Consider the following 56,716-nt stretch of genomic DNA (forward strand, 5'->3'; position numbering starts at 1 on the left):
GTCCGGTGCTGGTGGCGAGGTTCGGTGCTGGTGGCCGGTGTGCCGCTGGCGACCGGTCCGGTGCTGGTGGCGAGGTTCGGTGCTGGTGGCCGGTGTGCCGCTGGCGACCGGTCCGGTGCTGGTGGCGAGGTTCGGTGCTGGTGGCCGGTGTGCTGCTAGCGGTCGGTCCGGTGCTGGTGGCGAGGTTCGGTGCTGGTGGCCGGTGTGCCGTTAGCGGTCGGTCCGGTGCTGGTGGCGAGGTTCGGTGCTGGTGGCCGGTGTGCCGCTAGCGATCGGCTCGGCTCTGGCGGCGAGGTTCGGCGCTGGTGACCGGTGGACCGCTAGCGGTCGGTGCTGGTGGTCGATCCGGCGGCGGTGTCGGTCCGGGCCGTTCGCGGTGGTGGTCCGCTCAGCGGCGCGGTCGGGCCGGTGGGGTGGCTGACTGGGGGCCGGTGGCGGTCCGGTGGGCGTTCCACTGCCGGTTGACGGTCCACTCGCCACTCGCGGGCGGCGTGACCGCCGCACGGTCCGGCCGGTCCATTGGGTTGCTGCGTGGTGCGGCTGGGCAGTGTCGCTGCACAGCGCGCCTTTCAGGTGCGCCTGCCGGGTTCGGCTGTGCGTGCGGTTGGGCGTGCTGCGGTTGCGTGCCGTGCGAATGCTGGGGAGGCGGGGTGGTCGGTGGCGTCGCCGGGTACCCCGCCCCCCACCTCCCGCGCCCGCCTTCCCCGGCAAGCGTTTCGTAGTTCGATTCCGGCCCCCCGTAGGAGGAGGTGGTGCTCAGGCCAGGTGCTTCTGGGTGAACTCCCAGGCGTCCGTGACGATTTGGGGGAGGTCGGTGCGCTTGGGGTGCCAGCCGAGGTGGGTTTGGGCGGCGGCTGAGGAGGCGACCAGGACGGCTGGGTCGCCGGGCCTGCGGGGGGCGACGTCGGTCGGGATGGGGTGGCCGGTGATGTCGCGGCAGGTCTGGACGACCTCGCGGTTGGAGAAGCCGGTGCCGCTGCCCAGGTTGAAGATGCGGTGCTGGCCCGCCTCGGCGTGGTCGAGGGCCAGGAGGTGGGCGTCGGCCAGGTCGACCACGTGGATGTAGTCGCGGACGCAGGTGCCGTCCGGGGTCGGGTAGTCGTCGCCGTAGATGGCGAGCTTCTCGCGCTTGCCGGAGGCCACCTGGAGCACGATCGGGATGAGGTGGGTCTCGGTCGTGTGCCGCTCGCCGAAGCGGCCGTAGGCGCCTGCGACGTTGAAGTAGCGCAGGCTCACCGCGGCGAGGCCGTGCGCCGCCGCGTAGGAGGTGATCGCGTGGTCGATCGCGAGCTTCGTGGCGCCGTAGGTGTTCGTCGGGCGGGTCGGGGCGGTCTCGGGGATCGGGACCGCGTCCGGCTCGCCGTAGGTGGCCGCGGTGGAGGAGAAGACCAGCCTGGGGGTGCCCGCCGCCCGCATGGCGTCCAGCAGGCGCAAGGAGGTGACCACGTTGCCCGACCAGTACTTGGCCGGGTCCTGCATCGACTCGGCGACCAGGGACTTGGCCGCGAAGTGCAGCACGCCGTCGAAGCCCTCGGCGAGCAGCTGCGGGGCCGCGTCGCCGATGTCGGCCTGCACGAAGCGGGCGCCGTCGGGGACCGCGTCGGCGTGGCCGGTCGACACGTCGTCGACGACCACGACCTCGTGGCCCGCCTCGACCAGCCGGGCCGCGCACACGCTGCCGACGTATCCGGCTCCGCCGGTCACGAGCAACTTCACCTTGGGTCTCGCCTTCCTAGTAGTCCCGGCCCGCCCCAGCGGAGGGGGCCGCGGTGAACAGGCGGGGCTCGGGCAGCGACCGCCGGGCGTACGCCGAGCGCACCGCGGCGCCCGCCGCCGCCACCTGCTCCAGCGGGAGCAGGGCGATGGCCGAGCCGCCGAAGCCGCCGCCGGTCATCCGCGCGCCGAGGGCGCCCGCGGCCAGCGCGGCGTCCACGGCGACGTCGAGTTCCAGGCACGACACCCGGTAGTCGTCGCGCAGGCTGGCGTGCGACGCGGTCAAGTGCGGGCCGATCCCCGCGAGGTCGCCCGCCCGCAGCAGGTCGACCGTGCGCAGCACGCGCTCGTTCTCGGTGATCACGTGCCGCGCCTGGGGAACGAGGTCGTCGGGCAGGCGGTCGAGGTCGGCCGCGGTCGCGTCGCGCAGGGCCGGGACGCCCAGCAGGGCGGCGGCGCGCTCGCAGGCGGCGCGGCGCTCGCCGTAGGCGGAGTCGGCCAGCGAGTGCTTGGCGCGGGTGTCGACCACCAGCACGGCCAGCCCGTGGGCGGCGGCGTCGAACGGCACCTGCTCGCCCGCGCCGGACCGCACGTCGAGGAACAGGGCGTGCCCGGCGACGCAGCGCAGCGACGCGGTCTGGTCGAGCAGGCCGGTCGGGGCGCCGACGAAGTCGTTCTCCGAGCGCTGCACCCACCGGGCGACCTCGTCCAGCGTCGGCCCGCCCGCGGTGCCGGGGGCGCGGTCGGCCAGGCCGAGCAGCGCCAGGGCGACCGCGCATTGCAGGGCGTGCGACGAGGACAGGCCCGCGCCGGTCGGGACGTCGCCGGCGATCACCAGGTCGGCCCCGCCGCGCACGTCCTCGTGGCGCAGCGCCCAGGCGACGCCGCTGGGGTACGCGGCCCACCCGGTCACCCGGCCTGGTTCGAGGTCGGCGACCGCGACCGGCTCGGCGGGGTGCGGGCTGCCGTCGCCGCCGATGGTGGTGACGGCGAGCACGCCGTCGGCGCGCGGGGCGGCGGCGACGGCGCAGCGGAACGGCAGGGCGAACGGCAGGACGTAGCCGTCGTTGTAGTCGGTGTGCTCGCCGATCAGGTTGACCCGGCCGGGAGCCGACCACACCCCGTGCGGGGCGCGGCCGGTGCGGTCGGCGAACGCGCGGGCGGCGCGCTCGGCCTGGGAGGTGGTCGGGCCGCCCAGGTGCGTCACCTGGGCAGGGCGAGGACGGCGTGCAGCACGGTGGGGGAGAAGCTGCCCGCGCCCGCGTCGCCGGTGACCTCGATGGCCGAGCCGTCGCCGCGGGTGGCGCTGACGTTGACCAGCCGCCCCGGGATGATGCCCGCCCGCTTGAGGTCGGACATCAGCTCCGAGTCGGGCTGGATGTGCTCGGCGATGCGGCGGATCTCGACCTTGCCGCCGCCGCGGCGGGCGACCTCGTCCATGCGCATCAGGCCCGCCTCGACCGGCGGGGCCGGCTCGCCTGCGCCCAGCTCGTCCAGGCCCGGGATCGGGTTGCCGTACGGGGAGGTGGTGGGGTGGCCGAGCAGCTTGACCAGCTTGCGCTCGACGGCCTCGCTCATCACGTGCTCCCAGCGGCACGCCTCGGCGTGGACCTGCTCCCACTCCAGGCCGATGACGTCGACCAGCAGGCGCTCGGCGAGGCGGTGCTTGCGCATGACGGCGACGGCCAGCGAGCGGCCGTGGTCGGTCAGCTCCAGGTGCCGGTCGCCCGCGACCACGACCAGGCCGTCGCGCTCCATGCGGCCCACCGTCTGGCTGACCGTCGGGCCGCTCTGGCCCAGCCGCTCGGCGATGCGGGCGCGCAGGGGGACGACGCCTTCCTCTTCCAGCTCGTAGATGGTCCGCAGGTACATCTCGGTGGTGTCGATGAGCTCGTTCACGGCCGTTCCCCTTCGTCCCCTTACATCTTAATCGTTGACAGAACCGACCCGGCCGGGGCTCGGGCAGGATGGGCGGGTGAACGCACCCCTGGTGACCCCGGCCGCACTCCGGTCCCTGCTGGACGGTCCACTGGCTCCCGCCCTGCTCGACGTCCGCTGGCGCCTCGGCGGCCCGCCCGGTCGCCCGGAGCACCTGGCCGGGCACCTCCCCGGGGCCTGCTACGTCGACCTGGACACCGAGCTGGCGGGCCCGCCCGGGGCGGGTGGGCGCCACCCGCTGCCCCACCCCGCCGCGCTGCAGGGCGCGCTGCGGGCCGCAGGCGTGCGCGCGGACCGCCCGGTGGTCGTCTACGACGCGGACAACGGCATGGCCGCCGCCCGCGCGTGGTGGCTGCTGCGCTGGGCGGGCCACGACCGGGTCGCCGTCCTCGACGGCGGCTACGCCGCGTGGACGGCCGCCGGGCTGCCCGTGAGCACCGGCGAGGAGCACCCCGAACCCGGCGACTTCACGGTACGCCCCGGGGGCATGCCCGTGCTCGACGCCGACGAGGCCGCCGCCCTGGCCCGCACCGGCGTCCTCCTCGACGCCCGCGCCCCCGAGCGCTACCGCGGCGACGTCGAGCCGATCGACCCGCGCGCGGGCCACATCCCGGGCGCGCGCAACGCCCCGTTCTCCGCCAACACCACCGCCGACGGCCACTGGCGCACCCCGTCCGAACTCGCCGAGCACTACACCGCCCTGGGCGTGACCGCGGGCGCCCCGGTCGGCGCCTACTGCGGCTCCGGCGTCTCCGCCGCCTCGGTGGTCCTCGCCCTGGAGGCGGCGGGCATCACCAGCCCCGCGGCCCCCGCCGCCCTCTACCCGGGCTCCTGGTCCCACTGGTGCACCGACCCCGACCGCCCCGTCGCCACCGGCGAGACGCCGTAGGCCGGTCTTAGAACACGTTGAGCAGCTTGGCCCGGGTGGCGGTCTCCTCGGCGTCGCGGGCCGGGTGCCAGGGGCAGGCGACGTGCACGGCCACGACCCGGCCGGTGGCCAGGACGCGGTTGATCGCCGCCAAGACGCGGTCTGTCGAGGGGCCTCCGGGAACGGGGAACTTCATGCCGGTCAGCTCGGCGGCGTCGATCACGTCCAGGTCGACGTGCAGCAGCAGCGGCCCCTCGGGGAGGGCGGCGGCGTCCACCTCGTCGACACCGATGCGGGTGGTTGCGGCGGAGGCCAGGAAGTCGGCCTCGGCCGGGTCGAGGTCGCGGGCGTCGACCAGGACGGCGCGCTCCTCGGCCAAGGGGCGCAGCCCCAGCGGCTCGACCGCAGGCTCCGCGCCCATCGCCAGGCGCAGGGCCATACCGCCGAGGTAGCCCGAGGTCGAGGTGGCGGCGGTGTGCAGGTCGCCGTGGGCGTCGAACCACACGACGCCGGGGTCCGCGCCCGCCCGCTGCGCGCCCGCGAGGACCCCGAGGGCCACCAGGCAGTCGCCGGAGATCACGGTGGGGACCTCGCCCGCGGTGATCCGGGCCGCCACCGCGTCGGCGACGGCGGAGTGCAGGGCGATCAGGCGGGGCCAGAGCTCGCCCTCGGGCAGGTCGGGGGTGATCGGCTCGCCGGAGCGGGGGAGGGCGCCCGGCGGCAGGGGGTCGTCGTGGTGGAAGGCAACGATGATCGGGGTCACGCGGCGAGCCTAGGAGCTGGGGGGCGACCAGGGCCTATGGTTTTCGCATGGGTGACCGCGCCGCCGTTGTCTGGGATTCCGCGCTGCTGGGCTACGACATGGGCGGCGACCACCCGTTCAACCCCATCCGCCTCGAACTCACCATGCGGCTGGCGCGCGCCCTGGGCGTGCTCGACGGCGTGACCCCGATCGCCCCGGAGCCCGCGGGCGACCGCGACCTCGCCCGCGCGCACGACATGTCCTACGTCGACGCCGTGCGCGAGGCGCCCACCGTCGGGTGGGACGTCGGGCACGGGCTCGGCACCGCGGACAACCCGGTGTTCGACCAGATGCACGCCGCGTCGGCGCTCGTCGTCGGCGGCACGCTGGCCGCTGCGCGGGTGATCGCCGACGGCACGGCCGACCGGGCGGTCAGCATCGCGGGCGGGCTGCACCACGCGATGCGCGACCACGCGGCCGGGTTCTGCGTCTACAACGACTGCTCCGTCGCCATCTCCTGGCTGCTGGACAACGGCTTCGAGCGCGTGGCCTACATCGACGTCGACGTCCACCACGGCGACGGCGTGCAGGCCAGCTTCTACGACGACCCGCGCGTGCTCACCATCTCCCTGCACCAGCACCCGGCGACCCTGTGGCCCGGCACCGGCGCGGTCACCGAGCTGGGCGCGGGCGCGGCGCAGGGCACCTCGGTCAACGTCCCGCTGCCGCCGGGCACCCGCGACCCGGCCTGGCAGCGGGCCTTCCACGCGGTCGTGCCGTCGCTGCTGGCCGCGTTCGCCCCGCAGGTGCTGGTCACCCAGTGCGGGGTGGACACCCACGCCGAGGACCCGCTGGCCGACCTGTCGCTGTCCGTCGACGGCCACCGCGCCACCTACCTGGCCCTGCGCGACCTCGCCGACCGGTACGCGGGCGGCAAGTGGCTGGCCACCGGCGGCGGCGGGTACCAGCTGCTGCGCGTGGTCCCCCGCTCCTGGACGCACCTGATCGCCGCCGTGCTGAACCGCGACGTCGACCCCGAGACGCGGGTGCCGACCGAATGGCTCACCGCCGTGCGCAAGGTGGCCCCGCGCGCCGAGCTCCCGCTCATCATGTCCGACGGCGCCGACACCGCGTTCGACCCCTGGAGCGGCGTGCTGGAGGACCCGGTGGACGCGGCGGTCCGCGACGTCCGGCACGCCATCTTCCCCCTGCACGGCCTGGACCCGGACGACCCGCGCGACTGAGTAGGTGCTTCATGGACCCCTTCGACTACCCGCGCCACTGGGAAGCCGACGTGGTGCTGGCCGACGGCGGCACCGTGCACCTGCGCCCCATCGTGCCCACCGACGCCGACGCCCTGCGCGCCTTCCACGGCAGGCTCTCCGAGCGCACCCGCTACTACCGCTACTTCGGCCCCTACCCGCGCATCCCCGACCGGGACCTGCGCCGGTTCAGCACGGTCGACCACGAGGGCCGGGTCGCGTTCATCGCGCTGCTGGGCGACGACATCATCGCCGTCGGCCGCTACGAGCGGCTGGCGGGTCAGGACTCCGCCGAGGTGGCCTTCGTCGTCGAGGACGCCCACCAGGGCCGCGGCCTGGGCTCGATCCTGCTCGAACACCTCGCCGCCGCGGCCCGCGAGCGCGGCCTGGCCAAGTTCGAGGCCGAGGTGCTGGCCGAGAACGGCCAGATGGTGCGGGTGTTCCGGGACGCGGGGTACCAGGTCAGCCGGGCCTTCGACGAGGGCGTGCTGCACCTGGAGTTCGCCATCGACCCGACCGAGGCCGCCGTGGCCGTGGCCAGGGCGCGCGAGCAGGCGGCCGAGGCGCGCAGCGTGCACAACCTGCTGCACCCGCGGTCGGTGGCGGTCATCGGCGCGTCCACCGACCCGACGAAGATCGGGTACGCGGTCTTCTCCAACCTGCTCGCCGCCGACTTCGCCGGGCCGGTGTTCCCGGTCAACGCCGAGCACCCGTCGGTGCGCGGCGTGCGGGCCTACCCGTCGGTGCTCGACATCCCCGACCCGGTGGACCTCGCCGTGGTCGCCATCCCGGCGGCGGGCGTCGACGAGGTGATGGACGCCTGCCTGGCCAAGGGCGTGACGAACCTGGTCGTGGTGACCTCCGGCTACGGCGAGACCGGGCCGGACGGGCGCGGCGCCGAGCGCAGGCTGGTGGGGGAGGCCCGCGCGCACGGCATGCGCGTGGTCGGCCCGAACGCCCTGGGCGTGGTCAACCTGGACCCGGCCGTCCGTCTCAACGCGACACTCGCGCCGACCCTGCCCGGCCCCGGCCGCACCGGCTTCTTCTGCCAGTCCGGCGCGCTGGGCACCGCGATCCTGGCCGACGCCGCCGCCCGCGGCCTCGGCCTGTCGACCTTCGTCAGCGCTGGCAACCGCGCCGACGTCTCCGGCAACGACCTGCTCCAGTACTGGGAGACCGACCCCAACACCGACGTGGTGCTGCTGTACCTGGAGTCCTTCGGCAACCCGCGCAAGTTCGCCCGGCTGGCGCGCAGGCTGGGGCGGCGCAAGCCGATCGTGGCGGTCAAGTCCGGGCGCAACGCCGTGCTGCCCGCGCTGGCGGCGACCGGCGTCGCGGTGGACGAGGCCAGCGTGCAGGCGCTGTTCGAGCAGGCGGGCGTGATCCGGGTCGAGTCGATCGCCCAGCTCTTCGACACCGCGCTGCTGCTGGCCAACCAACCCCTGCCCGCGGGCGACCGGGTCGCGGTCGTGGGCAACTCCTCGGCCATCGGCGTGCTGGCCGCCGACACCGCGCTGGCCCAGGGCCTGGTGCTGGCCGACGACCCCGTCGACGTGGGCGCCCAGGCCGGGCCGGAGGTCTTCGCCGAGGCCGTGGCCAGCGCCCTGCGCCGCCCGGACGTCGACGCGCTGGTCGTGGTGTTCGTCCCGCCGCTGGCCATCCCCGGCACCGCCTACGCCGCCGCGCTGCGCGAGGCCGCCGCCGACGTGGCCGCCACCAAGCCGATCGTCTCGACGTTCCTGGCCGCCGAGGGCATCCCGGCGTCGCTGGCCGTGCCGGGGCCCGATGGCGCGCCCGGCAAGGGATCCATCCCCAGCTACCCCAGCCCCGAGCGGGCCGTGCTCGCGCTGGCGCGGGCCGCGGGCTACGCGCGGTGGCGCTCGACGCCGCGCGGGCACCTGGTCCGCCCGGAGGGCATCGACCAGCCCGCGGCCGCCGCCGTCGTGTCCGCCGCGCTGGCCGCGTCGGGCGGGACGGAGGTGGAGCTGGCCGACGCGCAGGTGATCGCCCTGCTGGCCGCCTACGGCATCCCCGTCATGCCGTTCCGGGTCGTGGCCGACGCCGACGCGGCCGTGGCCGCGGCCGCCGAACTCGGCCTGCCGGTGGTGATGAAGACCGCGGGCAGGCGCTTCCGCAGGCGCAGCGACCTCGTCGGCGTCCGCCTCGACCTGTCCACTGAGGACGGCATCAGGACCGCGTACGCCGAGCTGCGCCAGGTGTCCGGTGTGGACGAGGTGTACGTGCAGCGGATGGCGCCCAAGGGGACCTCGTGCAGCATCGGCCTGCAGGACGACCCGTCGTTCGGCACGCTGGTGTCCTTCGGCCTGGCCGGGCTGATCAGCGACCTGCTCGGCGACCGGGCCTACCGGGCCCTGCCGCTGACCGACACCGACGCCGACGCCCTCGTGCGCGCCCCCAAGGCCGCCCCGCTGCTGGCGGGCTACGGCGGCGGCGAGCCCGCCGACCTGGCCGCGCTGGCCGACCTGGTGCTGCGGGTGGCCGCGCTGGCCGAGGACGTCCCCGAGGTGCGCGAGCTGGCGCTGGAGCCGGTCCTCGCGTCGGCCGCCGGGGCGTACGTGACCGGCGGCCGGGTCACCGTCGGGCCGCCGCCCTCGCGCCACGACAGCGGTCCCCGCAGGCTGCGCACCCCGGGAGCCTGACGCCTGGCCTGCTGACTTCACTAGTTGTAGTCTGAAGATCGCCCGCCACAGACCGACCCGGGGAGTCCTGGAGTGGACGTGGAGATCATCGGCCGGGTGCTCAGCACCCTGCCCGACGACGACGACCACCCCTACCGCAGCGGGCCCTGGCGGCCGCAGGCGGTCGAGCGCGCGGCCGTCGACCTCGACGTCGTCGGCGAGATCCCGGCCGACCTCGACGGGGTGTACCTGCGCAACACCGAGAACCCGGTGCACCCGGCCATCACCCAATATCACCCGTTCGATGGCGACGCGATGGTCCACCTGGTGGGCTTCCGCGACGGCAAGGCGTTCTACCGCAACCGCTTCGTGCGCACGGACGGGTTCCGCGCCGAGCAGGCGGCGGGCCGCTCGCTGTGGGCCGGGGTCGCCGAGCGGCCCGAGGTCGCCATCGCCCCGGGCGGGTGGGGGGCGCGCGGGCGGATGAAGGACGCCTCCAGCACCGACGTCGTGGTGCACGCCGGGGTCGCCCTGACCAGCTTCTACCAGTGCGGCGAGCTCTACCGGCTCGACCCGCTCACCCTCGACGACCTGGGCAAGTCGACCTGGCACGGGGACTTCCCCGCCCAGGGGGTCTCCGCGCACCCGAAGGTGGTGCCCGGGACCGGCGAGATGCTGTTCTTCAGCTACGGCAAGCAGGCCCCCTACCTGCACTACGGCGTCATCGACGCCGACGACCGGCTCGTGCACCACACCCCCGTCGAGCTGCCCGGCCCGCGCCTGCCGCACGACATGGCCTTCACCGAGAACTACGCGATCCTCAACGACTGCCCGCTGTTCTGGGACCCCGACGGCCTGGCGGGCGGCCACCACGTGGCCCGGTTCCACCCCGACCTGCCCATGCGCCTGGGGGTCGTCCCGCTGCGGGGCACCGAGGTCCGCTGGTTCGAGGCCGAGCCCACCTACGTCCTGCACTGGGTCAACGCCTACGAGGACGGCGACGAGATCGTCCTCGACGGCTTCTTCCAGGGCGACCCGGAGGGCAGGCACGGCGTTTTCGCCGGTGACCAGCGCTACGCCCGGATGTTCCGCATGCTGTCGCTGGATGGGATGCAGACCCGCCTCCACCGGTGGCGGCTGGACCTGGTCACCGGCACAGTGAAGGAAGAACGGCTCAGCGAGTCGATCACCGAATTCGGTATGATCAACCCAGACCGCGCGGGTCGGTCGTACCGCTACGCCTACGCCTCGACCGGCGCGCCCGGGTGGTTCCTGTTCGACGGCCTGGTCCGCCACGATCTGAGCACCGGAGCCGAGGACCGGTACCGCTACGGCCCTGGGGTGTTCGGCAGCGAGACGGCCGTCGCGCCGCGGGTCGGGGCCAGCGACGAGGACGGCGGATACCTGATCACGATGACGACGGACATGACCGAGGACCGCTCGGAGTGCCTGGTGTTCGACGCCGCCCGGGTCTCCGACGGTCCCCTCGCGCGGGTCGCGCTCCCCGAACGGGTGAGCAGCGGGACGCACAGCACGTGGGCCCCCGGCTCGACGCTGCCCGGCTGGCGCGGGGCCGCCGACCCGCTGGGCCGCCCATCATGATCCATCCGCCGGATGGGCCGACCCGGCTCGGCGCCGGTGGCGACAACGCCATCGCGTGGGCCATCGGCATCACCGCGGACGAGTGGACCCTGCTGATCCTGCGCTACGCGCTCACCGACGGCGTCACCCGCTTCCAGCAGTGGCAGGAGCTGCTGCCGATCTCCACCGCCGTGCTCAGCGGCAGGCTGCGGCGCATCTGCGAGGTCGGCATCTTCGACCCCGCCGCCTACACCGACAAGCCGCTGCGCCACGAGTACCGGCTCACCCCGCGCGGGATGTCGCTGTGGCCGATGATGGCCGCCATCTGCGGCTGGGAGGGCGTCTGGGCGCACGGGCAGGCCGAGCCGGTGCCGGTCATGGTGCACCGCGGCTGCGGGCGCAGCTTCGAGCCGCTGATGGCCTGCGCCACCTGCGGGGAGATCGTCGAGCCGCGCGAGGTCACCGGCGAGTTCGGGCCCAGCGGGTCGTGGCCGCGGTCGGCGCCCAACACCACCCTGCGGCGGCGCTCCAGCGGGTCATCGACGCTGGGCCCCGGGTTCTTCCCGCACACCCGCGTGCTGGTCGGCAACCGCTGGTCGGCGGCGATGATGGGCGCGGCCTACCTCGGCGCGCACCGGTTCTCGGAGTTCCAGCGCCGCCTCGGCGCGCCCGCCACGGTCATCGCCGACCGGCTGCGCCGCTTCCAGGCCATCGGCGTGCTGCGGGCCGCGGACGGGGAGAACCGCCCCGACCGCTCGGAGTACCGGCTGACCGACAAGGGGCGGGCGTTCTTCCCGGTCGTGATGTCGGCGATCGAGTGGGGCCAGCGCTGGTTCCTGGCCCCGGAGGGGCCCGCGGTCATCTTCCGCCACCGCGGCTCCGAGCACCCGTTCTCGGTGCTCCTGCGCTGCTCGGAGTGCGTGGGGGTGCTGGTGGGCCGGGAGATCTCGGTCGTGCCGCGCGCGGCCGTGCAACCCCGCCGCGGCGCCGTTCCGTCCTGAGGTCATGACCCGACGCATAGGCATCCTCGTCGGGACCGCCCTGCTCGCGCTGGCGACCGCCTGCGCCGACCCGCAGTCCGCGCCGGAGCAGGCGCCGGTCCCGCCCCAGTCCGACCAGGCCCAGTCCGCGCCCGGCCAGGACCCGCAGGAGCAGCCCGGGCGCGTGCCGCCCAGCGGAGCCGAGCCGGTCCCGGCCGACCAGGTGGAGGCCGCGGCCCTGCCTGCCGGCTACCCGGTCGAGGCGTGGACCGCCGACGGCGGCACCACGCTCGGCCTCGGCGCCCAGGAGGGCGGCTGCGGCAAGGCGAGCGCGGAGGTCACCGAGCAGACCGCCGACACCGTGGTGGTCACCATCGTGGAGACGACCCCGGCCAAGGCCGAGGCGTGCACGATGGACATCCGGTACGTGACCGTCACCGCCGAGCTGGCCGAGCCGCTGGGCGAGCGCGAGGTGGTCCTGAAGACCGAGTTCCGCAAGTCCTGACCGCGAGTCCACCGCCCCGGTCGGCATGCCCCTGCCGGCCGGGGCTCTCCCGTGCCGGAACGCCGCAAAGGTGAGGAATCGTCCCGAGCTGCAACCGCCGGGCGGATGACTACCGTCCTCTACTTATGAAGCGTTCCGTGATCCCCGCCGCCCTGCTGGTCCTGCTGGCCGCGACCGCGTGCGGCGAGCGCCAGGCCAACGGCGTCCCGGAGGCCCCGCTGGGCGCGGGCTCGCCGTCGCTGACCCTGCCCCCCAAGCCCACCTCGGCGGTCGCGCCGCCGGAGACGACCGAACCCGCCCGCCCGGGGCTGACCACCGGCCCGTCCGGCGTCGTGGCCCCCGCCGGGTACACCCCGCTGCCGCCCGGGCAGGTCGACGACCGCCGGATGCCCGGCGAGGTCGACTACGACAAGCGGGTCTGGGTGTCCGCCGACGGGCGCGCGCTGGCGCTGTTCGCCGTCGCCCCGACCCCGTGCACGCCGATGGAGGCCACCGTCACCGCGGCCGACCCGCGCCAGGTGCGGCTGGCCGTGGCGCCGATGGCCCAGCCGCAGGGCGGGCCCGAGGGCCAGGCGTGCGCGCAGGTGATCGCCCCGGTCCCGGTTTCGGCGATGTTGGAGGACGCGCTGGGGGACCGCCGGGTTGTCCTGACGACCGGCCCGTGAAACGTGACCCTGGTCACCCGACGGTAGAGCCGATCGCCCCGTCGACTGTGGGAAAGAGCTGATCTCCCGCCTCCGCTGACCGCGAACCGCGCCAAGTCAGCGGGGGCGGACTTGCGCCAGGTCATCGCTGGGATGGGCGATGAGCAGTGCTCCGGATGACCTTGGCGGCCTTCCTGAGAACACCCTGAGTAACCGATCTTCATCCATTGGCGGGCCCTGACCTGCAATCTTTGACCCAGGTCACAGAGTGTTTGCCTATTCGGTTGCGCATGGTTAGCGTCTCGGCGTTCGTCACGGTTCGGTCACGAGCGTGTGGCATTGCGGTTCCCCCGCCGCGTGTCGCCCGGGATCCCCCGCCCGGTGCTGGTCCGGACCTCCCCGAGACGGAAGGCACTGCCTCATGCCCACCGAGGGCCATAGTCACGACCCGGTGCAGCCCACCGCGGGCAAGCACCGCAAGAAGAAGTCCACGTTCCCCAAGGCCCATCTGGCGGCTCCGGCCGTCGCCGCGGCCGTCGCCGTCGCAGTCGGGGCCCCGCTGCTGGCCGCTCCCGCGGCCACGCAGCCCGACTCGGCAGTCAGCGACGTCCTCACGATGGCCTTCACCACCGAGCCCGCCGCCGTCAAGGTCCGCACCTACCCGGTGCGCGTCCAGACGGCCGCGGCGGAGGCCGCCCAGGTCAAGCAGGCCGAAGCGGCCCGCGAGCGCCAGCGCAAGGCGCAGGCCGCCGAGAAGGCCCGCATCGCCAAGGTCAAGCAGCAGAAGGAGCAGGAGGCCAAGGCGCGCAAGCAGGCGGCCGAGCGCAAGAAGGCCGCCGAGCAGAAGAAGGCGGCCGACCGCAAGGCAGCCGAGCGCAAGAAGGCCGCTGAGCGCAAGCAGGCCGTCGAGCGCAAGAAGGCGGCCGAGCGCAAGAAGGCCGTCCAGCGCAAGCAGGCGTCCCAGGTGCGCGCCAGCGGCTGGGTCAAGCCCACCACCGGCACGTTCACCTCCGGCTTCGGCTCGCGCTGGGGCACGACCCACTACGGGGTCGACATCGCCAACAGCATCGGCACCCCGATCCGGTCCGCGGCGGCGGGCACCGTCATCGACGCGGGCCCGGCCAGCGGCTTCGGCCTCTGGGTGCGGGTGCGGCACAACGACGGCACCATCACCGTCTACGGCCACGTGAACGAGATCCTGGTCAGCACCGGCACCCGGGTGTCGGCGGGCCAGCTCATCGCCACGATCGGCAACCGCGGCCAGTCCACCGGTCCGCACCTGCACTTCGAGGTGTGGGTCGACGGCGGCCGCAAGGTCAACCCGGTCCCGTGGATGGCGGCCCGCGGCGCGCCGCTCATCTAAGGCGCACGACGGCGAAGGGGCCCGCTCACCCGAGCGGGCCCCTTCGCCGTGCCTGCCGCTAGCGGCGGAACGAGATCTGCAGGGTGGGCTGCGCGGTGCCCGCGAAGAAGTCGTTGCCCTTGTCGTCGACGACGACGAAGGCGGGGAAGTCCTCGACCTCGATCCGCCAGACCGCCTCCATCCCCAGCTCGGGGTACTCCAGCACGTCGACCTTCTTGATGCAGTCCTGGGCCAGCCGGGCCGCCGGGCCGCCGATGGAGCCCAGGTAGAAGCCGCCGTGGCGCTGGCAGGAGTCGGTGACCTGCTTGGACCGGTTGCCCTTGGCCAGCATCACCAGCGACCCGCCCGCGGCCTGGAACTGCTCGACGTAGGAGTCCATGCGGCCTGCCGTCGTCGGCCCGAAGGAGCCCGATGCGTAGCCCTCGGGGGTCTTGGCCGGGCCCGCGTAGTAGACCGGGTGGTCGCGCAGGTACTGCGGCATCGGCTCGCCCGCGTCCAGCCGCTCCTTGATCTTGGCGTGGGCGATGTCCCTGGCCACCACCAGCGGCCCGGACAGCGACAGCCGGGTCTTGACCGGCAGCCGCGACAGCGTCTCCCGGATCTCGGCCATCGGCCGGGTGAGGTCGATGCGCACGACCTCGTCGGACAGCTCGGCGCCCTCGACCTCGGGCAGGAACCGGGCGGGGTCGCGCTCCAGCTGCTCCAGGAACAGGCCCTCCGGGGTGATCTTCGCCTTGGCCTGGCGGTCGGCCGAGCAGCTGACCGCGATGCCGACCGGGCAGGACGCGCCGTGCCGGGGCAGCCGGACGACCCGCACGTCGTGGCAGAAGTACTTGCCGCCGAACTGCGCGCCGATCCCGAACTCCCTGGTCATGGCCAGCACCTGCTGTTCGAGGTCGACGTCGCGGAAGCCGTGGCCCAGCGCGGAGCCCGCGGTGGGCAGGGTGTCGAGGTAGCGGGCGGAGGCCAGCTTGGCCACCTTCAGGTTCTGCTCGGCCGAGAGCCCGCCGACCACGACGGCCAGGTGGTAGGGCGGGCAGGCCGCGGTGCCCAGGCTGCGCAGCTTCTCGTCGAGGAAGCCCGCCAGGCGCTTGGGGTTCAGGACGGCCTTGGTCTCCTGGTAGAGGAAGGTCTTGTTCGCCGAGCCGCCGCCCTTGGCCATGAACAGGAACTCGTAGACCGGGTCGGTGCCCGCCTTGGTGTGGATGTCGATCTGGGCGGGCAGGTTGGTCCCGGTGTTCTTCTCGTCCCAGAACGTCACCGGGGCCATCTGCGAGTAGCGGAGGTTGAGCTCCTGGTAGGCCTCGAACACGCCCCTGGCGATCGCCTGCTCGTCGGTGCCGCCGGTCAGCACGCTCTCGGTGCGCTTGCCCATGACGATCGCGGTGCCGGTGTCCTGGCACATCGGCAGGATGCCGCCCGCGGAGATGCAGGCGTTGCGCAGCAGGTCGGTGGCCACGAACCGGTCGTTCCCGCTGGCCTCGGGGTCGTCGACGATGGCCCGCAGCTGGGCCAGGTGGGAGGGGCGCAGCAGGTGCTGGATGTCCTTGATCGCCTCTTTGGCGAGGGTGGTGAGCGCCGCGGGCTCGATCTCCAGGAACCGCCTGCCCGCCGCCTCGACGACCCGCACGCCCTCGGCGCTGACCAGCCGGTACTCGGTGGCGGGGTCCGGGGCGGTGGGGAGGACGTCGGTGTAGTCGAAGTTCGCGGTGGTGGTCACGGTGCAGCGGCTCCCTTGCGCGCGTCCGGGGGGTGCCCTGGAAACTACCCCGTTGACCACGCGCCGGGCCCGCCGTCCCCCTGTGATCCTGCCCCGGAAAGCCCGGTGATCCTGCCCCGGAAAGCCGGAAGGCCGGGGCGGCCCCCGGCCGTCCCGACCTCCCGTCGCAACGGGCCGTCCCTGGGGGCGGCCCGCGAAGCTGTGATTGCTAGACCCTGCCGTGATGGCGATCACAAGTCAACGTCTATCTGAGTGACGTAGCAGCACCGGGATGGGTTGCTCCACGCGGCGGACTTCCTGGCCCGCGAGTTCCCGGCCGCGCCCCCTGCGGCGCGGCCGGGAAGGTCAGCTGGCGTAGGCCCGCAGCTTCTCCGCGCGCTCGCCCTGGCGCAGCTTGGACATGACCTCGCGCTCGATCTGGCGGACCCGCTCGCGGGAGAGGCCGAAGCGCTTGCCGATCTGGTCCAGCGTGCGCGGCTGCCCGTCGTCGAGGCCGTAGCGCAGCCGGATGACCGACTGCTCGCGCTCGTCCAGGGTGCCCAGCACGCGGCGCATGTCCTCCTGCAGCAGGCCGGAGATGACCACGGTCTCGGCGTCGGTGGCCTCGCCGTCCTCGATGAAGTCGCCCAGCGGGGCGTCCTCCTCGGTGCCGACGGGCATGTCCAGGCTCACCGGGTCGCGCGCGTGGTCGAGCAGGTCGGCCACCTTCTCCGGGGCGATGCCCGCCTCGCGGGCCAGCTCCTCGGTGGTGGCGTCGCGGCCCAGCTGCTGGTGCAGGTCGCGCTTGATCCTGGCCAGCTTGTTCACCTGCTCGACCAGGTGGACCGGCAGCCGGATGGTGCGGCCCTGGTCGGCCATGCCGCGGGTGATGGCCTGGCGGATCCACCAGGTCGCGTACGTGGAGAACTTGAAGCCCTTGGTGTAGTCGAACTTCTCCACCGCGCGGATGAGGCCGAGGTTGCCCTCCTGGATCAGGTCAAGCAGCGGCATGCCGCGGCCGGTGTAGCGCTTGGCCAGCGACACGACCAGCCGCAGGTTGGCCTCCAGCAGGTGGTTCTTCGCCCGGTGCCCGTCGCGGACCAGCGCCCGCAGCTCGCCGCGGCGCTCGGCCGCCAGCTCGGGGGCGGTGTCGAGCATGTGCTGCGCGAAGACCCCCGCCTCGATGCGCTTGGCCAGCTCCACCTCCTCCTCGGCGCTGAGCAGCGCGGTGCGGCCGATCCCGTTGAGGTACACGCGGACCAGGTCGGCGGCCGGCCCCTGCGCGTCCAGGTCCGCCTCGTAGGCCACTTCCGGCTCGCGCTGGTGCGGGATCGTCATGGTGCTCCTCCCCCTGTCGCGGTGGTTCTGCCTCTCCCAACGTGCGCGGGTCCCGAATCGTTCCCGCCCACACTGTGATGACGGTCCCCGTGACCAGGGGGTTGTTCAGGTTTGGCTGAGGTTTCGCTGAGAATGCGCGACCGTCCACCCGGGACAGGGGAAACCGGTCAAACCTCCACCAGGACCGTGAACGGACCGTCGTTCACGCTCTCCACCGACATCATGGCTCCGAAGACACCGGTCTCCACCCGGGCGCCCCGCGCCCGCAGCGCGGCGACCACCGCGTCGACCAACGGCTCGGCCTGCTCGGGGCGCGCGGCCTCCGTCCAGGAGGGCCTGCGGCCCTTCCGCGTGGCCCCGTAGAGGGTGAACTGGCTGACCACCAGCAGCGGCGCGCCCGCGCTCGCGCAGGACTGCTCGTCGCGCAGGATCCGCAACTCGTGCAACTTGCGCGCCATCACGTCGGCCTTGTCCGGGCCGTCGTCGACGTGCACGCCGAGCAGGACGAGCAGGCCGGGTTCCTCGATGCGCCCGACGATTGAGCCCTCAACGACCACGGAGGCCCGGGTGACCCGGGCGGCGACTGCCCTCACCGGGGCATGATCACACGTGGGCGACCAGGTGGAAGTAGCGGGCGGTGAGCACGTACGGCTCGCGCGTGGACAGCTCCAGCTCCAGCTCCTCCAGCTCGGCGGTCAGCTCCTCGGCGGGCAGGTACCCGGCCACGCAGCTGACCCCGTACCGGGCGACCACCTCGGCGCCCGCGGCGGCCAGCTCCGCGCGCACCTCGTCGGCGGTGCAGGCGCCCGCGTCGACCTCGCGCAGCGCGCGGACCGGGTCGTGGCGCTTCAGGGCGGCGTAGAGGGGCGCGGAGGCGGGGTTGGGCGCGAGCACCGAGAGCAACCCGCCCTCACGCAGCGGAGCGGCCAGGGCGCGCAGCAGCGCGGGCCGGTCGTCGGCGAAGTGCACGAGGTTGTGGCAGAGGACGAGGTCGAAGTCGTGCTCGCCGAACAGCTCGGGGGCGTCCTCGGCGGTGGCCTGCACGATGTGCACCCGCTCGGCGACGCCGTGCTCCTCCGCGCGCGCCTTGGCCGAGCAGAGCATGGCGCCCGCGGGGTCGAGCACGGTGACCTCGTGCCCGGCCAGCGCCAGCCGCACGGCCTCGCTGCCGCCGCCGCCCGCCACGTCGAGGATCCGCTGCGGGCCGCTCACGTGCCGCAGCAGGTTCGCCTCGGTCACGCGGTGGCGCAGCCTGCGCGCCGGGGTGTCCGGGCGCGGCGGCAGCGCCCGCGGTCGGGTCTCGACCATGTCGAGCGTCATCCCTCGTTTGTACCGGTGCCCGTGGATTTCCCCATGCATCTCTACCCGGATGGCCCAACTGCCATGCCGGGGTGGCACCATTGATGTGGAGGTGGTGTCGTGAAGACTCCGGACCGGGACGACACCGCGGTACTGATCACCGAGGCCGAGCCCTCGTACGAGGACCAGTTCGCCGCGCGCAAGCGCAAGTACATGGTCATGATGTCCCTGCGCCTGCCCTGCCTGCTGCTCGCAGGCCTGTTCCACCAGACCTGGTGGCTGGCGCTCGGCTTCGTCGCCCTGTCCATCCCGCTGCCGTGGGTGGCCGTGCTGATCGCCAACGACCGCCCGCCCCGCAAGGCGGAGAAGGTCAACCGCTACCAGCGCGAGGCCACGGCGCTGGAAGCGGCGCCGCGGCAGGTCATCGACGGCTCGCCGGGCTGACCGGCTGGGCGCCGACGCGGCCCACCGCCGCGGCGCCCGCCGCCACCCCGGCCGCCAGGGCCGACCGCGGGTCGGCCCCGCTCAGCCATGCCACCAGGACGCCCGCGTCGAAGGCGTCGCCCGCGCCCGTGGAGTCGACGCACTCCACGGTCATCGCGGGCACGCTGACCGTCCCCGAGGCGTCGACCCAGCTCGCGCCGTCGCCGCCCGCCGTCACCGCCACCGCGCCGACGTGCGCCAGCGCGTCCGCGCCCAGCACGGCCATCTCGTCGGCGTTGGGCAGCAGCAGGTCGACCCCGCGCACCCAGCCCAGGAACTCGGCCGGGTCCTCGATCAGGGCCGCGGCCTGCGGGTCCACCGAGGTGGTCAGCCCCGCGGCCTTCGCGGCGGCCAGCGCGTGCAGGCCCGCCGCCCGCGACGAGGCGTCCAGCAGCACGTAGCCGGACAGGTGCAGGTGGTCGGCGTCGGCGAGGGTCTCCGGGGCCAGGTCGGAGGGCTGGAGCCGGGCGTTGGCCCCGCGGTCGGGCACCATCGTCCGCTGCCCGTCCGGGTCGACCAGGACGACCACGCAGCCCGTGGTGGCGGCCGGGTCCTCGGTGAACGCGCAGCGCACGCCCAGCCCGGCCAGCTCCTCCCGCGCCTGCCCGGCGGCCGCGTCCGCGCCCACCCGCGAGACCAGGGTCACCTCGGCGCCCAGGTGGGCCAGCCAGGCGGCGGTGTTCGCCCCCGCGCCGCCCGCGGTCAGCGCGATGCGCCCGCGGGTGTCGTGGCCGTGGCGCACCGCGCCCTCCGGCCGGGCGACGACATCCAGCGCCGTGTCCCCGACGACGACGACCCGCATCTGACTCCTTAGAAATCCGGCTGCGGGGGATCCCGCGATGCGGTAGAAAGCTACTCGATCCCCACCCACGCCCCAGGAGGCTCCTGCTGTGCCGCGCGCGTCGTGGGCCCTGATCACCGCGGGCTTCCGCCGATACGCCACCTACCGCCAGGCGACCTTCGCGGGGGCGTTCACCAACATCGTCTTCGGCTTCCTGCGCTGCTACATCCTGCTCTCGGTGGCCGCGAGCGCGGGCGGGCTGCTGCGCGGCTACGACAGCGCCCAGCTGGTCACCTACGTCTGGCTCGGCCAGGGCATGCTCGCGGTGGTCAACATGTGGGTCCCGCTCGACATCGCCGAGCGGGTGCGCAGCGGCGACATCGTGACCGACCTGTTTCGGCCCATCAATCCACTGTGGACCTACTTGTGGACCGACATCGGCCGGGCCGGGTTCGCCATGCTGACCCGCTTCCTCGTGCCGGTCGCCGCCGGTCTGGTCTTCTTCGAGCTGCACCTGCCGCGCAGCCCGGTCACCTATGCCCTGATCGTCCTGTCCATCCTCGCCGCGGCCGTTGTCGGGTTCGCAGGCCGCTACCTGGTCGGCCTGACCTCCTTCTGGCTGCTGGACAACCGCGGCGCGACCGCGGCCTGGGGCGTGCTGGCCACGGTGGGCAGCGGGCTGTACTTCCCGCTGGCGGTGCTGCCGGAGTGGCTGCGCGTCGGGCTCTGGGTCGGGACCCCGTTCCCGTCGCTGCTGCAGGCGACCGCCGACATCGCCGTCGAGCGCGGCAACCCCCTGCTGATCCTGGCGGGCCAGGTCGGCTGGGCCGCCGCGCTGCTGCTCGCCTGCGGGGCCGTGCAGCGGCGGGCGACCAGGAAGCTGGTGGTGCAGGGTGGCTGACCCGGGGATCTACTGGCGGCTCGTGCTGGCCCAGGTCCGCAGCCAGACGCAGTACCGGATGTCCTTCGCGATCGACCTGGTCGCCAGCACGCTGGTCAGCTCGCTGGACATCGCCACGGTGTTCATCCTGTTCTCCGTCACCGGCGGGCTCGGCGGCTTCGGCGGGCCCGCGGTGCTGCTCATCGCCGGGCTGGCCGCGCTCGCCTTCGCGCTGGCCGACGCGGTGTTCGGCAACGCCGAGCGGCTGCGCGCCCTGGTCCGCACCGGCGAGTTCGACGCGATCCTGCTGCGGCCGCTGTCGGCGCTGGCCCAGATCCTGGCGGGCAACTTCGCGCCCCGGCGGCTCGGCCGGGTGGTGCAGGGCCTGGTCGTCTACGGCCTGGGCCTGGGCGTCGCCGAGATCGACTGGGGCCCCGGCCGGGTCCTGCTCGCCGTCGTCGCGCCGGTGGCCGGGGCGGTGCTGTTCGGCAGCCTGTTCGTCATCGGGGCGACGGTGGCGTTCTGGTGGGTGGAGTCCGGCGAGGTCGCCAACGCCTTCACCTACGGCGGCCGCGACTTCACCTCCTACCCGCTGACCATGTACGGCAGCGGGGCGTTCGGCCGCTTCTTCGCCTTCGGCGCGGGGTTCGCCTTCGTCGCCTACCTGCCCGCGCTCGCGCTGCTGGACGTGCCCGACCCGATGGGCGTGCCGGACTGGCTGCGCTGGTGCTCACCGCTGACCGCCGCGGTCGCCGCCACCGCCGCAGCCGCGGTCTGGCGCGTCGGCGTCCGCCACTACCGGAGCACGGGATCGTGATCATCGAAGCATCGGGGCTGCGCAAGGACTTCACCGTGGCCCGCAAGGTCGGCCGCTTCCGCAGGGAGAAGCACGTGGTGTCCGCTGTGGACGGAGTGGACCTGGCCATCGGGCGCGGGGAGCTGCTGGGCTACATCGGACCCAACGGCGCGGGCAAGTCGACCACGCTCAAGATGCTGACCGGCGTGCTCACCCCCAGCGCGGGCCGGGTGCGGGTGTGCGGGCTGGAGCCGGTCGCCCAGCGCGTGGCCCTGGCCCGGCGCATCGGGGTGGTCTTCGGGCAGCGCTCGCAGCTGTGGTGGGACCTGCCGCTGGCCGAGTCGTTCAGCCTGCTGCGCCACATCTACCAGGTGCCCGCCGCCGACCACGCCGCCCGCCTGCGCCGCTGCGCCGACCTGCTCGGCCTCGACGAGTTCGCCCAGACCCCGGTCCGCCAGCTCTCCCTCGGCCAGCGCATGCGCGGGGAGCTGACCGCGGCCCTGCTGCACGGCCCCGAGGTGCTGTTCCTCGACGAGCCCACCATCGGCCTCGACGTGCTCAGCAAGCAGGCCGTCCGCGAGTTCCTCGCCGACGTCCAGGCCGCCGGGGAGACCACCGTGGTGCTCACCACGCACGACCTGGCCGACATCGAGAAGCTGTGCAAGCGGCTGGTGGTCATCGACCACGGCCGCGTGGTGCACGACGGCAGCCTGGAGGACCTGCACGCCCGGCACGGCTCCCGCCGCGAGGTCGTCGCCGACCTCGACGGGGTGTGGCCGGGCGTGCCGCTGCCCGGCGCGCAGGTCACCGCCGTGGAGAACGACGGGCGCCGGGTCCGGCTGGCCCTCGACGGCGCCGCGGCGGGCGAGGTCGTCGCCGCGCTCGCCCGCGCGGTGCCGCTGCGCGACCTGTCGGTGCAGGAGCCCGGGATCGAGGACGTGATCGCCCGGCTCTACCGCCGGGACTGAGCCACGGCCACCTCGGCGGCCAGCCGGGTGTTGTCCGCCACCAGCTCGATGTTCGCCGTCAGGCTGACGCCCTCGCTGGCCGAGTGGAAGTGCTCCAGCAGCACCGGCGTCACGTCCTTGCCGCGCACGCCGCGCTCGCGCAGCAGCGCCATGCCGTCGGTCAGCAGCCGGTGGTGCAGGTCGCTGTCCATCTCGAACTCGGCGGGCACCGGGTTGACCAGCAGCACGCCGCTGCCGCCCAGCTCCCGGTGCGCGGCGGTGACGGCGGCCACCTCATCGGGGGTCTCCACCCGCCAAGGCACGCTGAAGGCGGACTCGCGCCGGTAGAAGGCCGGGAAGCGGTCGGTGCGGTAGCCCAGCACGGGCACCGAGCGGGTCTCCAGCACCTCGACGGTCGCCGCGATGTCCAGCACGGACTTGACCCCGGAGCAGACCACGACCACCGGCGTGGAGGCCAGCACGTCGAGGTCGGCCGAGACGTCCCAGCCCTGCTCGCCCGGCATGGACAGGTGGACCCCGCCCAGCCCGCCGGTGGCGAACACGCCGATCCCGGCCCGGTGGGCCAGCGCCGCGGTGCTCGCCACCGTGGTCGCGCCGTCGCGGCCCAGGGCGAAGGCCGGGCCGAGGTCGCGCAGGGACAGCTTCAGCAGGTCGCCCTCGCACACCCGGGCCAGCTGCTCGGCCGACAGGCCGATGCGGGCGGCGCCGTCGAGGACCGCGATGGTGGCCGGGACCGCGCCCGCCGCCCGCACGATCTCCTCGAGGCGGACACCCACCTCGTGGTTGCGGCCCGCGGGCAGGCCGTGGGCCAGCAGGGTGCTCTCCAGGGCGACCACGGGTGTGCCGTCGGCCAGCGCGGCGGCGACCTCGGCGGAAAGTTCGATGCTCACGACGAGTCATCATCGGTGATGGGCGCGGCTGCCCGCACCCCGGGTGAGGCATCATGGAGGGGTGAGCGCACCCACCCAGACCCTCCCCGAGGTCGACACCCGTCCGGAGGGCACCGACACCACCGGCGACGACACGCCGAAGATGTTCCACTACGTCCGCAAGGACAAGGTCGTGGAGAGCGCGGTCATGGGGACCATGGTCGTGGCGCTCTGCGGTGAGGTCTTCCCGGTGACGAAGTCGCCCAAGCCCGGCTCGCCGGTCTGCCCGGAGTGCAAGAAGATCTACGAGCGGATGAAGCCCTAGGGCTGGGCAGGGCGCCGCCCGCGGTCCGGTTCGGCGGGCTCGGGGTCCGGCTCGCCCGGCTCGTCCGGGGGCCCGGCGCCGTTGGCCGCTGGCTCGCCGCCGGGCCGCCACGCCCGCCGCGACTCCTCGGCCCGCCTGCGCTCGTTGGCCCGCTCCATCTCCAGCCGCCGCCACCTGCGGCGCTGGCGCTTGGTCATCTTCGCGGGCCACATGTCCTGGATGGCGGCGTTGAAGTAGGCGCCGAGGGTGATCGCCAGGCCGATGAAGAAGGCGAAGAGCAGGAACGCGATCGGGGTGGCCAGCGCGCCGTAGGTGTAGCCGGTGGTGGTGATCCAGCCGATGTAGAGGCGCAGGCCGATGCTGGAGGCCAGGAACACCACCATCGCCAGCGCCGCCCCCGGCAGGAGGCGGTGCCAGGGCAGCTTGCGCGGCAGCGCGAGCTTGTAGAGCGTGGCCAGCGCCAGCACCAGGATCACCCCGATCGCCGGGTAGTAGGCGATGGCCAGCCACCCCGCGATCGTCGGCCGCCAGGACGCGGGGAAGAGGTTGGGCAGGATGTCCGGGCCCAGCGCCAGCACCGGCAGGCCGATGATCAGCAGCAGCAGGCTCGCCATGTACAGCAGCAGGGAGAACACCCGCTGCCACACGTCGCCGCGCACCCCGTACTGCCCGTGGGCCACGGTGATCGCGTCGACGAACGACGACATCGCCGACGAGCCCGCCCACAGCGAGATGAGGAAGCCGACGGAGACGATCTCGCCGCGCCCGACGTTGAGGATGTCGGAGACGGTCGGCTGGATGATCTGGGTCACGACGCTCTCGCTGAAGGCCGTCCGCGAGATGCCGATGATGTCGGCCTCGACCGCCCTGGTCACGTCCTGGCCCAGCCAGTCGGCGACGAATCCGAGCATGCCCAGCAGCCCGAGCAGCAGCGGCGGCAGCGACAGGACCTGCCAGAACGCCGCCTCGGCCGCCTCGGAGAACAGGTTGCCGCTCCACGCCTTGGACAGCGTGTGCCGCACGAGGCCGCGCCGTCGCGCGACCTTCGCTGGGGTGGCTGCCTGGGTGCTCATTCCGGTGACAAGCATGTCCCATCGGCGGCCGTTCGGCCCGACTACCGCGCAAACTCCGGTCCGCGTGTCCGCGCGGGCCCGGGTACTCTCTGGGGTGCCCTCGTCGGACTCCGCTGAGGGCGTTGTCGTGTCCGGGGGGTTCTGGGCACTACCGGGAGAGGGAGCGGCGTGACCCAGGCGGAAGCGGAACCGGACACCACGGCGGCCCCGGCCGCCCGTCCGCTGCGCGACTGGCAGCGGCGCGCGCTGACCAAGTACCTCACCCGCAAGCCCAAGGACTTCCTCGCCGTGGCGACCCCCGGCGCGGGCAAGACCGTCTTCGGCCTGCGGATCGCCGCCGAGCTGCTGGCCGACCGCACGGTCGAGCGGGTCGTGATCGTGGCCCCGACCGAGCACCTCAAGCACCAGTGGGCGCAGTCGGCGGCCGCGGCGGGCATCCCGATCGACTCGAACTTCACCAACGCGATGGGCGCGACCTCCCGCGACTTCCGCGGCGTCGCGGTGACCTACGCCCAGGTGGCCGCCCACCCGTCGCTGCACCGGGTGCGGACCGAGCAGTTCAAGACGCTGGTGATCCTCGACGAGATCCACCACGGCGGCGACGCCAAGAGCTGGGGCGAGGCGGTCCGCGAGGCGTTCACCCCGGCCGTGCGGCGGCTGGCCCTGACCGGCACGCCCTTCCGCAGCGACGACTCCCCGATCCCGTTCGTGGAGTACGAGCCCGACGGCGCGGGCTTCATGCGCAGCCGCGCCGACCACACCTACGGCTACGCCGACGCGCTGCGCGACGGCGTCGTGCGCCCGGTGATCTTCCTGGCCTACTCCGGCGAGGCGTCCTGGCGCACCAGCGCGGGCGAGGAGTTCACCGCCCGCCTCGGCGAGCCGATGACGGCCGAGCAGACCGCCCGCGCCTGGCGCACCGCGCTGGACCCCGCGGGGGAGTGGATCCCGTCGGTGCTCGGCGCGGCCGACGTGCGGCTGACCCAGGTCCGGCAGAACGTGCCGGACGCCGGCGGCCTGGTGATCGCCTCGGACCAGGAGTCGGCGCGCGCCTACGCCAAGATCCTCGGCTCGATCACCGGCGAGGACCCGACCCTGGTGCTCTCCGACGACCCGAAGGCCTCCGGCCGCATCGCCGAGTTCGCCGCGTCGACCTCGCGGTGGCTGGTCGCGGTCCGGATGGTGTCCGAGGGCGTGGACGTGCCCCGGCTGTCGGTCGGGGTGTACGCCACCTCGGCGTCGACCCCGCTGTTCTTCGCCCAGGCCATCGGCCGCTACGTGCGGGCGCGCAGGCCGGGGGAGACGGCCAGCGTGTTCCTGCCCTCGGTGCCGGTGCTGCTGGACCTGGCCAGCCAGCTGGAGGCCGAGCGCGACCACGTGCTGGGCAAGCCGCACCGGGAGAACGAGGGCTGGGACGACGGCCTGCTGGCCGACGCGAACCGGACCAAGGACGAGCTGGGCGAGGAAGAGAAGGCGTTCACCGCCCTGGGCGCCTCCGCCGAACTGGACCAGGTGATCTACGACGGCTCCTCGTTCGGCACGGCGGCCTTCGCGGGCTCGGCCGAGGAGCAGGAGTTCCTGGGCCTGCCGGGCCTGCTGGAGCCCGACCAGGTGCGGGCCCTGCTGCGCAAGCGCCAGGAGGAGCAGCTCGCCGCGCGCACCGCCGCGCCGAAGGCCCCGGCCGCGCCCCCGCCGCCCCCGCGCCCGCAGAGCACCGCCGAACGCCTCGCCGCCCTCCGCAAGGAGCTGAACGCCCTGGTCGGCATGACCCACCACCGCACGGGCAAGTCCCACGGCGCCATCCACAACGAGCTGCGCCGCGTCTGCGGCGGCCCGCCGACCGCGATGGCGACGGTGGAGCAGCTGGAGGAGCGCATCGCCACCCTCCGGTCGTGGTGACCGGGCGGGGCGCCTCCCGCCCGCGCGTCTAGGCGGCATCGACCGCGACCACCGCGGCGGCAACCACCCCTGCAACTCCCGCGGCTACCGCCCGTGCGACCACCGCGGTTCGGCGGGACGAACCGCCCCTGCGGCACCTCCCGCGGCGGCTCGCGCGACAACTGCGGCTCCCGGGACGAACCCGCGGCGGCAACTCCCGTGCCTACGGCGGTCAGCGAGAAGACCGTTCCCCGCCTCCACCCCTGCTTGCTGTCCGTAGCCAATCGCGGGGTGATCCGCTACAGATGGTCTTGGACTATCGAGACCGTTGCCAAACCGTGTCTCGGCCCGGCCGTCTGAATCGAGTCAGTGCCGTATGCCGCACCCGTCCCGGCGGCATATGTTGTGCCGCACAACATTTCACCCGACGGCCGCCCGGGCCCGGTGGCCGCACGCGGGGACCAGTGTGGAAGGGACAGCGATGCGCAGCAAGACTCTGGCGCTGGTGGCGGCGGGACTTTCCCTCGCCCTGACGGGGTGCGGGGCCAACCAGGCGCCCACCACCGACCCCGGGCAGACGCAGGCCCAGACCCCGGCGGGGGAGGGCGTGAAGGTCGGGGTGATCCTCCCGGAGACCGCGTCGTCGGCGCGCTGGGAGGGCTTCGACAAGCCCATGATCGAGGCCGCGATGGCCGCCGAGGGCCTCGACGCCGACGTGCAGAACGCCCAGGGCGACGTGCAGAAGTTCACCACCCTCGCCGACAGCATGATCAGCCAGGGGGTGAAGGTCCTGGTCATCGCCTCGATCAACAGCGAGGTCGGCTCGGCGGTCGCCAAGAAGGCCCAGGCGCGCGGCATCCCGACCATCGACTACGACCGGCTCAACCTCGGCGGCTCGTCGGACTACTACGTCTCCTTCGACAACGTGAAGGTCGGCGAGCTGCAGGGCCGCGGCCTCGCCGACGCGCTGGCCGACAAGAAGGGCGCCGAGGTCATCATGATCGAGGGCGCGCCCACCGACAACAACGCCACCCTGTTCGCCAAGGGCCAGAAGAACGTCCTGCAGCCGCTCTACGACTCCGGCGCCCTCAAGCTCGTCCGCGAGCAGGCCATCGACGGCTGGGACAACCAGAAGGGCGGGGTCACCTTCGAGCAGATCCTCACCGCCAACGGCGGCAAGGTCGACGGCGTGGTCGCGGCCAACGACGGGCTCGCGGGCGCGGTCATCAACGTGCTGCGCAAGAACGGCCTCAACGGCAAGGTGCCGGTGACCGGCCAGGACGCCACCGCCGACGGCCTCATGGCCATCCTGCGCGGCGACCAGCACATGACGGTCTTCAAGCCGATCAAGCTGGAGGCCGAGCACACCGCCAAGCTCGCCGCCGCCCTGGCCAAGGGCGACAAGGCCGCCGCCGACGCCATCGCCACCCAGAGCAGCGACGACCCGGTGGGCAAGCGCGCGGTCAAGTCGGTGCTGCTCGATCCCATCCTGATCACCAAGGAGAACGTCAAGCAGGTCGTCGACGAGGGCTACGTCCCGGCGGCCGACATCTGCGGCGGCGACCTCGCCGCGGTCTGCGCCGAGCTCGGCATCAGCTAGTCCGTCCGCGCCGTCCCCGGCCGCGCGGCCGGGGACGGCCCCCCTGGGAGATCCGGGCCATGAGCGAACCCATCCTTGAGATCACCGGGCTCAACAAGAGCTTCGGGCCAGTCCACGTGCTGCACGACGTGGACTTCACCGTCCGCGCAGGCGAGGTCACCGCGCTCGTCGGCGACAACGGCGCAGGCAAGTCCACTTTGGTCAAGTGCATCGCGGGCATCCACGCCGCCGACAGCGGCCAGGTCCGCTTCGACGGGCGACCCGTGCAGATCCACGGCCCGCGCGAGGCCGCCCAGCTCGGCATCGAGGTCGTCTACCAGGACCTCGCGCTGGCCGACAACCTCGACATCGTGCAGAACATGTTCCTCGGCCGCGAGCGCGGCGGGGCGTGGCTGCTCGACGAGGCCGACATGGAGCGCGCCGCGCGCGAGACGCTGGCCTCGCTGTCGGTGCGCACCGTCAAGTCCGTGCGCACGCCCGTCTCCGCGCTCTCCGGCGGGCAGCGCCAGACCGTCGCCATCGCCAAGGCCGTCCTCTGGGACAGCAAGGTCGTGCTGCTCGACGAGCCGACCGCGGCGCTGGGCGTCGCGCAGACCCGCCAGGTGCTCGACCTGGTGCGCAGGCTGGCCGAGCAGGGCCTCGGCGTGGTCCTGATCAGCCACAACATGGCCGACGTCTTCGCCGTTGCCGACCGCATCGCCACCCTCTACCTCGGCCGCATGGTCGCCGAGGTGCCGACCCGGGACGTCACCCACGCCCAGGTCGTCGAGCTGATCACCGCGGGCCGATCGGGGGAGCTGGGCCTGGCCCGCCCCGAGGCCGCGACCGTCTGAAGCCGGAGCAACCCATGACCGACACCCCCGTCGCCGCCAAGAAGGACGGCGCGATCTCCGACTTCGGCATCGACACCACCAGGCAGTCCACCGGGGAGGCGGTGCGCGACTACGCGGCGCGGCTGCGCGGCGGCGACCTCGGCTCGCTGCCCGCCGTCCTCGGCTTGGTCGCCCTGGTGCTGATGTTCGCGCTGCTGTCGGACTACTTCCTCACCCTGGACAACGTCGCCAACCTGCTCGCCCAGGGCGCGGGCAAGATGATCATCGCCATGGGGCTGGTCTTCGTCCTGCTCCTCGGCGAGATCGACCTGTCGGCGGGCACCGCGTCCGGCGTGTGCGCCGCGGTGATGGCCATGCACTACGTCCGCTCGGGCAACCTGCTCGGCGGCATGGGCGAGATGGTCTTCGCCATCTTCGTCGGCGGCCTGCTCGTCGCCATCGCCCTGGCCGTGCTCATGCGGATCTGGGCGGGCGCGGCGTTCGCCGCCGTCGCCGCGGTCATCGCCGCGGTCGGCGCGCCGCCGAACCCGTGGGTCGAGATGCTGCTGGCCCTGTCCGTCGGCGCGGCCATCGGCGTGATCACCGGCTTCCTGGTGTCCAAGATCGGCATGCCGTCGTTCGTGGTGACCCTGGCGCTGTTCATCACCTGGCAGGGCGTGATCCTGCAGTTCATCGGCGAGGGCGGGGTGTTCGGCATCGGCACCCAGCCGACGCTGTTCGCCGTGGCCAACGGCAACCTGCCGGTGTGGGGGAGCTGGCTGCTGCTCGCCGTCGCCGCGGGCGGGTACGCCGCGGTGGTGCTCGGCGAGCACTTCCTGCGGTCCAGCCGCGGCCTGGTGACCCCGCCGACGCCGGTCGTCGCGGCGAAGGTCGGCGCGGTCGCGGTGATCGGCGCGGCCGCGACCTGGGCGCTGTGCCTCAACCGCTCGCCCAACCCGACGGTCGTCATCGAGGGCGTGCCGTACGTGGTGCCGATCGTGCTCGCGCTGCTGGTCGTCGGCACCTACGTGCTCAACCGCACCCGCTACGGCCGCCACATCTACGCCGTGGGCGGCAACGCCGAGGCCGCCCGCCGCGCGGGCATCAATGTGAGCAAGATCCGGGCCAGCGTCTTCGTGGTCGCCTCGTCGGCGGCGGCCGTGGGTGCGATCGTGTACTCGTCCAAGGTCGGCTCGGTCGACCCGCAGGCGGGCGGGCTGAACACGCTGCTCTTCGCGGTCGGCGCGGCGGTCATCGGCGGCACGTCGCTGTTCGGCGGGCGCGGCAAGGTCTTCCACGCCGTGGTCGGCGGGCTGGTGCTGGCCACTGTGGAGAATGGGCTCGGCCTGCTGGAGCAGCCCGCCGCGGTGGTGAACATCGTGACGGGCCTCGTACTGTTGCTCGCGGCGACCGTGGACGCGCTGTCCCGCAGGCGGGCCGCGGTGGCGAGCAGGTAGCCGGAGGAGAACGACGTGACCAGCACACCGACGGCGGGCGCGCGACCCGACGAGGTGCGCAGGCACAACCGCACGGCGCTGCTGCGCCGCCTGCACATCGGGGGCCCGACCACCCGCGCGGCCCTGGCCACCGAGCTGGGTCTCAACCGCAGCACCATCAAGGCGCTGGTCGACGGGCTGGCCGAGAGCGGGGTGGTGGCCGAGCGGGTCCCCCGGGCCCGCTCCGGCGCGGGCAGGCCGTCGCTGCTGGTGCTGCCGCAGCCGCTGGCCGCGGTGGTGCTGGCCGTCGACATCCGGGTCGAGCAGGTGGCGATGGCCCTGGTCGGCCTGGGCGGGGAGATGCTGGGCCGCGACAGCTGGAACCTGCGCGGCAAGGCCCGCGAGCCCGACGAGGTGATCACGCACGTCATCGAGTCGGTCCGGGTGCTGGCCGACGAGCTGGACGTGCGCACGATCGCCGCGGGCGTCTCCGTCCCCGGCGTCGTGCGCCGCTCCGACGGCTTCGTCCACGAGGCCCCCAACCTGCACTGGACGGGCGTGCCGCTGGGCGAGCGCCTGACCGCCGCGCTCGGCGTGCCGGTGCGCGTCGGCAACGACGCCGAGATCGCCGCCCTGGCCGAGCACCTGCGCGGGGTGGCCCGCGGCTCGCTGGACGCGGTCTACGTCTCGGCCGACATCGGCGTCGGCGGCGGCGTGATCTCCGGCGGCTCGACCCTCAGCGGCACCGCGGGCTACGTCGGCGAGCTGGGCCACATGGTGGTCAACCCGACCGGTCGGCCCTGCTACTGCGGCAGCCGCGGCTGCTGGGAGACCGAAGTCGGCGAACTGGCCCTCTGCCGGGCGCTGGGCCTGGCGGAGGGCTCCCCGCGCGGCGCGGTGGTGGCCGCCCTGCGCTCCCTGTCAGCCGCGCCCGACGAAGCCGAGCGCACACTCGCCGACTTCGGCGAATGGCTGGTGCTGGGGCTGGTCAACGTGGTCAACGCCTTCAGCCCGGAACTGGTGGTCCTGGGCGACCTGTTCACATCCCTGCCGCCACCGCTGGTCCAGCGGGTCGGCGCGGAAGTCGGCAAACGCAGCCTCGTCAGCCGCGCGATCGGCGGCACCCGCATCCTCGCCTCCACCCTGGGCACGGACTGCAAGCTGATCGGCGCCGCCGAACTGGCCTTCGAGCCCGTGCTCGGCGCGGTCTAGCCGGCGGGGGTCAGCCAAGTCGGGCGGTGCAGCCTGGGAAGTCGGATGCTCGCGGCGGCTGGGGGCTGATCAGGGGGAGATCAGCGGGGTCGGGCAGGCTGGCGGACACAGGACGGGCGGCGGCCCCGGTTGGGGACGCCGCCCGTGCGGTGGACGTCAGGAGATTTTCAGCCCTCGAGCTGAGCCGACAGCTCACGCAGGCGGTCGGAGTGAGCGCGCGCGTGGTGGTTGCAGAACAGCAGCTCGCCCCCGGAGGGGAGAACGGCGCGAACCTTCGCGGCCGCGCCGCAGCGGTCGCAGCGGTCGGCAGCGGTCAGCTCGGGGCGGGTGAGCGTCTGTGTCGTCATGGGAGTTCTCCCTCCGTCCCGGCACCAGGTGGCTCCGGTGCCCTTAGGCGCGTCCGCGGTTGCCGCCGCGGTCGCGCTTCCTACTCTTACAGACGCGCGGCCGAATGGCAGTGTTCCCATTGCCTGGACATGACCGAGTCACGGTTGCTTAACGCACTCCCGAACACCCGAAGATGCCCAGGTCCAGGCGAAACTACGCACCGCAACCAAGATCTGCGCAATGCCGCGTCAGCCGCTGTTCACCAACGGCGAACGGTGGCGCAAAGCACAGATTCACTCGGATGTCGGCTTGCTATTCCCGGCTCGTGGAACCAATCCGCTTGAGCGCGGTCACCAGCGGTGCCGCAACGGTTACCGCGCCGAATCCCCACACCGCCGCGGTCACCAGATCCCAGGCGCTTCCCCACACCGCGCCGACGTACAGCGCGGACAGCCCGCCCCACAAGGCGACCAGCGCGACGACCACCGCGACGGCGCTGTCCCGCACGGCCATCCGGTCGGTCCCGCGCGCCACCGCGGCCATGAACCGCTTGGCCCGGTCGAGCATGCCGCTGCCGACCCCGACGCCGAGCACGGCCACCTCCTGGCCGCGGTCGGCGTCGTCGGCCAGCTCGGCGTCCGGGCGCAGCCGGTCGACCAGCGCGACGACCTCGGCCAGCACCCCGCGCAGCTCGGCCACCTCGGCGGGCCGGGTCAGCCGGGCCACCCGGGCGCGCAGCTCCCGGTACCGCAGGTGCGCCGCGTCGACGTGCTCGCGCCCGATCGCGGGGTCGGGGTCGCAGATCACCGCCCACAGCGCGTCCAGCTCGGTGGCGACGTCGACGAGCGGCTGGGCGTGCTCGGCGTCGGTGATGTGCTCGACGAGCTCGGCGGGAGCCAGGTCGAGTGGCGGCGCGGTGAGCTCGTCCAGCCGGTCCAGCACGCCCGGCGCCCGCCGCTCCAGCAGCGGCCGGTTGGCGGCCAGCGTCGCCAGGCCCGCGGTGTAGCCGGGGTGGCGGGCGGTGATCTGCCCGAGCTGGGCGATCTCGGCGTCGATCGCGGCCAGCTCGCCCGCGGCGAACCCGTCCGGCCAGGGCAGCCAGAACAGCAGGCTCCTGCGCAGCCTGCCGCCGGGGTGGATCGCCGCGAGCCGGGCGTCGAGGTCGGCCTTGGCCGCGGTGATCACCCGGTCGGCGACCCCGCCCGCGGGCGCGGTGATCCGGGCGACCTCGGCGCGGCGCTGGCGCAGCGGCCTGCGGTCGGCGATCCAGGTCTGCGCGCCGAGCGCGGCGACGGTCCCGGCGAGCAGCAGCGCGACGGCCAGCAGGACCGGGGCCGACCGCTTGACGGTGACCGCGACCTCCGACCCGCCGACGTCGAGCGTGCCCTGGTACTCGCCGGCGCCCAGCGACGCCCCCGCGGCGCGCACGTCGGTCATGGCGAGGGTGTAGGCGTCGCCGGTGCAGGTCGCCGTCAGCGTGGCGGTGTCGTCGCCGGAGACGAGCGTCGTGCTGGCCGTGGCCCCGGCGGCGCAGGTCGCCGGGATCCGCCCCGGCAGGGAGTCGTCGCCGAACCCCGTCCAGCGGGTCCAGTCCGCCGACCACGCCGCCACCGCGGTGCGGGCCCCGCCGACGGTGATCGCCCGCCGGATGACCGAGGACTCCGTCCGCACGACCAGCCAGCCCTCGCCGTCCGCCCCGGACGAGGTGAGGACCACCCGGATGGACCCCGCTGCCGGGATCACCTGCGCCGCCTGCACCTCCACGGGCACGACGGCCTGCGCGTCCGACAGCGCCGCGGCCTCCACGGTCACGGGCACGTCGGCCACGCCGTTGTTCACGACCTCGACCTCGACCGGCTCGGCCGAGACGCGGACCGGATCGTCGCCGACGATCGCCACGGGCGGACCCTGCGCCGCCGCGGGCGCGCCGACCAGGAACAGGACCGCGGCGATGACGACCACGCGCCTCATGGTGACCTCCCGGCACATCAACTGGACAATCGCGTGGGGAAGTCACGGCGCTACGGCTTGCGGGCAAAGCGAAAGGCCGCCCACCGGGGTGGACGGCCCTTCCGTGATCGCGGAGCGCTTATTCGAGGTAGTCGCGCAGCACCTGGGAGCGCGACGGGTGGCGCAGCTTGGACATGGTCTTGGACTCGATCTGGCGGATCCGCTCCCGGGTCACGCCGTAGACCTGGCCGATCTCGTCCAGCGTGCGGGGCTGGCCGTCGGTCAGGCCGAAGCGCAGCCGCACCACGCCCGCCTCGCGCTCGGACAGCGTGGCCAGCACCGACTGGAGCTGGTCCTGCAGCAGGGTGAAGGAGACCGCGTCGACCGCGACGACGGCCTCGGAGTCCTCGATGAAGTCGCCGAGCTGGCTGTCGCCCTCGTCGCCGATGGTCTGGTCGAGCGAGATGGGCTCCCGGGCGTACTGCTGGATCTCCAGCACCTTCTCCGGGGTGATGTCCATTTCCTTGGCCAGCTCCTCCGGGGTGGGCTCGCGCCCGAGGTCCTGGAGCAGCTCGCGCTGGATGCGGCCGAGCTTGTTGATGACCTCGACCATGTGCACCGGGATGCGGATGGTGCGGGCCTGGTCGGCCATCGCGCGGGTGATCGCCTGCCGGATCCACCAGGTCGCGTAGGTGGAGAACTTGTAGCCCTTGGTGTAGTCGAACTTCTCCACCGCGCGGATCAGACCCAGGTTGCCCTCCTGGATCAGGTCGAGGAAGGCCATGCCGCGGCCGGTGTAGCGCTTGGCCAGCGACACGACCAGCCGGAGGTTGGCCTCCAGCAGGTGGTTCTTGGCGCGCTCGCCGTCGCGGATGATCCACCGCAGGTCGCGGCGCAGCTGCGGCTGCAGCTTCTCGTTCTCGTCCTCGGCCTTGCGCACGCGCTCGGCGGCGTAGAGCCCGGCCTCGATGCGCTTGGCCAGCTCCACCTCCTCCTCGGCGTTGAGCAGCGCGACCTTGCCGATCTGCTTGAGGTAGGCGCGGACGGAGTCGGCCGAGGCGGTGAGCTCGGCGTCCTTGCGGGCCTGCCGCAGCGCCTCGGACTCCTCCTCGTCCCAGACGAAGTCCCCGTCCTTCTCCTTGTCGTCGTCCTTGACCTCGACGGCGTCGACGGTCTCGTCGACCGGGTCGACCTCCACCTCCTCGAGGTCGGAGAGGTCGGGGTTGTCCAGGTCCTCCGGCTCCTCGCCATCGGGCCCGTCGACGGCCTTCTTCGGGCTCGCCTTCGCGCCCGCCTTGGCGGCGGCGGGGGCCTTCTTGGTCGCCCGGGGCTTGGCGGCCTTCTTCGCCGTCGTCTTGGTCCCAGCGGCGTCCTGCAGCTCCTCGTCCGAAGCCGGTGCGCCCTTGGTCGTCTTGGCGGTGCTCGCCGACGCCGTGGAGCGTCGGGTTGCGGTTCGTGCGGCTGCCACGTACGCCCTTTCAGAACGGTCGATCACAGCAGCTCCCACGCCGAGATGCCTGATCAAGCGTGGTCACTGCCGGAGTTCGGGGAGAGCCCTGCGGGAGGGCCGTGTTCCATTGTAGCGACGCCGCCGGTGCCCGAGGGAGCTGGCGACCATCACGACCCGGCCGTGACCGGGACAGGACCGCGCTCCTGCCCCGGTCACGGGCCGTCTCAGCCGGACTCGGCGGCCGCCGCGGCGGCCCCGACGATGCCCGCGGTGTTGCGCAGCTCGGCGGCGACGACCTTGGTCCGCACGTCCAGCAGCGGCACCCACTTGTCCGCCTTCTTGCTGACCCCGCCGCCGACGATGATCAGGTCCGGCCAGATCAGGTTCTCCAGCGCGCAGATGTAGCGCGAGACCCGGGGCGCCCACTGCTCCCAGGTCAGCTCCTCCTCGTCCTTGACCGAGGCCGCCGCCCTGGTCTCGGCGTCGTGGCCGTCGACCTCCAGGTGGCCGAACTCGGTGTTGGGCACGAGCTTGCCGTCGCGGAACAGCGCGCTGCCGATGCCGGTGCCGAAGGTCAGCAGCACGACCACCCCGCTCTGGTCGCCCGGCCAGCCGTAGCGGATCTCGGCCATGCCCGCGGCGTCGGCGTCGTTGAGCACGACCACCTCGTGCGGCTGGCGGTCGAGGCGCTTGGCCAGCAGCGCGGCGGCGTCGGTGCCGATCCAGGACTTGTCGATGTTGGCCGCGGTGTGCGCCACCCCGCGCTTGACCACGGCGGGCAGCGTCACCCCGACCGGCCCGTCCCAGCCGAACCCGGTGACGATCTCGGCGACCACGTCGGCCACGGCGTCCGGGGTCGACGGCTGCGGGGTGTCGATCCGGTGCCGGTCCCCGACGAGCCTGCCCGCCGCGAGGTCAACGACGCCGCCCTTGATGCCGGAGCCGCCGACATCCACTCCGAAGCCGCGCATCGGCGCTGGTCCTTTCTAATCGATTCAGAACCACTTGCCCGCAGAGGTTAGCCGCTGGGACCCGGCTGTGGTCCGATAGCGGGGTGGGTAACACCGAACAGGAACTCGCCGACATCGCGCTGACCGTCGCCCGGGAGGCGGCGGAGCTGGCCGCCGCCGTCCGGGCCGACGCGGTGCGGGACGTGGCGACCAAATCCACCGCGACCGACGTCGTCACCGCGGGCGACACCGCGGCCGAGGCGCTCATCCGCTCCCGGCTCGGCGAGCTGCGCCCGGGGGACGCGGTCTTCGGCGAGGAGACCGGCGGGACGCCCGGCGCGGGGGTCACCTGGGTCGTCGACCCCATCGACGGCACCGTCAACTACCTGTACGGCCACCCCACGCACTGCGTCTCCGTCGCCGCGCAGATCGATGGGGAGTCCGTCGCCGGGGCCGTGGTCGAGCCGGTCAGCGGCCGGTGCTGGACCGCGGCGCGCGGGCACGGCGCCTGGCTCGACGGCGCCGCGCTGCACGTCTCGCAGCCGGAGTCGCTCGACCTCACCTTGCTGGCCACCGGGTTCCCGTACGCGCGCGAGCGCCGCATCCGGCACGGCGCGGTCGTCGCGGAGCTGCTGGGCGTGGTCCGCGACATCCGCAGGGGCGGCTCAGCCGCCCTCGACCTGTGCGCCGTCGCCGCGGGATGGGTCGACGCCTACGTCGAGGGCGGGCTGTCGCCGTGGGACTGGGCCGCGGGCGCGCTCATCGCCCGCGAGGCGGGCGCGGTCGTGCTCCTGCCCGGCGAGCACGAGCTCGGGGCGGACGTGGTCTTCGTGGCCGCGCCCGCCATCGCCGAGCCCCTGCGCGCGGCCTGCGCCGCCGCCGGGATGGGCTAGCAGCGCACGTCGCGCGCGGCCATCATCAGGTCGCCCGCGATGCGCGGGGCCGCGGCCTCGCCCTGCAGGCCGCCCTGGCCGCCGCTGCTCGACGACTGGGCGAGCAGGTCGAGCACCTCCCGGCCCTCCGGCCGCGGGTCGACGTGGCCGAAGCGCTGGCCGACGGCGAGGTCGACCGTGGCGTCCTTGCGGCCGTCGCGGACCAGCTCGGCGCACGGCACCAGCAGGCTCAGCGTGCGGGCCGCGGCGACGCCCTTCTGCCCGAAGCGGATCTGCCCGTGGCAGGCCAGCGACCCCTCCGGGTAGAGCATGTCGTTCTTCGGCGGAGCCAGCTTGGCGAAGCCCAGCTCGCTCAACGACTCCGACACCGCGGTCGCCTGGCGGTTCTGCCCGCTGGCGTTGAGCACGCGGATGAGAGCCGTGCGCGCAGGCGCAGGAGTCACGTCGTCCAGAGCGCTGTGCGGCAGCACCTCGCCCAGCGGCTCGGTCAGCCCCGCCAGCGCCTCGGCGGGCAGCGGCGACGCCGGGCAGGTCCGCGCGTCGGCGCGTTCGGCGCCCGCGTCCTCCAGCACCTGGATCCACACCACACCGGCCGCGATCGCCAGCACCGCCAGGAAGATCAGGGCGGGAACCGGGCGCCGCTTCCGGTAGCGAGGAGCCGCCTGCACCCTTCTCACCCCGTCCATGCGCACCACCCCCGATTGGCACCGCGATCAGTCGTGATCGCTGCTGCTCAGCCTATTGGTTACCAAGATCGTCGGGCCAACCGGCCGCCCCGGTGCAACCCTCCTGTGACAATCGGCCGTTGACACGGCCCCGTCATCGCCGGGAGCGATTGTCCGATGGCGTACAGTGACCCTCCGATCGCGATCGCACCACGCGGGCGAGGCGGCGGCAACACCCTCCCACCCGGGCGGGTGGTGTCCGGGTGCCACCGGGCCGCCACCGCCAAACCCGCTGTTGCTAATCCGATGCATGTGCCCGAGGGGGATGGGCTACCCTCTGCGCGCTCTGTCGTCTCCACCGGCACGCCGAATCGATCCCGAAAGATCGGACCGACCGGGGACGGGCGGGCGAGACGCCCGTCACGCGATGGGCGGGCACAAACCGGGGCGCTGGAACGTTCTCCAGCGGCACCACTTACATCCTGAAGGACCGCAGGGGTGAAGGAAGATGGCGACCGACTACGACGCACCACGCCGCAGCGAGGCCGATGACCTCGCCGAGGACTCCCTCGAGGAGCTCAAGGCGCGGCGGAACGAGACGCAATCCGGCGTCGTCGATGTGGACGAGTCGGACACCGCGGAGAGCTACGAGCTGCCCGGGGCTGACCTCTCGGCACTGTCCGGCGAGGACCTGACCGTCCGGGTCGTGCCGAAGCAGGCCGACGAGTTCACCTGCTCCAAGTGCTTCCTCGTGCACCACCGCAGCAGGCTCGCCGAGGAGAACAACGGGCTCTACGTCTGCCGCGACTGCGTGTGAGCCGTGCGCGCCGGGTCAGCCCCGAGCGCGGCGACCACGTGCTCGGGGTGACGGGTGCTGAAGAGCCAGTACGGGGTCGGGTCGGCCGGGTCGTCGACCCGGACCCGCACCAGCGGACCGACCCAACCCTTGTGCAGGACGTAGGCGGCCGGGTCCAGGTTCGGGCCCAGGGCCGCCCGCTTGCGTTCGCGGGGGAACACCTCGACCTCGCCGACGAACTCCAGCGGCAGCCGGGCCTCGCCCACCCGCAGCTCGCCGTCCTCGACCGCCACCCGCGCGCGGCCCGCGCCCCACACGGCCAGCGCGGCCAGGGGGATCAGCACGACGTAGGGCAGCCACGCGCGCACGCCCGGGTAGCCCATGTGCACCTCGGCGGACAGCAGGGCCGCGGCAACCAGCGGCAGCGGCCACCAGTACCAGGTGACGTGCAGGCGCTCGGCGTAGCCGGTGCCCCGGGTGGCGGTGCGCGATCGGTCGTTCACGGCTCCAGGGTAGTCTCGCCGCTCGTGCCCAGCGTCGAGGTCCTGCTCACCCGGCTCGATCCGGGGGTCCCGCTGCCCGCGTACGCCCGGCCCGGGGACGCGGGCGCCGACCTGGTGACCACGTCCGACGTGGTCATCGGCCCGGGGGAGCGGGCGCTGGTGGGCACGGGCGTGGCGATCGCGCTGCCCGAGGGGTACGCGGGGTTCGTGCACCCGCGCTCGGGCCTGGCCGCGCGGACCGGGCTCAGCGTGGTCAACACCCCGGGCACGATCGATTCCGGCTACCGCGGCGAGATCAAGGTGTGCCTGGTCAACCACGACCCGCGCGAGCCGATCTCGCTCCGACGGGGTGACCGGATCGCGCAACTGGTTGTGCAGCGCGTGGAGCACGCGGTATTCCGGGAGGTGCCCGCGCTGACCGAGACCGAGCGCGGCGCGGGTGGCTACGGCTCGACCGGGGGGCACGAGGTGCTCACCGGTCGGCAGGGGACGGAGGAGTAAGTGGCACTGTTCGGGCGCAAGCGCCGCAAGGACGTCGAGGAGGAGACGCCGGTCGTCGAGGAGGTCGAGACCCCGGTCGAGATCGCCGACCTGACCGACGGCCCCTACGACGCCGACGACGCCCCCGACGACGACATGCCCCGGCTGGACCTGGGCGCGGTCCGCTTCCCCGTGCCCGACGGCGCGCAGCTCCAGGTGGAGATGGACCCGTCGGGCGCGGTGCGCGCGGTGCACGTGCTGACCCAGATCGGCCAGCTCACCATCACCGCCTACGCCGCCCCCCGCTCCGGCGGGCTGTGGCGCGAGGTCTGCGGCGAACTGGCCGACCAGCTCCGCAACGACGGCGCGCAGGTCCACAGCACGGTCGGCGACTGGGGCCAGGAGCTGGCCGCGACGATGGGCGAGGCCGCTCTGCGGTTCGTCGGCGTCGACGGCCCCCGGTGGATGCTGCGCGGCGTCGTCGCCGGTCCGCCGCAGATGGCCGACCACAGCGCCAAGGCCCTGCGCGAGCTGCTGCGGCGCACGGTGGTGGTCCGCGGCACCCAGCCGATGCCGGTCCGCACCCCCCTGCCCCTGGAACTGCCCGAGGCGATCGCCCAGCACATCGCGCAGGCGCAGGAGCAGCAGGCCTGAGTTTGTCCACAGGCCGCGGCGGGGCCCTTCCCGCCCGGCCGCGTGCCTCGTTAACCTCGACGGTGATGCGGAAATCCGGTTCCGCTTGAGCGTTTGGGGGGATTGAGGTGCCTACCGCCAACGAGTGGTTGCTGTTCCTGGGCGCGTCCGCGCTCTTCGCCGTGCTGCCCGGCCCGGGCGTCCTGTACGTCCTGGCCCGCAGCCTCGGCGGCGGCCGGGCGGTCGGGATGCGCTCGGTCCTGGGCAACGGCCTGGGCGCGCTGATGCACGTCGCCGCCGCGGCCGTCGGCCTGTCGGCCCTGCTGGCCGCCTCCGCCCCCGCCTTCACGGTCGTGAAGTACCTGGGCGCGGCCTACCTGATCTACCTCGGCATCCGAGCCCTCCGCGGTTCCGACACCCCCACCCCCGACACCCCCGCCCCCAGCCGCTCCGTCGTGGTGCAGGGCTTCCTGAGCGAGATCCTCAACCCCAAGACAGCCCTGTTCTTCCTCGCGTTCCTCCCACACTTCGTCCACCCGGAGACGGCCCCAGCCCCCTTGGTCTTCTTGTTACTCGGCACCATCGCAGTAGCCATGGCCGTCGCCGTCGACATCCTCGTCGCCCTGGGCGCAGCCGCGATCAGCGCCAAACTAGCCACCACCCCCCGCTGGCACCTCTGGCAACGCCTAACCACCGGCCTAACCATGATCGGCCTAGGCGGAGCCTTGGCAGCCGCCGACCGCTAACCCCACCCCGCCCACCGCCACACCCACCAGCACCACCAGCCCACCTCCCACCGCACCCACCCCTCACGACCGATCCACCTCCCGTCCAGCACCCCCACCTACCTCCGTCCAGCACCCCCACCTGCTATCCGCCATCAACAACCCACCTACCTGCCATCCACCGCCCCGCCTCCCGCCCGGCACCGCCCCACCGGTCACCAACCGCCCCGCCTCCCGGCTGCCACCGCCCTGCCGTGCGCGGCCCCGCCTGCCGCCGTCCCGCCTCTCGGCTTGGCTCGCCTGCCCCCGCCTGCCACCGTTTCGCCACCGCTGCACCTGCCGTCGTCACGCCTCCCGACTCAACCCACCCTGCCTGCCAGTGCCTGGCTGCCTGCCTCTCTCCCGCCACAGCCCTCCTCCCGCCTGCCACCGCCCGCTTACCTCCCACCCGCCCCGGCTGTGCCACCGTCTCGCAGGCTGCGATCGGCCACCTGCCGCCCCGCCTGCCTTCCTCTCGCCTCCGGGCTGCCATGGCCCCGGCCTTCGCCTCCACCGCCTTACCGCCCACCTCCCGGCCGTCACCGCCCTGCGCTCCCCATCTGTGCCCCGGTTCAGGGCTGCTGGGGCGCGCAGGCCGTCACCTCTCCACCGAGGTGGTCACCAGAGCCCTACATCGCCAGGGCGCGTTGGAGGCTTTGGACGGTGGCGTGGCCCAAGGCGGACAGGTCGGTCTGCATGGTGGATAAGGGGACTGTGGTCAGGGCGGCGCGGGGGAGGGCGGTGGTCCAGGCGTGGGCGGTGGGTTCGGGGTGGATGGGGTCGTCGGTGAAGCAGGCGATGCCGGTGGGGATCGGGAGGGTGGATAGGGCGGGGAGGGTGGGGGCGGGGTGGGCGGCTGCTGCCTCCAGGGAGGCGGCCAGGGCGTCGCCGTAGCGGGGCCAGGTGCGGGTGAGTTCGGCGGCCAGCCAGTCGGGGGTCCCCTGGATGGCGGAGGCCAGTGCCGCTGCGGTGCCCCGGGCGCGGATGTCGGCGGCGCTGTGGCGGGCCGCGGCGGCGGCCGGGGCGCCGTCGGGGGAGCCCGTCCAGGCGGGCAGAGCCAGCAGCAGGGCGGTGCAGCGGTCGGGGTTGCGCAGGGCCCACGCGGCGGCGAGGTGGGCGCCGAAGGAGATGCCGCCCGCGATCACCGGACCGGCGGCCGCGGCCGCATCCAGGCAGGTCAGATAGGCTTCGGCGAGTCCGGGGCCGGGCACGGGCGCGGGGGTCAGCAGGCGGGCTCCGAGCGCGGACACCGGTGCCTGGAACACCGCCCGGACGAACACCTCGTCGGATCCGGTCCCCGGCAGCAGCACGGCGGTCGGCGGCTGGATCACACTCATGCCCTTTTCCTTGTGGCCCTGGTACCCCACATGGTTACGCTGATTGTGCACGGGTCGTGCAGTCGGGGCCGACCCCTCCACAGAAGTGGACCAGCCATGGGCATGAAGGGGGACGGGGCGTGGCACCGCCTCGTCAAACGGCTCACCACCGATGTGGCCGAGCTGGATGCCGACGACCTCTCCACCCAGTCGGCCGCCCAGGGCGCCCGGCGGGCCTGTGACTGCGCCTCCGGCGACGAGGTCACCCTCTGCGGCCGCCTGCGCAGCGTCGAGCTGTCCCCGCGCGACGCGGTGGCCACGCTGGAGGCCGAGCTGTTCGACGGCACCGACGGCGTCACCCTGGTCTGGCTCGGCAGGCGGCGCATCCCCGGCATCGAGCCCGGCAGGACCGTGAAGGCTCGGGGTAGGATCGCAGTCCGCGACGGTCGCAAGGTGCTCTACAACCCGTACTACGAACTGCTGGCCACTACCTGATCCGCGAAGGGCCCATGACAACTCCCGCCCCCGACGACGATCAGAAGGACACCGAGGAGCGGCAGGAGACGCTGCTCGAGCAGATGGGCGGCATCAGCGGCCTGATCTACTCCAGCGTCCCGGTCATCGTGTTCGTGCTGGCCAACGCCTTCTTCGGGCTCAACCCCGCCATCTGGTCCGCGCTCGGCGTCGCCGCGCTCATCACCCTCTTCCGGGTGATCCGCAAGGAGCCGCTGCAGCCCGCCGTCTCCGGGTTCTTCGGCGTCGGCATCGCCGTCTTCATCGCCCACCAGACCGGCGACGCCAAGGGCTTCTTCCTCTTCGGCATCTGGACCGCCCTGCTCTACGGCGGCATCTTCCTGCTGTCGGTGCTGGTGCGCCGCCCGCTGGTCGGGGTCATCTGGTCGCTGCTCAACGGCCTCGGGCAGGGCTGGCGCTCCGACCCGGCCTCCCGGCGCGCCTACGACCTGGCCACGCTGACCTTCGTCGCGGTGTTCGCCGCGCGGTTCGTCGTGCAGAAGTGGCTCTACGACGAGAACCTCACCGGCTGGCTGGCCTTCGCCAAGCTCGCGATGGGCTACCCGCTGTTCGCCGTCGCCCTGGCCGTGACCGTGTGGGCCGTCCGCAAGGCCACCGTGCGCCAGAAGGAGCTGGAGGCGGCGCAGGAGAGCGACGCCGAGGTCGAGGCCCGGCTGCGGGCCAAGTACGCCGACCCGGCCTGAGAGTTCCCCTCCACATTCCTTAGCGGTCCCTTCACGCCCGTAGACTTACGGTTACGTAACCGTAGGAATCGTCCCGGGGGGAGACGTGCTACCCGAAAGGTGACCTTTGACGACCGCACTCAAACCTCCGCCGCCCGCCCCCAAGCCCCTCCTCGGCCGCCGCCGGGGGACCGCTGAGCACGTCAGCGTCTACCTGTTCCTGCTCATCCCGCTGGTCGCGCTGGCCGCGGCCGTCCCGTTCGCGTGGGGCTGGGGCCTGGGCTGGAGCGACATAGCCATCGGCGCTGTCTTCTTCGTGATCACCGGCTTGGGCGTCACGGTCGGCTACCACCGCCTGTTCACCCACGGCTCCTTCCGCGCCAACCGCGGCCTGAAGATCGCCCTCGCCGTCGCTGGCGGGATGTCGGCGCAGGGCTCGGTCGTGGACTGGGTGGCCGACCACCGCCGCCACCACGCCTTCTCCGACAAGGAGGGCGACCCGCACTCGCCGTGGCTGTTCGGCACCGGCCCGGTCGCCGTCCTGCGCGGCTTCTGGCACGCCCACATGGGCTGGCTGTTCGGCCGCGACCGCACCAACGCCGAGCGCTTCGCCCCCGACCTGATCGCCGACGAGGACCTGCGCCGCGTCGACCGGCTCTTCCCCGTGCTGACCGTGATCACCATGCTCGCCCCGGCCCTGCTGGGCGGCCTGGTCACCTGGTCGTGGCAGGGCGCGCTGACCGCGTTCTTCTGGGCGGGCATCGTCCGGGTCGCGCTGCTGCACCACACCACGTGGTCGGTGAACTCGATCTGCCACATGATCGGCGAGCGCCCGTTCCGCTCCCGCGACCGCGCCGCCAACGTCTGGCCGCTGGCCCTGATCAGCTTCGGCGAGTCCTGGCACAACACCCACCACGCCGACCCGACCAGCGCCCGGCACGGCGTGCTGCCCGGCCAGCTCGACATCTCCGCCCGGGTGATCTGGGCCTTCGAGAAGCTGGGCTGGGCCACCCACGTGCGCTGGCCGACCCCCGAGCGCATCGCCAAGCTCAGGGCCGAGCGCTAGGACCGCGCGAAAGCCGACCTGATCTGCGGCTCGACGGCGGCGGTTGCGACGAACAGCAGTTCGTCGCCCGCCTCCAGCGGGTCGTCGGCCTGCGGGACGATGACCCGGCCGCCGCGCAGGATGGCCACCAGCGCCGCATCGCGGGGCAAGTCGATGTCGCGGACCGTGCGCCCCGCCCACGGGGTGTCCTCGGGCAGGGTCATCTCGACCAGGTTGGCCTGGCCCTGGCGCAGCGTCAGCAGCTGCACCAGCCCGCCGACGCTCACCGCCTCCTCCACCATCGCCGCCAGCACGCGCGGCGTCGACACCGCGACGTCGACGCCCCAGGCGGCGGTGAACAGCCACTCGTTGGCCGGGTTGTTGACCCTGGCGACCACGCGCTTGACCGCGAACTCGGTCTTGGCCAGCAGCGACACCACCAGGTTGACCTTGTCGTCGCCGGTCGCGGCGATGACGACGTCGCACAGCTGCAACCCGGCCTCTTCGAGGGAGGACAGCTCGCAGGCGTCGGCCAGCACCCATTCGGCCTGGTCGACGGTGTGCGGCTCGAACTGGGCGGAATCCCGTTCGATCAGCATGACCTGGTGCTCGCCCGCGACGAGCTCCTGGGCGATGGAACGGCCGACGGCGCCTGCCCCGGCGATCGCGACCCGCATCAGCTGCCCTCCTCCGGCGGCGCCGCCGCGGCGGCCGTCACGTCGCTGACCGTGCCCGACTGCGCGGCCACGTACACCTGGTCGTCGGCCTGGATGACGGTCTTCGACGTCGGCAGCACCCCGCTGCCGAAGCGCATGATGAAGGCCACCCTGGACCCCGTCGCGGCCTGGAACTCCTTGACGCTGCGGCCCACCCAGTCCTCGTGCACGGGCACGTTGAGCAGCGCCACCTTGCCGGTCGGGTCCCGCCACGCCGAGGCCACGCCGTCGGGCAGCAGGGTGCGCAGCAGCCGGTCGGTCGTCCAGGGCACCGTCGCCACCGTCGGGATGCCCAGCCGCTCGTAGACCTCGGCCCGCTTGGGGTCGTAGATGCGGGCCACGACGTGCTCGACGCCGAAGGTCTCCCGCGCCACCCGGGCGGAGATGATGTTGGAGTTGTCGCCGCTGGAGACCGCGGCGAACGCCCCGGCTCGCTCGACCCCCGCCGCGACCAGCACCCCCCGGTCGAAGCCCACCCCCACGACCTGCTGGCCGTGGAAGTCCGGCCCGAGCCTGCGGAACGCCTGCGGGTCGCGGTCGATGACGGCGACGCTGTGGTCAAGGCGCTCCAGGGCGGCGGCCATCGAGGCCCCCACCCGGCCGCAGCCCATGATCACCACGTGCACGGGTCTTCTCCTGCTCTATCGGCGACGACACGGGAGAACCTACCGGTGCCGGGGTGGACGCGGGGCGCGGACGGCATACGCTGTGCTCCCGTGTCCAAGTTCTCCACGGCGGCCAAGCGCCTGGTCGTCGGGCGGCCCTTCCGCAGCGACCGGTTGGCGCACACCCTGCTGCCCAAGCGCATCGCCTTGCCGGTGTTCGCCTCCGACGCGATGTCCTCGGTGGCATACGCGCCGGAGGAGATCTTCCTGATGCTCTCGGTCGCGGGTCTGTCGGCCTACACCTTCGCGCCCTGGGTGGGCCTGGTGGTCGTGGTCGTGATGCTCGCCGTGGTGGCCAGCTACCGGCAGAACGTGCACGCCTACCCCTCCGGCGGCGGCGACTACGAGGTGACCACGGTCAACTTGGGCCGCCGGGCCGGGCTGACCGTCGCCAGCGCGCTGCTGGTGGACTACGTGCTCACCGTGGCCGTGTCGATCGCCTCCGCGGCGGCGACCATCGGATCGGCCGTGCCGTTCGTGGCCACCCACAAGGTCGAGTTCGCCGTCGCCGCGATCGTGCTGCTGACCGCGGTCAACCTGCGCGGCATCCGCGAGTCCGGGACGGCCTTCGCCATCCCGACCTATGCGTTCCTCGTCGGCATCCTCGGCATGATCGGGTACGGGCTGTACCGGGCGCTGATCGCCGGGGACGAGATGCCCGCCGAGAGCGCCGGGTTCGGCATCAGCGCCGACCACGGCGAGCTGACCGGGCTGCTGCTGGCCTTCCTCGTGCTGCGCGCCTTCTCCTCCGGCTGCGCGGCGCTGACCGGTGTGGAGGCGATCAGCAACGGCGTGCCCGCCTTCCGCAAGCCCAAGTCGCGCAACGCCGCCACGACGCTGCTGCTGATGGGCCTGATCGCGGTCACCATGCTGATGGGGCTGATCCTGCTCGCCCAATACACCGGGGTGAAGATCGCCGAGCACCCGCAGACGCAGCTGATCGGCGCGCCCGAGGGCTACGAGCAGAAGACGATGGTCGCCCAGATCGCCGACGCGGTGTTCAGCGACTTCCGGCCCGGGTTCTTCTTCGTCACCGTGGTCACCGCGCTCATCCTCGTGTTCGCGGCGAACACCGCGTTCAACGGCTTCCCGGTGCTGGGCTCGATCCTGGCCCAGGACCGCTACCTGCCCCGCCAGCTGCACACCCGCGGCGACCGGCTGGCCTTCTCCAACGGGATCATCGGCCTGGCCGGGTTCGCGATCATCCTGGTGGTGGCCTTCGACGCCGAGGTCACCAAGCTCATCCAGCTCTACATCGTGGGCGTGTTCGTCTCGTTCACGATGAGCCAGACCGGCATGATCCGGCACTGGAACCGGCTGCTGGCCACCGAGGAGGACCCGGCCAAGCGGCGGCGGATGCGGCACTCGCAGGCGATCAACGCCTTCGGCCTGCTGATGACCGGCTCGGTGCTGATCGTCGTGCTGATCACCAAGTTCCTGGCGGGCGCGTGGATCGCGATCGTGGCGATGGCGGCGCTGTACGCGCTGATGACGGCCATCCGCGGGCACTACGACCGGGTCAACGCGGAGCTGGACCGGGCCGAGGCGGAGCGGCCGTCGGTGCTGCCCTCGCGGGTGCACGCGATCGTGCTGGTGTCCAAACTGCACCTGCCGACCAAGCGCGCGCTCGCCTACGCCCGCGCGACCCGGCCGGACGTGCTGGAGGCGGTCACGGTGAACGTGGACGAAGTGGACACCCGCAAGCTGGTGACCGAATGGGACAAAGCGGGCTTTGCGGTCCCCCTCAAGGTGATCGAGTCGCCATACCGGGAGATCACCAAGCCCGTGCTGGACTACGTGCGCCGCGTGCGGTCGAACAACCCCCGGGACGTGGTGACGGTGTTCATCCCGGAGTACGTCGTCGGGCGCTGGTGGGAGCAGGTCCTGCACAACCAGAGCGCGCTGCGGCTCAAGGGCAGGCTGCTGTTCCAGCCGGGGGTGATGGTGACGAGCGTGCCGTGGCAGCTCGCGTCGTCGAGCAAGGTGAACGAACGCGACGCGGTGACCCCCGGCGCCGTGCGGCGCGGGATCACCGGCAACGAGGAGCGCAAGTGACGGACTGGACCGGTCGGCGCGTCGAGGCCACCATCGGCGCGGTCGCCCACGGCGGCCACTGCGTGGCGCGGGTGGACGGCCGCGTGGTGTTCGTCCGGCACGCCCTGCCCGGCGAGCGCGTCGTCGTGGCCATCACCGAGGACAAGGGCGGCTCGTTCTGCCGCGGCGACGCGGTGGAGGTCCTGTCGGCCGCGCCCGGCCGGGTGGCGCCGCCCTGCGGGTACGCCGTGCCGGGCGGGTGCGGCGGCTGCGACTGGCAGCACGCCGACGGCCCGACGCAGCGGGCGCTGAAGGCGTCGGTGGTGGCCGAGCAGCTCTCGCGGCTTGCGGGGATCGACTGGCCGGTCGAGGTCGAGGAGCTGCCCGGCGGCCTGGCCGACTGGCGCACCCGCGCCCGGATGGCCGTCGACCGCTCCGGCCGCGCCGGGTTCCGCGCGCACCGCAGCCACCGGGTGATCCCGGTGTCCTACTGCGTGATCGCCGCCCCGGGGACCGTCGACGAGGTCGTCACCCGCACCTGGCAGCCCGGCTCCGAGGTCTCGGTCTCGGTCGACTCCACGGGCCGCACCCACATCGCCTCCGGCGAGACCGTCGTGGGCTCGACGGAGGCCACCGAGCGCGCCGCCCGCCGCGACTGGCGCATCGACGCCCACGGCTTCTGGCAGGTCCACCCGGACGCGGCCGACCTCCTCGCCGAGGTCGTCGCCGACTGGGCCGAGGCCCCCGACGGCGGCTGCGCCTGGGACCTCTACGCGGGCGCGGGCCTCTTCGCCTCGGTCCTGGCCGCGCAGGTCGGACCGGAAGGTTCCGTGATCGCCGTCGAGTCCGACCGGACCGCGGCCGAGCACGGCGCGGACAACCTGGTGGACCTCCCGGCGGTGCGGGTGTTCGCGGGCAAGGTCGAGGACGTCCTCACCGCCGAATCCCTCCCCGCTCCCGACGTCGTGGTCCTGGACCCGCCTCGCAAGGGAGCCGGCGCCTCCGTCGTCGACGCCATCGCCACCCGCACGCCTGCCCGGATCGTCTACGTGGCGTGCGACCCGGCGGCCCTGGCCCGCGACATCGCCCTCTTCGCCCGCCACGGCTACCAGCTCACCGCCCTGCGCGCCTTCGACGCCTTCCCGATGACCCACCACGTGGAGTCGGTGGCCCTCCTCACCCGGTGATGGGGAGGAGCGGGTGAGCTAGGGCTGCTGGGTGAGTTAGGGCTGCTGGGGGGACCAGGGGGGCGGGTCCTGCGGGGTGCCCCAGGGTGGGGTGGGCGGGCCCGGGTGCGGAGGCTGGCCGGGATGGGGTGGCTGGCCTGGACCTGGGTGCGGCGGCTGGCCTGGGCCGGGTTGCGGCGGCTGGGCCGGGTGGGGTGGTTGGCCTGAGCCGGGTTGCGGCGGCTGGGCCGGGTGGGATGGCTGACCCGGGTGGGGTGGCTGGCTCGGGTGAGCGGGTTGGCCCGGGTGAGGTGGCTGGGCCGGACTTGGGTGTGGCGGCTGGCCCGGGCCGGGTTGCGGCGGCTGGCTTGGACCCGGGTGGTTCGGGATGGGGGTCGGTTGGGTCGGCGTCGGGACTGGGTGCGCCGGGCCGGGGTGGTGGGGATGCTGGCCGGGGTGGGCCGGATGGTTCGGATGGTTCGGGTGGCCCGGCTGGCCGGGGTGCGGGTGGCTGGGAGCGGGGTGGCCGGGGTTGGGCTGACCCGGCGCCGGGTGGCCGGGTGCGGGCTGGCCCGGGTTCGGGTACCCGGGGTGGGTCGGCGCAGGCGGGCCGGGATGGGGATAGCCGGGGCCGGGATGCCCTGGCGCAGGCTGCCCGGGAGCCGGGTGCCCAGGCGCAGGCTGCCCGGGTGCGGGCTGGCCGGGCGTGGGGTGGCCGGGCTGGCCGGGTGCGGGGTGACCGGGTGCCGGTTGGCCAGGACCGGGCGTCGGGTGTCCGGGTGCGGGCTGACCAGGCGCGGGTTCGCCAGGTGCCGGGTGTCCGGGCGTGGGGTGTCCGGGAGTCGGGTGCCCGGGAGCGGGGTGGCCGGGTGCGGGGTGCGCGGCGATCGGGTGGCCGGGCGTTGGGTGGCCGGGAGCCGGGGGGCCTGGGTGCGCGCCGGGTGGCTGGGGTGGGGTGATGCGGGCGCGGAGCCAGTCGGGGATGTGGGAATCCTCACGGGGGAAGAAGCGGAGTTCGTCGATGAACCCGATCGGGGGTGGGATACGCCGCCAGGTGGGTTCGACGTCGGGTTCGAACTCCACCGTGTAGTCGCCGGGGGGTTCGATCTCGTAGACCGCGGAGATCCAGGTGCCGCGGCCCGGGCGGTACATGCCGCCGCGGAGGGTGCGCAGGCCCTCGACCATCTCCGTCGGCGGGCGGACGGGGACCGGTTCGCCGTCTGCGCCGGTCACGATCAGGTCGACCTCGACGTGGCGGCCGACGGAGCGGTACTCGGCGCGCAGGCGCTGCCAGCGCGGGCCTGCGACGGCGACCATCGCGCGGCCGATCTGCTTCGTCAGCCGGTGCAGCTCGGCCTCGTCCATCACCATCTTCGGCTCGGACACCTGCTCGTCCCCCACCGGCAACCCTTCCCCCTAACGTGCGGGGCAAACCATACCCAACCGGAGCAATCGGCGTGGCGTGATCGCGTGCGGCGGCCCGGCGGCTCCGCAGGCGGCACTCGTAGACTGGCCCGACGACCCCGCCGAACCGCGACAGACATGAGGTGACGACTCGGTGACGCTGCTGGACACCGTGCACGGACCGGCCGACCTGCGGCGGCTCACCCCCGACGAGCTGGACCGGCTGGCCGTGGAGATCCGCTCGTTCCTGGTCGACAAGGTCACCCGGGTGGGTGGTCACCTCGGGCCGAACCTGGGCGTGGTCGAGCTGACGATCGCGCTGCACCGGGTGTTCGACTCCCCGCGCGAGCCGATCATCTACGACGTCGGCCACCAGGGCTACGTGCACAAGATCCTCACCGGCAGGCGGGCGGCCTTCGGCGAGCTGCGCCAGCAGGGCGGGGTCTCCGGCTACCCGTGCCGGGCCGAGAGCGAGCACGACCACGTCGAGAACAGCCACGCCTCCACCGCCCTGTCCTACGCCGACGGCCTGGCCAAGGCCTACCAGCTGCGTGGCGAGCAGCGCACGGTCGTCGCCGTCGTCGGCGACGGAGCGCTCACCGGCGGCATGTGCTGGGAGGCGCTGAACAACATCGCCGCGGGCCGGGACCGCTCGGTCGTCATCGTCGTCAACGACAACGGCCGCTCCTACTCCCCGACGATCGGCGGCCTCGCCGACCACCTGACCACGCTGCGCCTGCGCCCCGGCTACGAGCGCGCGCTGGAGGGCGGCAAGCGGGTGCTGCAGGGCACCCCCGTCGTCGGCAAGCCGATCTACGCCGCCCTGCACGCGGCCAAGCGCGGCATCAAGGACGCGCTGAGCCCGCAGGTGCTGTTCGAGGACCTGGGCCTGAAGTACCTCGGCCCGGTCGACGGGCACGACATCGAGGCGATGGAGACCGCGCTGCGGCGCGCCCGCGACTTCGGCGGCCCGGTGCTGGTGCACGCCGTGACCCGCAAGGGCAACGGCTACCCGCTCGCCGAGAACGACGAGTACGACCAGATGCACCAGACCGACCCGATCGACCCCGACACCGGCGCCCCGCGCAAGACCCGCGGCACCACGTGGACCCACGTCTTCGCCGACGAGCTGGCCCAGGTCGGCGCCGAGCGCCCGGAGGTCGTGGCGATCACCGCGGCGATGCTGCGCTCCACCGGGCTGGCCCCGTTCGCCGAGCGGTTCCCCGAGCGCTGCTTCGACGTGGGCATCGCCGAGCAGCACGCGGTCACCTCCGCGGCCGGGCTGGCGATGGCCGGGATGCACCCGGTCGTGGCGATCTACTCCACGTTCCTCAACCGCGCCTTCGACCAGATGCTGATGGACGTGGCCCTGCACCGGCTGCCCGTCACCGTCGTGCTGGACCGCGCGGGGATCACCGGCCCGGACGGGGCCAGCCACCACGGCATGTGGGACCTGTCGATGCTGGGCATGATCCCGGGCATCCGCATCGCCGCCCCGCGCGACGCGGCGACGCTGCGCGCGGAGCTGCGCGAGGCCGTCGCCATCGACGACGGCCCGTCGGTGCTGCGCTTCCCCAAGGCCGCCGTGGCCGACGACATCCCGGCCGTGGCCAGCCGCGGCCCGGTGGACATCCTGCGCGAGCCCGCCGAGGGCAAGGACGTGCTGCTGGTGACCGTCGGCTCGTTCGCGGGCCTGGGCATGGCCGCGGCCGAGCGGCTGGCCGCCGAGGGCATCGGCGTGACCGTGGTCGACCCGCGCTGGGTGACCCCGGTGCCCGCCGAGCTGGCCGAGCTGGCCGCCGAGCACAAGCTGGTCGTCTCGGTCGAGGACTGCGGCCGCCACGGCGGGTTCGGCTGGGCGCTGGCGGCGCTGCTGCGCGACGCCGACGTCGACGTGCCGCTGCGCGACCTGGGCATCCCCAACGCCTTCCACGAGCACGGCACGCGCGACGAGGTGCTCGCCCGCATCGGCCTGACCGCCCAGGACGTGGCCCGCCGGGTGACCGGCTGGGCGTCGGACCTGATCGTGCGCGGCTCGGCCGAGGAGGACCAAGCCGCGCACGGCCTGCACTAGGCGACCACCAGCCGCCGCTCCGCCGCGCGCACGCGGGCGTAGTCGGCGGCGACCAGGTCGGGGTCGTCGCCCGCGAGCAGGACGCGGCCGATGCTGGTGAACACGTCCACCGTGCGCTCGACCCGCTCGCCGCTGCGCGCGGCCAGGTGCACGCCCACGCACGTGCGCAGGTCGGCCAGCGCCTCCAGCGGGGCGGTGTCGACCAGCACGCCCGTGCGCGGGCTCGACAGGAACGCGGCGGTGACGTGCCGGTCCAACCGGTAGTCGCGCGGCCCGGCCACCCCGTCGACCACGTGCCGGACGCAGTGGTCGATCTGGTCGGTCCCGGTGGCCAGCCGCGTCATCTCCGGCAGCGGGTTGCCCGCGGTGCGCGCGTTGACCTCGATCAGCCGCGGCCCCTTGGGCGTGCGCATCACCTCCACGTGCGCGCTGCCGTTGCGCAGCCCCACGACGTCGAGCACGGCGCGCACGTAGTCGGCCAGCTCGGCGGCCTCGGGCGCGTCGCGCGGCAGGCAGCGCACCGACTCGTAGATGCCGAGCCGGTCGCCGACGGCGTGCTTGGCGTAGGCGCTGATCATGACCACGGCGTGCGCCCCGTCGGCGGAGTAGGTGTCGACGGCGTACTCCACGCCGCTGGCGAACTCCTGGACGAGGACCACGTCGTCGCGGCGGCCCATCCGGTTGCGGCCGCCGAGGATGCGCGCCAGCGTCGGCCCGGCGTCGGCGTGCGGGGCGACCAGGTGGACGCTGTCGGCGCCCGCGCTGTGCACGGGCTTGAGCACGATCGGCTCGCCGTCGAGGCCGTGGGCGCTGCGCCAGGCCGCCAGCTCGGCGGCGCTGGCGGTGGCCAGCTGCGCCAGCGCGGGCAGCCCGGCGGCGGCGACGGCCAGGCCGGTCTGCCACTTGTCGTGGCGGGCGGGCGCCAGCGCGGCGACGTTGCCGGTCGCAGGCAGCAGCGCGCTGGTCAGCTCGTCGGCGATGCGCACGCCGGTCTCGCTGCCGGGCAGGATGCGGATGGGGTGCAGCTCGGCGAGCTGGGCGCGCACCTGGTCCAGCGGCGCGGTGGCGTCGATGATGTGGTCGTACTGGGCGGGATCCCAGGTGGACCGGGCGGTGGCGGGCAGGGCGAAGGCCGTGCGCAGCGCGATGGCCCGCACGCCGCGGGCCCGGAACGCCGGGGCGATCCGGTGCGCGGAGGAGTACGGGTCGGCGATGGCGATGAGCGTCACCGGTTCCCCCCGACCCGCCGCAGCGCGACGGCGACCAGCGCCATCAGCACCACCGTGGCGATCGCGGTGTGCGCCAGGAACGCGCCCAGCGCCCCGGCCTCCAGGTAGCCGCCGAGGGCGAGGACGACCAGCGCGCAGACCGCCCGGTCGATGATCGACTCCGCGGACAGCATCGTCGCCCGGTGCCGCGAGTCGGTGATCGCCTCGTTCACCAGCGTCCGCTGGATCGGGTAGGAGAGCCCGGAGACCAGCGAGAACACGCCCAGCACCAGGACCGCGCCGACCATCTCCACCGGCACGACCAGCGCCAGGCACGCGGCCATGACGACGGTCAGCAGGAACACCGCGGCCCGGTCGCCCACCCGCCTGCGCAGCCACCGCGTCCGCGCCGCGCCCAGCGACTCCAGCAGCGTCATCCCGGCGAACACGGCCCCGTAGACGCCCAGCGGCACCTCCTTGTCGGCGAGGATCGGCTGGGCCAGGTTGACCTGGAACACCCGGACCAGGGTGAACACCGCCACGCCCTGCACCATGAGCAGCAGCAGGACGCGGCTGCGGCGCAGGGTGGCCACGGCCTCCGGCAGCGCCGACCACACCGGCTTGGGCGCCTGCCGGACGCCCTCGGGCAGGGCGGGCAGCCGCAGGGCCAGCCCGACCGCCGCGGCCGCGCTGGCCGCGCTGAGCCAGTACGGCAGCGTGTGCTCGACCTGCATCAGCAGCCCGACGAACGGCCAGCACACCACCCGCCCGACCAGGCTCGCCGAGCGCGCCTTGCCCTCGGCGTCGGGGTAGCGGCCGCGGGCCCCGCTGCGGTCGAGGTACTCGAAGAGGTAGGCGCTGCCCGCCCCGGAGATCAGCGAGCGGGCCAGGGCGATGAGCAGGAAGTGCGCCAGGAACCCGGCGTAGGTGGGCCAGGCGACCGGCACGAGGTTGGCCAGGAGCAGCACGAGCGCGCCCGCGCCGAGGAAGCGGCGGTAGTCGAAGCGGTCGGCCAGCATCCCGGTGGGGATCTCCAGAAGGCAGAAGGCGACGTAGTAGATGCTCTGGATGCCGAAGATCTCGCTGTCGGAGAGCCCGGCGGCGCGCTGGTAGGCGTAGAAGATCGGCAGCCACCAGAGCAGGCCGAAGCAGAACTGGAACGCGGCGTTGATCCGGATCACCCGGGCGACGTCGGTCCGCTCGCGGGTCGAACGCATCCGCTCAGCCCCCGAACGGTCTGATCTGGACCAGGTGCGCCCGCTCGGCGTCGGCGACCCACTCGATGTCGACGGGCTGGTCGTCGGCGCTGAAATGCGATTGCAGCAACCTGCCCGCGAGCGCGAGGCGGGCCAGCACCGGTTTCACCGAGTTGTCCACATCGGACTCGAATGAGCCCAGCGACAGCGTCCGGCCGCCGCCCTCCATCGTGTTGTAGACGTGCTCGATGGGCAGCGCGGCGCCGGAGACGACCTCCTCGACCGAGCGCGGCGAGATGTTCAGGAACACCCCGCGGATGTCGTTGGGCTGCACCGGGTTGCCGGTCACCATGACCCCGCCGAGGGCGCCGCGGACCTGGCGCTGGACGATCACCGCCATGTGCGCCCCGGTGATGCCCGCGTCCGCGCGCAGCCGGACCGCGCGGGGGCCGTCCAGCGACGCCCGCACCCGGGCGACGGCGGCGGGCACGTCGGCGGCGGCCACGCCGGTCAGCGACTCGTAGATCCCGGCTGCGGAGAACCCGGGCAGGTCCTCGGCGTTGGAGGAGCTGCGCACCACGTACGGGCCGGGGCCGACGTGGCGGGCGAGCGCGTCGGCGATCGCGTCCGCGTCGACGACGGTCCTGCCGAACGGGATGGCGATGCCCGGCGGCACCGACAGCGCCTCGCGCAGCAGGCGGTTCGCCGCGGGGCCGAGGTCGGCTCCGTCGGGCTCGCCGAGCAGGCGGGCGAGGTGGGCCAGCAGGTTCGGCCGGGGCGGGCGCGGCCGCTGGTAGTAGCCCAGCAGCCGGTCCGAGCCCTCCCGCAGCACGCGCGCGACCTCGCCGAGGTGTGCGGCCTTCGTGCCGTAGCGGGTGGCGTCGGCGATGCCGATGCGCTCCAGCGGGGCGATCTCGGCGTGGGCGGTGTCGGCGACCGGCACGACGACGGGCCTGCTCGGCTCCGCGACCGCCACGGGCTCGCCGGGGGTCAGCCGGACCGCGGGCTGGGCGAGGTCGACCTCGTAGACCACCCACGCGCCGTCGAGGCCCTCGCGCGCGATCCGGTCGAGGACGCCGACCTGCACGGCGTTGGGGATGTCCCAGCCGCGGGCGAGGATGTTGGTGTGCGACAGCGGCGTGGTGTGCTGGGAGTTGAGGATTCCGGCCACCCGCGGGATGTCTTCGGGGACACGATCCATGACGACGATGTCGTAGCGTTGCAGGGGTTCGGCGGCGCGGTATTCGGCCTCATCCGCGAATGCGCGCAAGCGGCCTACCGCCCGTCCGGGACGCAACGGGACAAAAGGTGAGGCGGCGTACAATTCAGCGGCGTGCACACGCGGCAACTCATCGGCCGGAATGCGCGCGATGAATTCCTCCTGCAGGTGGTTGGCGGGCTTGAAGTAGACCGGCAAGTCGGGCACGCAGCGCCGGACCCGGGTGAACAGGTCGAGCGCCATCGCCGCGGGCATCGTGTCGACCTCGGTCGTCTCCAGCGCGTAGAACGCCGCGCCGCCGCGCTCGAAACGCCCGAGGGTGGCCAGGTAGAAGCGGCGGTCGGGGTCACGCATGACCGAGCGGTTGAACTCGTCGAGCGTG

52 protein-coding genes (1 of these 52 running past the window's edge) are annotated in these 56,716 nt (G+C 73.4%); 29 read left to right on the plus strand and 23 right to left on the minus strand.

The features are described 5' to 3' along the window. Positions 1–756 precede the first annotated feature (756 nt). The 3 genes from galE to ACWEPX_RS25075 are packed head-to-tail and all read right to left on the minus strand — an operon-like array spanning position 757 to position 3,612. Entirely contained in the window at positions 757–1,716 is a 960-nt protein-coding gene (gene galE / locus ACWEPX_RS25065; RefSeq protein ID WP_451899681.1) for a UDP-glucose 4-epimerase GalE, read from the minus strand. 16 nt (positions 1,717–1,732) lie between these two features. Next, positions 1,733–2,920 carry a galactokinase gene (galK, locus tag ACWEPX_RS25070; RefSeq protein WP_451899682.1) on the minus strand — a complete coding sequence of 396 codons (1,188 nt, stop codon included), beginning with the start codon at positions 2,918–2,920 and terminating at the stop codon, positions 1,733–1,735. Continuing rightward, on the minus strand, positions 2,917–3,612 hold the full coding sequence (locus ACWEPX_RS25075; RefSeq protein ID WP_451899683.1) for a metal-dependent transcriptional regulator: 696 nt from the start codon (positions 3,610–3,612) through the stop codon (positions 2,917–2,919). The genes galK and ACWEPX_RS25075 overlap by 4 nt, the downstream gene beginning before the upstream one ends. 76 nt (positions 3,613–3,688) lie before the next feature. Between ACWEPX_RS25075 and ACWEPX_RS25080 the strand changes: the two genes are divergently transcribed. Continuing rightward, positions 3,689–4,540 carry a sulfurtransferase gene (locus tag ACWEPX_RS25080; protein WP_451899684.1) on the plus strand — a complete coding sequence of 284 codons (852 nt, stop codon included), beginning with the start codon at positions 3,689–3,691 and terminating at the stop codon, positions 4,538–4,540. A gap of 7 nt (positions 4,541–4,547) precedes the next feature. On the opposite strand, the gene ACWEPX_RS25085 is transcribed toward ACWEPX_RS25080, so the two are convergent. Then, positions 4,548–5,282: an arginase family protein gene (locus ACWEPX_RS25085; RefSeq protein ID WP_451899685.1), complete on the minus strand. Its 735-nt coding sequence runs from the start codon at positions 5,280–5,282 to the stop codon at positions 4,548–4,550. A 47-nt stretch (positions 5,283–5,329) separates the two neighbouring features. Here ACWEPX_RS25085 and ACWEPX_RS25090 point away from each other — a divergent pair, with 47 nt between their 5' ends. From ACWEPX_RS25090 to ACWEPX_RS25120, 7 genes are all read left to right on the plus strand, one after another. Then, positions 5,330–6,505: an acetoin utilization protein AcuC gene (locus ACWEPX_RS25090; protein WP_451899686.1), complete on the plus strand. Its 1,176-nt coding sequence runs from the start codon at positions 5,330–5,332 to the stop codon at positions 6,503–6,505. Positions 6,506–6,516: 11 nt separating this feature from the next. Further along, positions 6,517–9,183, plus strand: coding sequence for a bifunctional acetate--CoA ligase family protein/GNAT family N-acetyltransferase (locus ACWEPX_RS25095; RefSeq protein WP_451899687.1), 2,667 nt, complete (start codon positions 6,517–6,519; stop codon positions 9,181–9,183). A 72-nt stretch (positions 9,184–9,255) separates the two neighbouring features. Next, positions 9,256–10,764: a carotenoid oxygenase family protein gene (locus tag ACWEPX_RS25100; RefSeq protein WP_451899688.1), complete on the plus strand. Its 1,509-nt coding sequence runs from the start codon at positions 9,256–9,258 to the stop codon at positions 10,762–10,764. Beyond that, positions 10,761–11,744, plus strand: coding sequence for a winged helix-turn-helix transcriptional regulator (locus tag ACWEPX_RS25105; RefSeq protein ID WP_451899689.1), 984 nt, complete (start codon positions 10,761–10,763; stop codon positions 11,742–11,744). The genes ACWEPX_RS25100 and ACWEPX_RS25105 overlap by 4 nt, the downstream gene beginning before the upstream one ends. A gap of 4 nt (positions 11,745–11,748) precedes the next feature. Further along, on the plus strand, positions 11,749–12,228 hold the full coding sequence (locus ACWEPX_RS25110; RefSeq protein ID WP_451899690.1) for a hypothetical protein: 480 nt from the start codon (positions 11,749–11,751) through the stop codon (positions 12,226–12,228). A 125-nt stretch (positions 12,229–12,353) separates the two neighbouring features. Then, entirely contained in the window at positions 12,354–12,893 is a 540-nt protein-coding gene (locus ACWEPX_RS25115) for a hypothetical protein (RefSeq protein ID WP_451899691.1), read from the plus strand. Between the two features lie 400 nt (positions 12,894–13,293). Beyond that, a complete protein-coding gene (locus tag ACWEPX_RS25120; protein WP_451899692.1) occupies positions 13,294–14,235 on the plus strand; it encodes a peptidoglycan DD-metalloendopeptidase family protein in 942 nt (313 codons plus the stop codon). A gap of 58 nt (positions 14,236–14,293) precedes the next feature. Here the strand turns inward: ACWEPX_RS25120 and ACWEPX_RS25125 are convergent, their stop codons facing one another. The 4 genes from ACWEPX_RS25125 to ACWEPX_RS25140 all read right to left on the minus strand — a co-directional run bounded on the left by ACWEPX_RS25125 (position 14,294) and on the right by ACWEPX_RS25140 (position 18,592). Next, the gene (locus ACWEPX_RS25125) at positions 14,294–15,955 is read right to left on the minus strand and encodes a fumarate hydratase (protein ID WP_451899693.1); all 1,662 of its coding nucleotides are present in this window, start codon (positions 15,953–15,955) and stop codon (positions 14,294–14,296) included. Positions 15,956–16,300: 345 nt separating this feature from the next. Then, positions 16,301–17,272: a sigma-70 family RNA polymerase sigma factor gene (locus ACWEPX_RS25130; protein WP_451899694.1), complete on the minus strand. Its 972-nt coding sequence runs from the start codon at positions 17,270–17,272 to the stop codon at positions 16,301–16,303. A gap of 167 nt (positions 17,273–17,439) precedes the next feature. After that, positions 17,440–17,865: a D-aminoacyl-tRNA deacylase gene (dtd, locus tag ACWEPX_RS25135; protein WP_451899695.1), complete on the minus strand. Its 426-nt coding sequence runs from the start codon at positions 17,863–17,865 to the stop codon at positions 17,440–17,442. A 10-nt stretch (positions 17,866–17,875) separates the two neighbouring features. After that, a complete protein-coding gene (locus ACWEPX_RS25140; protein WP_451899696.1) occupies positions 17,876–18,592 on the minus strand; it encodes a class I SAM-dependent methyltransferase in 717 nt (238 codons plus the stop codon). A 99-nt stretch (positions 18,593–18,691) separates the two neighbouring features. On the opposite strand from ACWEPX_RS25140, the gene ACWEPX_RS25145 reads away from it, so the two are divergent. After that, positions 18,692–19,015 (plus strand): DUF3099 domain-containing protein, encoded by a 324-nt coding sequence (locus tag ACWEPX_RS25145; protein ID WP_451899697.1) that lies wholly within the window; start codon positions 18,692–18,694, stop codon positions 19,013–19,015. Here the strand turns inward: ACWEPX_RS25145 and ACWEPX_RS25150 are convergent. Then, on the minus strand, positions 18,993–19,856 hold the full coding sequence (locus ACWEPX_RS25150; RefSeq protein ID WP_451899698.1) for a carbohydrate kinase family protein: 864 nt from the start codon (positions 19,854–19,856) through the stop codon (positions 18,993–18,995). The genes ACWEPX_RS25145 and ACWEPX_RS25150 overlap by 23 nt on opposite strands. An 88-nt stretch (positions 19,857–19,944) precedes the next feature. Between ACWEPX_RS25150 and ACWEPX_RS25155 the strand changes: the two genes are divergently transcribed. From ACWEPX_RS25155 to ACWEPX_RS25165, 3 genes are read left to right on the plus strand one after another with little or no spacing between them, the layout of a single operon-like run. Continuing rightward, positions 19,945–20,736, plus strand: coding sequence for an ABC transporter permease (locus ACWEPX_RS25155; protein ID WP_451899699.1), 792 nt, complete (start codon positions 19,945–19,947; stop codon positions 20,734–20,736). Further along, entirely contained in the window at positions 20,729–21,532 is an 804-nt protein-coding gene (locus tag ACWEPX_RS25160; RefSeq protein WP_451899700.1) for an ABC transporter permease, read from the plus strand. Before ACWEPX_RS25155 ends, ACWEPX_RS25160 begins: the two co-directional genes overlap by 8 nt. Next, positions 21,529–22,479, plus strand: coding sequence for an ABC transporter ATP-binding protein (locus ACWEPX_RS25165; RefSeq protein WP_451899701.1), 951 nt, complete (start codon positions 21,529–21,531; stop codon positions 22,477–22,479). Before ACWEPX_RS25160 ends, ACWEPX_RS25165 begins: the two co-directional genes overlap by 4 nt. Here the strand turns inward: ACWEPX_RS25165 and ACWEPX_RS25170 are convergent. After that, positions 22,464–23,369, minus strand: coding sequence for a pseudouridine-5'-phosphate glycosidase (locus tag ACWEPX_RS25170; protein WP_451899702.1), 906 nt, complete (start codon positions 23,367–23,369; stop codon positions 22,464–22,466). The genes ACWEPX_RS25165 and ACWEPX_RS25170 overlap by 16 nt on opposite strands. 61 nt (positions 23,370–23,430) lie before the next feature. Between ACWEPX_RS25170 and ACWEPX_RS25175 the strand changes: the two genes are divergently transcribed. After that, positions 23,431–23,673 carry a DUF3039 domain-containing protein gene (locus ACWEPX_RS25175; protein WP_451899703.1) on the plus strand — a complete coding sequence of 81 codons (243 nt, stop codon included), beginning with the start codon at positions 23,431–23,433 and terminating at the stop codon, positions 23,671–23,673. On the opposite strand, the gene ACWEPX_RS25180 is transcribed toward ACWEPX_RS25175, so the two are convergent. Then, positions 23,670–24,746 carry a YihY/virulence factor BrkB family protein gene (locus ACWEPX_RS25180; protein ID WP_451899704.1) on the minus strand — a complete coding sequence of 359 codons (1,077 nt, stop codon included), beginning with the start codon at positions 24,744–24,746 and terminating at the stop codon, positions 23,670–23,672. The genes ACWEPX_RS25175 and ACWEPX_RS25180 overlap by 4 nt on opposite strands. A gap of 168 nt (positions 24,747–24,914) precedes the next feature. Between ACWEPX_RS25180 and ACWEPX_RS25185 the strand changes: the two genes are divergently transcribed. From ACWEPX_RS25185 to ACWEPX_RS25205, 5 genes are all read left to right on the plus strand, one after another. Next, positions 24,915–26,645 (plus strand): DEAD/DEAH box helicase, encoded by a 1,731-nt coding sequence (locus ACWEPX_RS25185; RefSeq protein ID WP_451899705.1) that lies wholly within the window; start codon positions 24,915–24,917, stop codon positions 26,643–26,645. 460 nt (positions 26,646–27,105) lie between these two features. Then, positions 27,106–28,224 carry a sugar ABC transporter substrate-binding protein gene (locus tag ACWEPX_RS25190; RefSeq protein ID WP_451899706.1) on the plus strand — a complete coding sequence of 373 codons (1,119 nt, stop codon included), beginning with the start codon at positions 27,106–27,108 and terminating at the stop codon, positions 28,222–28,224. 59 nt (positions 28,225–28,283) lie between these two features. Continuing rightward, positions 28,284–29,057, plus strand: coding sequence for an ATP-binding cassette domain-containing protein (locus ACWEPX_RS25195; protein ID WP_451899707.1), 774 nt, complete (start codon positions 28,284–28,286; stop codon positions 29,055–29,057). A 14-nt stretch (positions 29,058–29,071) separates the two neighbouring features. Further along, positions 29,072–30,493 (plus strand): sugar ABC transporter permease, encoded by a 1,422-nt coding sequence (locus ACWEPX_RS25200; protein WP_451899708.1) that lies wholly within the window; start codon positions 29,072–29,074, stop codon positions 30,491–30,493. A 15-nt stretch (positions 30,494–30,508) separates the two neighbouring features. Continuing rightward, on the plus strand, positions 30,509–31,684 hold the full coding sequence (locus tag ACWEPX_RS25205; protein ID WP_451899709.1) for an ROK family protein: 1,176 nt from the start codon (positions 30,509–30,511) through the stop codon (positions 31,682–31,684). Positions 31,685–31,851: 167 nt separating this feature from the next. Here the strand turns inward: ACWEPX_RS25205 and ACWEPX_RS25210 are convergent, their stop codons facing one another. The 4 genes from ACWEPX_RS25210 to ppgK form a co-directional block, all read right to left on the minus strand. Further along, positions 31,852–32,031: a DUF7455 domain-containing protein gene (locus ACWEPX_RS25210; protein ID WP_451899710.1), complete on the minus strand. Its 180-nt coding sequence runs from the start codon at positions 32,029–32,031 to the stop codon at positions 31,852–31,854. 292 nt (positions 32,032–32,323) lie between these two features. Next, a complete protein-coding gene (locus tag ACWEPX_RS25215; protein WP_451899711.1) occupies positions 32,324–33,982 on the minus strand; it encodes a hypothetical protein in 1,659 nt (552 codons plus the stop codon). Between the two features lie 118 nt (positions 33,983–34,100). Further along, entirely contained in the window at positions 34,101–35,429 is a 1,329-nt protein-coding gene (locus tag ACWEPX_RS25220; protein WP_451899712.1) for an RNA polymerase sigma factor, read from the minus strand. Positions 35,430–35,635: 206 nt separating this feature from the next. Beyond that, the gene (ppgK, locus tag ACWEPX_RS25225) at positions 35,636–36,382 is read right to left on the minus strand and encodes a polyphosphate--glucose phosphotransferase (protein WP_451899713.1); all 747 of its coding nucleotides are present in this window, start codon (positions 36,380–36,382) and stop codon (positions 35,636–35,638) included. 83 nt (positions 36,383–36,465) lie between these two features. Between ppgK and ACWEPX_RS25230 the strand changes: the two genes are divergently transcribed. After that, entirely contained in the window at positions 36,466–37,254 is a 789-nt protein-coding gene (locus ACWEPX_RS25230; protein WP_451899714.1) for an inositol monophosphatase family protein, read from the plus strand. Here ACWEPX_RS25230 and cei read toward each other — a convergent pair. Beyond that, the gene (gene cei / locus ACWEPX_RS25235) at positions 37,251–37,940 is read right to left on the minus strand and encodes an envelope integrity protein Cei (RefSeq protein WP_451899715.1); all 690 of its coding nucleotides are present in this window, start codon (positions 37,938–37,940) and stop codon (positions 37,251–37,253) included. The genes ACWEPX_RS25230 and cei overlap by 4 nt on opposite strands. Positions 37,941–38,427: 487 nt before the next feature. Between cei and ACWEPX_RS25240 the strand changes: the two genes are divergently transcribed. Continuing rightward, complete coding sequence (locus tag ACWEPX_RS25240) at positions 38,428–38,736, plus strand: DUF4193 domain-containing protein (protein WP_189213225.1); 309 nt, start codon at positions 38,428–38,430, stop codon at positions 38,734–38,736. Here the strand turns inward: ACWEPX_RS25240 and ACWEPX_RS25245 are convergent. Further along, complete coding sequence (locus ACWEPX_RS25245) at positions 38,712–39,218, minus strand: DUF3093 domain-containing protein (RefSeq protein WP_451899716.1); 507 nt, start codon at positions 39,216–39,218, stop codon at positions 38,712–38,714. The genes ACWEPX_RS25240 and ACWEPX_RS25245 overlap by 25 nt on opposite strands. 24 nt (positions 39,219–39,242) lie before the next feature. Here ACWEPX_RS25245 and dut point away from each other — a divergent pair, with 24 nt between their 5' ends. From dut to ACWEPX_RS25260, 3 genes are all read left to right on the plus strand, one after another. Further along, positions 39,243–39,719, plus strand: coding sequence for a dUTP diphosphatase (gene dut / locus ACWEPX_RS25250; RefSeq protein WP_451899717.1), 477 nt, complete (start codon positions 39,243–39,245; stop codon positions 39,717–39,719). Continuing rightward, positions 39,720–40,352 (plus strand): DUF3710 domain-containing protein, encoded by a 633-nt coding sequence (locus tag ACWEPX_RS25255; RefSeq protein ID WP_451899718.1) that lies wholly within the window; start codon positions 39,720–39,722, stop codon positions 40,350–40,352. A gap of 107 nt (positions 40,353–40,459) precedes the next feature. After that, positions 40,460–41,077, plus strand: a complete 618-nt coding sequence (locus ACWEPX_RS25260; protein WP_451899719.1) for a LysE family translocator — start codon at positions 40,460–40,462, stop codon at positions 41,075–41,077. Between the two features lie 647 nt (positions 41,078–41,724). Here ACWEPX_RS25260 and ACWEPX_RS25265 read toward each other — a convergent pair. Further along, positions 41,725–42,432: an alpha/beta fold hydrolase gene (locus tag ACWEPX_RS25265; RefSeq protein WP_451899720.1), complete on the minus strand. Its 708-nt coding sequence runs from the start codon at positions 42,430–42,432 to the stop codon at positions 41,725–41,727. Between the two features lie 96 nt (positions 42,433–42,528). On the opposite strand from ACWEPX_RS25265, the gene ACWEPX_RS25270 reads away from it, so the two are divergent. The 3 genes from ACWEPX_RS25270 to ACWEPX_RS25280 all read left to right on the plus strand — a co-directional run bounded on the left by ACWEPX_RS25270 (position 42,529) and on the right by ACWEPX_RS25280 (position 44,673). Next, entirely contained in the window at positions 42,529–42,906 is a 378-nt protein-coding gene (locus ACWEPX_RS25270; RefSeq protein ID WP_451899721.1) for an OB-fold nucleic acid binding domain-containing protein, read from the plus strand. Between the two features lie 14 nt (positions 42,907–42,920). Beyond that, positions 42,921–43,628 carry a DUF3159 domain-containing protein gene (locus ACWEPX_RS25275; RefSeq protein WP_451899722.1) on the plus strand — a complete coding sequence of 236 codons (708 nt, stop codon included), beginning with the start codon at positions 42,921–42,923 and terminating at the stop codon, positions 43,626–43,628. Between the two features lie 106 nt (positions 43,629–43,734). Then, positions 43,735–44,673, plus strand: a complete 939-nt coding sequence (locus ACWEPX_RS25280) for an acyl-CoA desaturase (protein WP_451899723.1) — start codon at positions 43,735–43,737, stop codon at positions 44,671–44,673. On the opposite strand, the gene ACWEPX_RS25285 is transcribed toward ACWEPX_RS25280, so the two are convergent. Both ACWEPX_RS25285 and ACWEPX_RS25290 read right to left on the minus strand, forming a co-directional pair. After that, entirely contained in the window at positions 44,670–45,329 is a 660-nt protein-coding gene (locus ACWEPX_RS25285; RefSeq protein WP_451899724.1) for a potassium channel family protein, read from the minus strand. The genes ACWEPX_RS25280 and ACWEPX_RS25285 overlap by 4 nt on opposite strands. Next, positions 45,329–45,994 carry a potassium channel family protein gene (locus ACWEPX_RS25290; protein WP_451899725.1) on the minus strand — a complete coding sequence of 222 codons (666 nt, stop codon included), beginning with the start codon at positions 45,992–45,994 and terminating at the stop codon, positions 45,329–45,331. Before ACWEPX_RS25290 ends, ACWEPX_RS25285 begins: the two co-directional genes overlap by 1 nt. A 90-nt stretch (positions 45,995–46,084) precedes the next feature. Between ACWEPX_RS25290 and ACWEPX_RS25295 the strand changes: the two genes are divergently transcribed. The 3 genes from ACWEPX_RS25295 (at position 46,085) to dxs (ending at position 52,711) form a co-directional block, all read left to right on the plus strand. Beyond that, on the plus strand, positions 46,085–48,088 hold the full coding sequence (locus ACWEPX_RS25295) for an APC family permease (protein ID WP_451899726.1): 2,004 nt from the start codon (positions 46,085–46,087) through the stop codon (positions 48,086–48,088). Continuing rightward, on the plus strand, positions 48,085–49,254 hold the full coding sequence (locus ACWEPX_RS25300; RefSeq protein WP_451899727.1) for a class I SAM-dependent RNA methyltransferase: 1,170 nt from the start codon (positions 48,085–48,087) through the stop codon (positions 49,252–49,254). The genes ACWEPX_RS25295 and ACWEPX_RS25300 overlap by 4 nt, the downstream gene beginning before the upstream one ends. Before the next feature lie 1,537 nt (positions 49,255–50,791). Next, a complete protein-coding gene (dxs, locus tag ACWEPX_RS25305) occupies positions 50,792–52,711 on the plus strand; it encodes a 1-deoxy-D-xylulose-5-phosphate synthase (protein WP_451899728.1) in 1,920 nt (639 codons plus the stop codon). On the opposite strand, the gene ACWEPX_RS25310 is transcribed toward dxs, so the two are convergent. The 3 genes in view from ACWEPX_RS25310 to ACWEPX_RS25320 are tightly spaced (at most 4 nt apart) and all read right to left on the minus strand, a layout consistent with a single transcriptional unit that may run on beyond the window. Beyond that, complete coding sequence (locus ACWEPX_RS25310; protein ID WP_451899729.1) at positions 52,708–53,940, minus strand: ATP-grasp domain-containing protein; 1,233 nt, start codon at positions 53,938–53,940, stop codon at positions 52,708–52,710. The genes dxs and ACWEPX_RS25310 overlap by 4 nt on opposite strands. Beyond that, positions 53,937–55,136 carry an MFS transporter gene (locus tag ACWEPX_RS25315; RefSeq protein WP_451899730.1) on the minus strand — a complete coding sequence of 400 codons (1,200 nt, stop codon included), beginning with the start codon at positions 55,134–55,136 and terminating at the stop codon, positions 53,937–53,939. Before ACWEPX_RS25315 ends, ACWEPX_RS25310 begins: the two co-directional genes overlap by 4 nt. Positions 55,137–55,140: 4 nt before the next feature. Continuing rightward, positions 55,141–56,716, minus strand: partial view of a PEP/pyruvate-binding domain-containing protein gene (locus tag ACWEPX_RS25320; protein ID WP_451899731.1) — the 3' portion only. 227 nt of this gene lie beyond the right edge of the window; only the last 1,576 of its 1,803 coding nucleotides appear in the window; its start codon lies beyond the right edge, outside the window — the gene reads right to left on this strand; the stop codon is at positions 55,141–55,143.

The organism is Actinokineospora sp. NPDC004072 (genome assembly GCF_053604195.1).

Bases quoted from the DNA above. Each gene is read 5' to 3' on its own strand.
- ACWEPX_RS25090 (WP_451899686.1), top strand. From the start codon at position 5,330: ATGGGTGACCGCGCCGCCGTTGTCTGGGATTCCGCGCTGCTGGGCTAC.
- ACWEPX_RS25095 (WP_451899687.1), top strand. From the start codon at position 6,517: ATGGACCCCTTCGACTACCCGCGCCACTGGGAAGCCGACGTGGTGCTG.
- ACWEPX_RS25105 (WP_451899689.1), top strand. From the start codon at position 10,761: ATGATCCATCCGCCGGATGGGCCGACCCGGCTCGGCGCCGGTGGCGAC.
- ACWEPX_RS25110 (WP_451899690.1), top strand. From the start codon at position 11,749: ATGACCCGACGCATAGGCATCCTCGTCGGGACCGCCCTGCTCGCGCTG.
- ACWEPX_RS25115 (WP_451899691.1), top strand. From the start codon at position 12,354: ATGAAGCGTTCCGTGATCCCCGCCGCCCTGCTGGTCCTGCTGGCCGCG.
- ACWEPX_RS25120 (WP_451899692.1), top strand. From the start codon at position 13,294: ATGCCCACCGAGGGCCATAGTCACGACCCGGTGCAGCCCACCGCGGGC.
- ACWEPX_RS25130 (WP_451899694.1), bottom strand. From the start codon at position 17,272: ATGACGATCCCGCACCAGCGCGAGCCGGAAGTGGCCTACGAGGCGGAC.
- ACWEPX_RS25140 (WP_451899696.1), bottom strand. From the start codon at position 18,592: ATGACGCTCGACATGGTCGAGACCCGACCGCGGGCGCTGCCGCCGCGC.
- ACWEPX_RS25150 (WP_451899698.1), bottom strand. From the start codon at position 19,856: ATGCGGGTCGTCGTCGTCGGGGACACGGCGCTGGATGTCGTCGCCCGG.
- ACWEPX_RS25180 (WP_451899704.1), bottom strand. From the start codon at position 24,746: ATGAGCACCCAGGCAGCCACCCCAGCGAAGGTCGCGCGACGGCGCGGC.
- ACWEPX_RS25190 (WP_451899706.1), top strand. From the start codon at position 27,106: ATGCGCAGCAAGACTCTGGCGCTGGTGGCGGCGGGACTTTCCCTCGCC.
- ACWEPX_RS25195 (WP_451899707.1), top strand. From the start codon at position 28,284: ATGAGCGAACCCATCCTTGAGATCACCGGGCTCAACAAGAGCTTCGGG.
- ACWEPX_RS25200 (WP_451899708.1), top strand. From the start codon at position 29,072: ATGACCGACACCCCCGTCGCCGCCAAGAAGGACGGCGCGATCTCCGAC.
- ACWEPX_RS25210 (WP_451899710.1), bottom strand. From the start codon at position 32,031: ATGACGACACAGACGCTCACCCGCCCCGAGCTGACCGCTGCCGACCGC.
- ACWEPX_RS25215 (WP_451899711.1), bottom strand. From the start codon at position 33,982: ATGAGGCGCGTGGTCGTCATCGCCGCGGTCCTGTTCCTGGTCGGCGCG.
- ppgK (WP_451899713.1), bottom strand. From the start codon at position 36,382: ATGCGCGGCTTCGGAGTGGATGTCGGCGGCTCCGGCATCAAGGGCGGC.
- cei (WP_451899715.1), bottom strand. From the start codon at position 37,940: ATGGACGGGGTGAGAAGGGTGCAGGCGGCTCCTCGCTACCGGAAGCGG.
- ACWEPX_RS25240 (WP_189213225.1), top strand. From the start codon at position 38,428: ATGGCGACCGACTACGACGCACCACGCCGCAGCGAGGCCGATGACCTC.
- ACWEPX_RS25265 (WP_451899720.1), bottom strand. From the start codon at position 42,432: ATGAGTGTGATCCAGCCGCCGACCGCCGTGCTGCTGCCGGGGACCGGA.
- ACWEPX_RS25270 (WP_451899721.1), top strand. From the start codon at position 42,529: ATGGGCATGAAGGGGGACGGGGCGTGGCACCGCCTCGTCAAACGGCTC.
- ACWEPX_RS25275 (WP_451899722.1), top strand. From the start codon at position 42,921: ATGACAACTCCCGCCCCCGACGACGATCAGAAGGACACCGAGGAGCGG.
- ACWEPX_RS25285 (WP_451899724.1), bottom strand. From the start codon at position 45,329: ATGCGGGTCGCGATCGCCGGGGCAGGCGCCGTCGGCCGTTCCATCGCC.
- ACWEPX_RS25315 (WP_451899730.1), bottom strand. From the start codon at position 55,136: ATGCGTTCGACCCGCGAGCGGACCGACGTCGCCCGGGTGATCCGGATC.